This window comes from Pseudoalteromonas sp. SR41-7 (assembly GCF_014163935.1).
GTDB classification, from domain to species: Bacteria; Pseudomonadota; Gammaproteobacteria; order Enterobacterales; family Alteromonadaceae; genus Pseudoalteromonas; species Pseudoalteromonas distincta.
In genome coordinates, this window is the sequence record NZ_JACJEF010000007.1 from 115,344 (window position 1) to 173,014 (window position 57,671).

Below are 57,671 nucleotides of genomic sequence, written 5' to 3' on the forward strand. Positions count from 1 at the left end.
ACACAATGCGATATAAAAGCCTTATCTAATCTCTAAGTGATTACCACTCAAACATGTAGGCCATTTTACTTATTGTTTTTAGCGGCACATTATGTGAGTTTCGTTTAGCGTATAGGTGCTGCATAGCTTTGTCTTTTACTTCACCCACTATCACTTCTTTTACTTGATAACCTAAAGCAACGGCAGCTTGAGAGTAAGCTATAAATTCCCACTTTTTAATATTGGTGTTATCTACAATCACCAATGGAATGCCTTGAGCAAGTGCATTTATAAAGCGCGCCAAATTTAAATTATGAAATTGTGGTAACTTAAATTTATCGAAATGATATTCGCCCTGCTCATTATTAAAGTAATCATCAGTTGAGCAAATTAGATACTGACTTTCGTCGGCTCCACCTAATTCGTCAGCAAGGCTTTGCGCGTAGTAAGACTTACCACTTCCTGGTAGTCCTCGTAAAATAAAAACTTGTTTCATAGCATCGATTTTTTAAGGGTGAATAAATATTAATTTAGTTTGGATGTTAATAATGCCACAAAATCATTAAATTTCAGAGCAACAAATCATAATAGTGGCAATTAAACTCTAAAAACTGTTTAAAAATAAACCGCATGCATAAAAACTTTTAAAGAGTTGCCCACAATAGTTTTTTTATTTAACTTTACTAGGTAAGATACAGGGTTCAAGTGCAGCGCCGTTTATGTGCAATTTATGCCCGCGTGTTGCGCACAGTTAAAATAAAATAGTTAGGCAACTTATATCATTGGAGTGAAGATGAGCCATTTAGCGATTTCAGAGCTATTAAAAGGCAATGTTGCGGTAGACAGCCAAGTAACAATTAAAGGCTGGATCCGTACTCGCCGCGATTCAAAAGCAGGAATTTCATTTTTAGCCGTTCATGACGGTTCGTGTTTTGATCCTATTCAAGCGGTAGTTCCTAATTCACTGAATAATTATGATGAAGTTACTAGCTTAACAGCCGGTTGTTCTGTGTCGGTTACTGGTGTTTTAGTTCAATCTGCTGGCCAAGGTCAATCTTACGAAATTCAAGCTAACTCAGTGACTGTGTTAGGTTGGGTAGAGAATCCAGATTCATACCCAATGTCGGCAAAGCGCCACAGCATTGAGTACTTACGTGAGCATGCTCACCTTCGCCCTCGTACAAACATGATTGGCGCAGTAACACGTGTACGTAACTGTTTAGCACAAGCTATTCACCGTTTTTACCACGAGCAAGGCTTTTACTGGATCAGCACGCCAATCATTACGGCAAGTGACTGTGAAGGTGCGGGTGAGATGTTCCGTGTATCAACGCTTGATATGCAAAACTTACCACTTACAGACAAAGGCGAAGTTGATTACAGCGAAGATTTCTTCGGTAAAGAAGCATTCCTTACTGTATCTGGTCAGTTAAATGGCGAAACTTACGCGTCTGCAATGTCAAAAATTTATACATTTGGCCCTACATTCCGCGCAGAGAATTCAAATACATCTCGCCACCTTGCAGAATTTTGGATGGTAGAACCTGAAGTAGCGTTTGCTGATTTAGAAGATATAGCAAAATTGGCTGAAAACATGCTTAAGTATGTGTTTAAAGCCGTACTTGAAGAGCGCCGTGATGACATGGAGTTTTTTGCACAACGTGTAGAAAAAACCGCAATTACGCGTTTAGAAGAATTTGTAGATAAAGACTTTGCACAAGTTGACTACACAGACGCTGTAGAAATCCTTAAAAACTGTGGCAAAAAGTTTGAGTACGCTGTTGAATGGGGTGTAGATTTACAGTCTGAGCACGAGCGTTACTTAGCTGAAGAGCACTTTAAAGCACCGGTAGTTATTAAAAACTACCCTCGTGACATTAAAGCATTTTACATGCGCCAAAACGAAGACGGTAAAACTGTTGCCGCAATGGACGTTGTAGCACCTGGTATTGGTGAGATCATTGGCGGTTCACAACGTGAGGAACGCCTTGATGTACTTGATGCACGCTTAGAAGAAATGGGCTTAAACAAAGAAGATTACAGCTGGTACCGCGATTTACGTAAATACGGTAGCGTGCCGCACTCAGGCTTTGGTTTAGGCTTTGAACGCTTAGTTGCTTATGTAACAGGTATGGGCAACGTACGTGACGTTATTGCCTTCCCTCGTACTAAAGGCAGCGCAACTTACTAATATTTAGTAAGATGTATATAAATACTAAAAACCAGCCAATAGGCTGGTTTTTTTGTGTCTTTAATCTACCGAATAAAAAAGCCGCAGCACTCAAAGAGCACCACGGCTTTCAACCAGAATAAGTTTGTTTATTTGAAGGCTATAAAGCACTCTCTAACTGTGGCAGTACTTCAAATAAATCTGCCACTAAACCGTAATCTGCAACTTGAAAAATAGGTGCGTCAGGGTCTTTATTAATCGCGACGATTACTTTTGAGTCTTTCATACCCGCTAAATGCTGAATAGCACCGCTAATACCTACTGCAATGTATAAATTAGGCGCTACAATTTTACCTGTTTGCCCTACTTGCATGTCGTTAGGTACAAAGCCTGCATCAACTGCTGCACGCGATGCACCAATAGCTGCACCTAGTTTATCGGCAATACCATTAAGTAATGCAAAGTTTTCGCCGTTTTGCATACCGCGACCACCCGATATGACCACACTAGCAGCTGTAAGCTCAGGGCGTTCTGATTCTGTTTGCTCAACACTTACAAAGCTGCTTAATTGCGAATCTGATACTGTATCAATGCTTGTTATAGCAACAGCTGATTGCTCACCTTGTAAATCAAAGCTACTGGCACGTACGGTAATTACTTTTTTACTGTCGAGTGATTTAACCGTGGCGATTGCATTACCTGCATAAATTGGACGTTTAAATGTATCGGCGTCCACTACTGCGATAATTTCAGAAATTTGCGCAACATCTAATAGCGCGGCAACACGTGGCATAAAGTTTTTGCCCGTTGTAGTAGCACTTGCAACAATATGGCTGTAGGTGTCGCTAAGTGATAAAACTAAATCGCTCATGTTCTCAGCTAACTGATGTTCATAAACGCTATTATCGGCAACTAAAACATTAGCTATGCCATCAATGCTTGCAACTTGTGAGCTCATTGCGCTTAAGTTGTTACCTGCTATTAGTACATCAATAGGAAAGCCCATTTTTACTGCAGCGTTAATAGTTTTTGAGGTTTCTGGTTTTAAGGCACCGTTGTCGTGCTCTGCAATTACGAGTGTTTTCATTTAAATCACCTTTGCCTCTGTTTTTAATTTTTCTACAAGCTGTGCAACGTCTTCTACAATAATTCCTGCGGTGCGTTTAGCTGGCTCTTCAACACTTATTAATTGCATACGCGGTGTTAAATCAACACCAAGCGAATCTGCTGCTATTACTTCAAGCGGCTTACGTTTGGCTTTCATAATATTTGGCAGTGATGCATAGCGAGGCTCATTTAAGCGTAAATCAGTTGTAACAACCGCCGGTAAATTAAGTGCTACCGTTTGCAGCCCGCCATCAACTTCGCGAGTTACGTTTACTTTGCCATTTTCAATAGCAACTTTTGATGCAAATGTACCCTGCCCGCGATTAGTTAATGCAGCAAGCATTTGACCTGTTTGATTATTATCTGAGTCAATTGACTGCTTACCTAAAATGACAAGTTCAGGCGTTTCTTGCTCTACAATTTTAGCGAGTAGTTTTGCAATATGAAGTGACTCGAGCTTTTCATCGGTTTCGATGTGAATGGATTTGTCAGCGCCCAATGCTAATGCTGTGCGTAATTGTTCTTGTGATGCTTTTGGACCAATAGTTACGGCAACCACTTCAGTGGCGGTACCGGCTTCTTTAAGGCGAATTGCTTCTTCTATAGCAATCTCACAAAACGGGTTCATTGCCATTTTAACGTTGGTTAAATCAACGTCGCTGTTATCACTTTTAACGCGTGCTTTTACGTTGTAATCAATCACTCTTTTTATTGGTACGAGAACTTTCATAGGAACTCCATAATTATTTAAACCTACAAGGTAACGTGCACGTCAACCTATTTATTTTATGAAATTAGACTACTTCCTGTTGACGTAAACGTCAACCTAAAATAACCTTTAACTATTCACAGTCTGTAACGTTTAATTTGCAAGGTTATAAATAGGCTGTACACCTTATTTAAATGCGTAGTAAACATTCAAATAAGTCCGTCATAGATAAAGAGGTTATTATGGTCGAACGTGAAACCATGGAATTTGATGTAGTAATTGTTGGTGCAGGCCCTGCTGGGCTTTCAAGTGCAATTAAACTCGCGCAATTAGCACAAGAAAAACAACAAGAGTGCATGATTTGCGTAGTCGAAAAAGGTTCTGAAGTAGGTGCACATGTACTCTCTGGTGCTGTTTTTGAAACCAGAGCTTTGGATGAACTACTACCTAATTGGCAAGAGCTTGGCGCACCGGTTACAACCAAAGTAACTGATGATGAAATTTATTGGTTTAATAACGAGCAAAAAGCGACATCAATCCCCCACTTTGCTACACCAAAAACATTTCATAATGATGGTAACTTCATTGTATCTATGGGCAATGTATGTCGATGGCTTGCAGAGCAAGCTGAAAGCTTAGGCGTAGAGATATTTCCAGGATTTAGCGCACACTCTTTAATAATTGAAGATGAAGCAGTAAAAGGCATTATTACTGGCGATATGGGTGTAGACAAAGATGGTAATGAAAAAGACGGTTACATGCCAGGCATGGAGCTTCGTGCAAAATACACTATTTTTGCCGAAGGTTGCCGAGGTCATTTAGGTAAACAACTAATCAATGAGTTTGCACTTGATGCAGATTCATCGCCGCAGCATTACGGTTTAGGCTTTAAAGAAATCTGGCAAATAGATGAAAGTAAACATGAGCTTGGCAAGGTAGTTCATGGTACAGGTTGGCCACTTAGCGGCGATACTAATGGTGGTGCATTTATGTATCACAGTGAAAAAAATCAAGTTGTTGTTGGTTTAATTGTTGATTTAAATTACTCAAACCCACATTTGAGCCCGTTTGATGAGTTTCAGCGAATGAAGCACCATCCAGTATTTAAAAACGTACTTGAAGGCGCTGAACGTATTGCTTACGGTGCGCGTGCTATTGCTAAAGGTGGCTTGCATTCATTACCAAAAATGCATTTTGCTGGTGGTTTACTTGTAGGGTGTGATGCAGGCACACTTAATTTTGCAAAAATTAAAGGTAATCACACCGCAATGAAATCGGGAATGATTGCTGCTGAAGTTATTTTTGAAGCACTGAAAAATGAGTTAGCAAATACCGATTTAACTCATTATCAAACTGCGTTTGAGCAATCGTGGGCATATAAAGAGTTATATCAATCTCGTAACTTTGGCCCTGCTATGCACAAACTCGGTAAATTTTTAGGTGGTGCGTACAATACGCTTGATCAAAACATCTTTAATGGCGCTTTACCCTTTACGTTTAAAGATAATACGCCCGATCACTCTACCCTTGTTGATGCTAACGCCGCTGACAAAATTGCATATCCAAAACCAGATGGACACCTTAGTTTTGATAAACTCTCAAGTGTGTTTTTATCAAATACTAACCACGAAGAATCACAGCCGTGTCATTTAAAGCTTAAAGATGCGTCAATTCCTATTAATGTAAATTTAGTCAAATTTGATGAACCCGCACAACGTTATTGCCCAGCAGGCGTTTACGAAGTACAAGAAATTGCAGGCAATAAAGAGTTTGTTATTAATGCCCAAAACTGTGTGCACTGTAAAACCTGCGATATTAAAGACCCAAGCCAAAACATTACATGGGTAACACCTGAAGGTGCAGGTGGGCCAAATTATCCTAATATGTAACTAAATTATGCGCTGTATAGCTATATAACTACGTTTTTTACATATAAATTATAAACATATCCTAAATTGCAGGGGCTTCGGCCCCTTTTTTACGTTATGCTAATAGTAGTTTTAATAATAAGAGTGTTAATTATGCCGTCGTCAAAAGTTATTTTTCGTTTTTTAGCAGAGCCTACTGATGTTAATTTTGGTGGTAAAGTTCATGGTGGGGCCGTCATGAAGTGGATTGACCAAGCAGGTTATGCGTGCGCTGCAGGTTGGAGTGGTCATTACTGCGTAACTGTTTCGGTTGCGGGTGTTAAATTTAGACGCCCTATTTTAGTGGGTCAAATAGTCGAAGTAGAAGCTAAAATTGCCCATACGGGTAGAAGTAGCATGCAAATATTTATTCAAGTTAGGTGTGGCGATCCAAAAACGCAAAATATGGTTGAAACAAACCATTGTGTTATCAGCTTTATTGCAATGGATGAAACGGGCTACCCAATAGAAGTGCCTTCGTTTAAAGCAGTGACCGATGAAGACATTAAATTAGAAAATTACGCTATAAAAATGAAAGAAATAGCAATTGAAACAGAAAACTTGCTTCATAAAGTCTAATTAGTAATTTAAATAGAGTAAGGCTATGTAAAAAACTCATTATACTTTGTAAAACATACAACTTATTTTAGAGTACACGATTACGCAAAAGTTCACTTTGATTATAAAACACGCTAAACAATGTAAAAACCAATACAAAAGAACCAATTATGGCGTGTTTTTAATCCATTTTAATATTGGCACGCTCGCTGCAAGTAGATAATTGAAGTTTGATTAATGAAATCAAGCATTTGATTATTTTTTGTAAAGGAGCTATTCAATGATTAAAACACTTTCTCTTTCAGCTATTGCACTAGCAACACTGGGTTTTAACTCTGCAGCACACGCTGACATTTCTGATTTCGATTCTCCACGTATTTATACTGGTATCGGTTACGGTCAATATTCTTTTGAATTTGAAGACAGTGACAACGACACTGACTTTGACGACGATGCACAAATGCTTAAAGGCTATATTGGTACTCAGTTTAACGAATACCTAAGCTTAGAACTTGCTTATCAAAACTTTGATGAAGTAAGTGATATAGACAGCAAAGCTGAAATTGATGGCGTATCGCTTGCCGCACGTTTGGGCTACCCAATAACAGAGAGCTTTTCTGTATATGCAAAAGGCGGTTGGCTTGAGTGGGATGCAGATTACACACAAGATTTACCAGTAGGTGGCGTAACAGCGTCTACAGATGGTGGTGATGCATTTTACGGTGCGGGTATTGAATACGCACTTACAACAAATGTACAGTTTCGTTTAGAGTACGAACGCTACAAACTTGATGACGATATTGATCCAGACATGGATGTAGCGTCTGTATCAGTTCAATACATGTTTTAATTAATCTTTAACATGTATCAGAGGGGTAAGCTTATGAGCTTGCCCTTTTTTGTTTTAGGTCCTTTTTAAATATATTAATACAAAATATAAACCACTCAGTCTAATAAGTGATTTTAAACCGCTTGGTCTATAAGCAATAAACTTACTTACACTAATGTCATAAATACTAAATGCAGGTAGAATAGCGCTCTATTTTATTTGTACCCGAGTACTATGAGCGATTATACCATTTCGGCTATTGGCCACATTGAATCTCCTTATAAACAAAAGTTTGCTATACCTAGGCAGCCTCGTTTAGTGCCACAAGCCAAGGCAAAACTTATTTTTGCACCTGATTTTAATCGCGAAGAGTTTGTACGTGGTTTAGATGAATTTACTCATATTTGGTTGTTATTTCGTTTTCATGAAACGGCCGATAAAGGTTATTCTGCTATGGTTCGCCCACCTCGTTTAGGTGGGAATGAGCGAAAAGGTGTATTTGCTACCCGCGCTACATTTAGACCAAACGCGATTGGTATGAGCGCAGTAAAACTTGAAGGTATTGAATATAAAAACGGACAACTTAGTTTATTACTCGCTGGCATTGATTTACTTGATGGCACCCCCATTATCGATATTAAACCGTACTTACCCTATTCAGATGCAATGCTTGACGCCAGTGCTGGCTTTGCAGATACACGCCCAGAAACACAAATGACGGTTGAATTTAGCCCTCAGGCAATTGAGTTTGTTAATGCGCAAACACAATACCCAGATTTACATGATTTTATAGCTAATGTTTTAAAACAAGATCCCCGCCCTGCCTATAAAAAACAAAAAGACGGCGAGCAAAGCTATGGTATGACTTTGTACAATTATAATATTCGCTGGCAAGTCAATGGCGAGCATAACGTAGTAACAATCATAGAAAAAAACTAAATAACTCACTTAGCGCTTTAGTGTAAAAGCATCCGCTGTTAAACTTAAGCTCTATTAAAAGAACATAATTACTCTATTTCGGAAAAAACATGCGTACAAGCCAATATATACTCGCAACACTTAAAGAAACGCCATCAGATGCTGAAATCGTATCGCATCAGTTAATGCTTAGAGCCGGTATGATCCGTCGCGTCGCTTCGGGTTTATACACTTGGTTACCCTCTGGTTTACGTGTGCTACGTAAAGTAGAAAACATTGTACGTGAAGAGATGGATAAAGCAGGTGCTATTGAAATGCTAATGCCTGTAATTCAACCCGCTGATTTGTGGGAAGAGTCTGGCCGTTGGAATGAATTTGGTCCTGAGCTTATGCGCTTCACAGACCGTCATAACCGTACGTTTGCACTTGGTCCAACACACGAAGAAGTAATAACTGATTTCGTACGTAAAGAAATAAGCAGCTACAAGCAGTTACCTGTTACTTTATATCAAGTACAAACTAAAGTACGCGACGAACGTCGCCCTCGCTTTGGTGTGATGCGAGCTCGTGAATTTACAATGAAAGATGCCTACTCTTTTCACTTAAGTGAAGAGTGTTTAGATGCGACTTATCAAGCGATGCACAAAGCATACTGTAACATTTTTGAGCGTTTAGGCCTTGATTACCGCCCTGTACTTGCTGATACTGGGTCTATTGGTGGTAGCTTATCGCACGAGTTTCATGTACTTGCTGAGTCGGGCGAAGATGCCATTGCATTTAGTGATGGCAGTGATTACGCAGCTAATATTGAAAAAGCAGAAGCACTAGCGCCAAACGATCCACGCCCAGAAGCAAGTAAAGAGTTAAAAGCATTCCCTACTCCTGACGCTAAAACAATTAATGAGCTTAAAAAGCACTACGGTGTAAAACCTCATCGCGGTGTTAAAACCTTAATTGTTTACGGTGCACCTGATGAAAACGATGTACGTGGTTTAGTGGCGCTTGTACTTCGTGGCGATCATGATTTAAATGAATTGAAAGCTCAAAAGCACCCATTAGTAGACTCTCCGCTTGAAATGGCAACAGAGGCAGATATTGTTGCTGCTATTGGTGCAAAACCTGGCTCATTAGGCCCTGTGGGCTTATCTATGCCTATTATTGTTGATAGAGCCGCTAATATCCTTGCTGATTTTGTTGCCGGTGCTAATAAAGACGACGAGCATTACAGCGGTATTAACTGGGATCGTGACGTAACTGATTACGAAGTTGCTGATATTCGTAATATTGTTGAAGGCGATATGAGTCCATGTGGCCAAGGCGTTTTACAAATAAAACGCGGTATTGAAGTAGGTCATATATTCCAACTTGGCACTAAATACTCAGAAGCAATGAAAGCGGGCGTATTAAACGAAGGTGGTAAAAACCAAACCATGACCATGGGTTGTTACGGTATTGGTGTTTCACGTATTGTTGCTGCTGCTATTGAGCAAAACAACGATCAATACGGGATCATTTGGCCACAATCAATCGCGCCATTCGATTTAGCGATTGTTCCAATGAACATGCACAAATCACATCGTATTCCTGATATTGCAAATAACCTTTACCAGGGTTTAAAAGATGCAGGTGTTGATGTGTTATTTGATGACCGTAAAGAACGCCCTGGTGTTATGTTTAATGACATGGAGCTAATTGGTGTACCTTACACGCTTGTAATTGGTGAGCGTAACCTTGACGAGAATAAAGTTGAGCTTAAAAACCGCCGCACCGGTGAAAAGCTAATGATTGATATTGATACAGCAATTGATGCAATTAAAGCGGCTGTTAAAGGTTAATAACACGCACGCTCAAAATGGACTAAAAGGCCGCATATAAAATGCGGCCTTTTTTATGCGCGATTAATAGCAATACGTAATAATAGCTGCTCAATGACTCACCTTTCCTAGCTTTGTAGAAATCATTTAATTACGGCCTTGGTATAAATTGTCATGGAGGCTTCGCTAAAGTGTCTCATAAGTGTCATTAGATTTATCTACAGTGTTTAATTATTACACTATGGATGACGGGCATGACAAACAATCAACTGCGTAAAAAACAACATTATCCAGCCATTTGGATATCTGATGTTCATTTAGGTTACAAAGATTGTAAAGCTGATTACTTACTTGATTTTTTAAACTCGGTAGAATCTGACACACTTTATTTAGTGGGTGATATTATTGACTTATGGTCAATGAAGCGACAGTTTTATTGGCACCCTTCTCATTATGAAGTATTAAACTGCATACAAACAAAAGCAGCTAGCGGTACACGTGTCATTTATATTCCCGGTAATCATGATGAAGCGTTTAGAAACTATATAAATCAAACATTATTTGGTGTTGAAATCCACCAGCAGTTTATTCACACCACTAAAGCTAATAAACGGTTTTTGCTTATACACGGCGACGACTTTGATTCAGCGACTCGTTATAACAAACTTGTTAGTATTGCGGGGGATGCAGGATACGACTTTTTATTATTTTTAAATCGCTGGACCAATCGTATACGTAAAATATTTGGTGGTAACTACTACTCGCTTGCATCGTGGATAAAAGCTCGGGTACACAAAGCTCGAGAAGCGATTAGTGCCTTTGAAGATGCCGCAGTTCATGAAGCTAAAAAACAAAACGTAGACGGTATTATTTGTGGACACATTCACCATCCCAAAATTAAAGTGGATGACGGTATTATGTACTGTAACGATGGTGATTGGATTGAGAGCTGTACTGCGCTTGTAGAGCAACAAGATGGAAAGATAGAATTACTACATTGGTCAGATACACAATTTATACTCGATAGCGCAGACATAGCTATTCTTAACACGCCTTTAAATACGTCAACAAATACCAAACCAAAAAAATCAGCTGCTTAGCAGCTGATTTTCAAAACGATTAACTTAACCAAGTAATTAGCTTGTCTTTTAAAGTTTGTGGTTTAATTGGTTTAGTAATGTAGTCGTTCATTCCAGCAGCTAAACAACGCTCTCTATCACCTTCCATCGCACTCGCTGTCATAGCGATAATCGGTATGTGAGTATAATCTACCCCGGCCTTACTATTTCTGATTTCACTTGTTGTATCATAGCCATTTAAATTAGGCATTTGGCAATCCATTAAAATAACATCAAAAGCTTGCTCTTCGTTTTCTCTCAGTGCTTCTAAGGCTTCTATACCGTCTGACGCACAAGTGATTTTTACTTTAGTACGTTTTAATATTGCCTTAGCTACTTCAATGTTTATCATATTATCGTCAACTAATAATACATGATACGCAGATAGGTCAGGCTCTACTTGTTCCTCTTCCAAGCCTTTTGGTGGCGCTATAATGCAATCATTACTGGCACCAAATAAGCTGGCTAACTTATAGCTAAATTGATCTTGGGTAAGCGGTTTATTTAGAATGTGGCTACCCTCAGGTAATATCATTTTAGTCGGTTTATCGGTCACCATGTCGCGTAAAATTAAGACGTACTTTTTATTAAACTGTTTACAATAATCAATAAGGGCATCAATTTGAGGATGCTCATCGTCAATCAATAATAAGTCAGCTTCAAACTCTTTGTGCTCACTAAAGTAGTCAAGTCGTACAATGTTTTCTGCTTTTACTTTGCAGGTTAATAACAATAAGTCGCATACGTTTTTATAAACGTTATCGCGCGCTATTAATGCAGCTACGTTGATACTTGTAGCAAGCTCTATACCTGTGTTTAATTTTTTCTCTTGTGCAACGTGTAGCTCAACCGTTGCGGTAAAGGTACTACCCACGCCCTTTTTACTTATAACTGTAATATTACCACCAATTAACTGAGCAAGTTTTTTACATATAGATAAGCCTAAGCCTGTACCACCAAAATGACGGGTTGTACTTGAATCTTCTTGTGTAAATACTTCAAATAGTTTGTCTATGTTTTCAGGCGCTATACCAATTCCGGTATCTTTTATTGTAAAGCTCATTAATAATTTTGAGTCAGTTATGTACTTAGAACCGACAGTTAAACTTACTTCACCTCGGTGGGTAAATTTAAATGCATTATTAACTAAGTTAATTAAAATTTGTTTAAGTCGATGGCTGTCGCCAATAACCATTCTGTCTACTACATCTTTAGTATCTAAAAATACTTCAAGACCTTTGCGTTGGCCCTGTAAAGCTAAAGAGCTAATCATATCGCTACATACTGTCACAACATCAAATGTATGGTTATCAATATCAAGCTTACCCGCTTCTATTTTCGAAAAATCGAGAATATCGTTAATCAAGTTCATCAGTGAGTTAGCACTGCTATTTGCTAGTTTTAAATAATGGTATTGTTGATCGGTTAAGCCATCTTCTTTGAGCATTTCAAGCATCCCTAGTACGCCATTCATTGGTGTGCGTATTTCGTGAGAGATATTTGCTACAAAGTCACTTTTTGCATGGCTTGCTGCTAATGCTTGGTCAATTGCACGTTCTAGTTCAATGGTCCTTTGTGAAACCTTTAGCTCCAGAGTACTGTTTAACGCTTCGAGCTCTGATTGCGTATTTTTTAATGAGCTAATATTTCTTAAAATAGCCGCTACCTGATAACGGTTATTATATACGTCAAAAATACTACTAAGCGTGATAGAAAAGTATTGTTTGTTGCCATAACCATCTGTGTAGATAGCTTCAAACGGCATTTTTGAACCGTTTGTAATAGTCTCTTGTATACAATTAGTGTCTGCGTCGTTTAAATTAAACAGCGAGACAAAATCAGGATTAGTGCCTGAAATTGAACTACCAAAAACCTCTTTAGCGGTATTATTAAAGTGAACAATTTCGCCGTTTTGCTCAATTGTAAAAATAGCATCCAAAGAATTTTCTATTACTTTATTGTTTTGCTCTTTTAGAGAATTAATTAACAGCTTACGGTTTATAAAGCGTTGGTATAAAAAAGCAATAACTAAAAATATGCTAAAAAATACCACTAACATTGCAATAAAGTTTTGACGTCTCTCATTCACCTTTGCAAACAATGTTTTTGTATCAACACTTACACCAAGCTCTAAAGGTAGCATGGCTATATCACCCTCAAACGAAATTCGTTTTTTTAAAGTGTAAGCCACTGGATAATTACTTATTGGTAAAGTGCCTTGCTCTGTCATGGTGGTTGCAGTAGAGAATTCTTCAGACCATGTTTTAGTTTTATTAAATTCAAAACGGAATCGAAGTTGAGGGTTTGGATGATATAAAAATTCACCTTCATTATTCATAAGGTAAATCTGCGTCCCTTGTGGAGATTCAACTGTTAAATCTTCAAGTAATTTATCCGCAAAGTAATTAGTAACTAATATTGCAAATATTTTATTATTTTCATCAAAAACAGGCTTAGCAACACGAAAAGTGCTTATATAAGGTTCTTGTATCTGTCCATTTTCACGGTTGTAGTTAATTGGAGAAATATAGACACTTTTCTTATCAAGCATGCTTGCTTTGATTATGTAATCGCGTTGACCTTTTTTTTGTAATTGCAGACCTTGCAGTCGATTAATCTCTCCAAGTTGATTTCGGTCAACTCTAACAATCTCTTGCCCACCATCTTCGAGCATAATATAGCGAGCTTGCAAAATACTGTCATCGGTCTGCATAAAACCAGTAAAAATGCTTGCTAAGCGCTCTTGCCAAACATCTATTGGCGTACCAAGAACAGGATCAATTAGTTTATTTTCTTTAGCGCGGGTAATGCCTTGTATTGGTGGTGTAGCATCTAAAAAGCGAATGGCGATAACACTGTCTTTAAGATGTTTTTTTAATGAAAGGCTTTTTGTTTCAAGTTCACGCTTTAATTCTATTTGAGCTGAATTATAAACATCACTTCTTACTTTTTGATCGAACAAATACAGAGATGGTAAAGCTATAAGAACAAATATTATTGTTGCAACGAGCATTAATTTATTATTTTTTGTTACATTCAACAAAATATTTCTTTTTAGCATTTACCTTCACCATAAATTTTTATTGTTATTAGTATAGAGCATTAACGAAAGAATTGGACCATCTAACTAATCAGTTATCGCTATAATTTTTATAATAAAAAGACTAAATCATTAGTTTTATTTAGAGCACAACCCTTATGTGAATTTTAAATGAATGGGTTAAAAAATATTGGCTTACAAAATTAATAAATGAGCTATTTTAACTATTAATCGCTTCAAAGTATAAAAGGTAGCAATTGCTACCTTTTATATATTCTTAAAACCTTTATGTACATTATCTAAATAGCACATCTTCTCTGTTAAACCACTTAACACAAAATGCCAATAGCCCAGCAGCAATGATTGCAGTGGCTAAAAATATTAAGCCTACAAATGTGTAATCAACAGTCCCTTTTACTATTTCTTTAATTGCTAATGCTACGTTTGTAACAGGAATGAATGCTGTTTTAGCAGTTAGTTCCATATTTGGCATTATTGAAATAATAATCGGGAAAAATACGCCCATACTAAGTGGTGCCATATAATTCTGCGCTTCTTTAAACGTGCGAGCATAGATAGATATAGCCAGAGCTAAGGCCGAAAATATAGCTGCAACAGGTAGTAATAGTACAAATATCATTAGTAAATCGGTAACTGCTAATGTACTAAACGCGGCTTTAATAAAATCAAGATCGGCAAATGCGAGCGCCAATGCTATCCAACAGCCCATACTTAAGACGGTTATGGTTGTGGAGGCAATGGATGTAGTTAACAAGGTTATAAATTTACCAAGCACCAGCTCTGTACGCGTAATAGGTGTAAGTAGGAGTGTTTCTAGTGTGCCGCGTTCTTTTTCGCCAGCGCCTAAATCAATAGCGGGATAAGTTGCCCCCATCAATACTAATGGAATAAGTAGGTAAGGTAAAAAACCGCCAATTTTTTCGCCAAGGTTTTCACGTTTATCGGCGGTATCTACTTTTATGACTTCAATTGGATTAAGAATAGATTTTTGAACAGACTCTTCAATACCAAAACTGATTAGCTTTTGAGTTTGCAGCACGTCACTGTATTCTTTTGCGAGCTCTTTAACGCGTTCGAATAAAAAGTTGATAGATTTTGAATCGTTAAAAACAACCTGCCACTGGCTTTGTTTTCCATCGTCCAATGTTTGCACAGCATGACTTGGTAAATAAATACCCATATCAATATCGCCAGCGATTACACCTGCTTTAAGCTCATCTATATTGTTAAAGGTTTTATCCCCTTTATAAAGCTCAAAACTTTTGTGATAAAACACTTTATCTGTAAACTCTTGTGCGTAGTCACCGTTGATTATCGCGTAAGTGTTTACTTTTTGCTCAGCGTCCATTGCAGCTTGCGAGCTTATAAATGCCATTACGGCAAACAATAACGGAAATATAGCAACAGGGAGCGCGACTACAAATAATAGCGTTTTTTTATCGCGTAATAACTCTCTTAATTCCTTTTTAAATACCTCAAACATCATGTTTCTCCGTTAATATATTCATAAACGCTTGATTAAGCTCATCACTATTACCTGCTTGTTTAAACTCTTCTACTGTCCCGTCAAAACAGCTAATACCTTCGTTAATTACAGCGACACGGTCACATAAAAGAGCTACTTCATCTAGATGATGGGTTGAGAAAATAACAGGCGTCCCTTGCGCCTTTAAACCTTTGATAAATTTAATAACGGTTTGTGTTGTCATTATATCAAGACCCGTTGTTGGCTCATCAAGTACCACAACTGCTGGGCGATGAACAACTGCACGCGCTATATTTGCTTTTTGCTTCATACCTGTTGAAAGGTTTTCTGCCCGTTTATCTACAAATTTGTGCATGTCTAGCAATGTAAATAGCTCATCACAACGCGATGCAATATCGCTTTTGTTCATGCCATGAAGCTTTGCAAAATACTCTATGTTTTCTTTTACAGTTAAGCGGCCATACAAACCCGTAGAGCCTGATAAAAATCCAATAGACTTACGGCCCAGTAGCGGTTTTTTTACAATATCGTTTCCAGCAATCGTTATTGAGCCTTCATCGGGCTTTAACGCGGTTGAAATCATTCTCAGTGTCGTCGTTTTTCCCGCACCATTTGGGCCGAGCAATCCAAGTACCTCACCTTTAGCGCAACTAAAACTAACGTCTCGTACTGAGTGAAAGTAGTCTTTATCTTCACGAGGATCGATGTCGTCTATTTTATTTTTTTTGTGATCTTTAGTTAGCTTAAATTTCTTTTTAAGCCCAGCAACTTCTATCATGTTCGCATCCTTCGTTTCGCTCTAAAATAATCTGTATTGTTGTAAAAAGAGTCATCTTTGTTTTCGTCATGCCAGCCTGGCACACCTAATAAAGGCAGTGGTGAAAGCTTTTTGTTATCGGCTAAGCAGTTATCTGTATTAATCATCTCATAAAGGGCTTGGTCAAGGTACTGGTATTGAGTTACTAAATCTTTACAAAATATTTCATTCGGTACACAAACAAATAACGCTTTACCCGTTAAACCTATATAAGGCTTTGTTAGCATTTCATAATTAGCATGACCAAACATAAAAGGTTTTATTGTTTTACCCCACTCATGTTTGTGTTCAACGAATGCAGTTTTCCATTGGTGATCGCAAAGCCACTGCTGCCATTTACTCTCACTTATAGCTAATACAACACCACACTCATCAAAAAGCGTTAGTGCATTACGATGCTTAGTACGCTGTTGCAGTCCATGCTCAGCTATATCTTGCACATGTCTATGGTTTATTAACGCTTTGGTTTTTGGAAATAAACACCATATAAACCCACCAAATAAGTCATGCCAATTTTCACTTCGTGTAGGTACAACACCCGTTTCAAAAATTACTTGCTCGTAATACCGCTCGCCAAAGTCTACCTTTGCATCATCTTCAAAAGTAATAGGAATATTATTCTCATTAATAGCAGTTAAAAATGGAGAAAACCACTGCGGCGCCGGCCAATCTGTTAGTTCGTTAACTTTAAATAGCTCACGTAAATGCGCAAATGCACCTGTTTCTAAACTACTGATTTGCCACTGCTCGGGGGGAGTAAAACGCTTCATTTAAACCTTTAACAATTTATGCCTATAATTTACGAGAAGTTTACCGCAAAAACTGGTTCTACTTAATAGAAGTTAATATACTAATCACAACTTAAAACAAAAAAAGAGCTGACATGAAACATTATTTCTCTCTCACACTCCTCGCTACTGCTGTTTTAGCAGGTTGCGCAACAACAAGTATTACACCTACTGATGTAACAAATGGTTATAACAGTATTCAAGCTGATGAATTGGCTAAACATGTAAAAGTACTCGCATCGGATGAGTTTGGTGGCCGTGCTCCTTCATCACCTGGCGAAAAGCTAACGCTTGATTATTTAACTGCGCAGTTTAAAGCCCTAGGTTTAGAGCCAGGTAATGGCGACAGCTACTTACAAGAAGTTCCACTTGTGTCGCTTGAGGCTGATGCAAACATGGTATTAAGTATTGGTGGTAAAGACTATCAATACAAAAAAGACATGGTTATGGGTAGCAGCCGCATAAGCGCACAAGAAGGCATAGAAAATTCTGAACTTGTATTTGTGGGCTACGGCGTTAACGCACCTGAATACAATTGGAATGATTACGATGGATTAGACGTTAAAGGTAAAACGGTTGTAATGCTGGTTAACGATCCGGGCTTTGCAACAAAAGACCCTACTTTATTTACTGGCGACGCAATGACTTATTACGGTCGTTGGACATACAAATACGAAGAAGCGAGTCGACAAGGTGCCGCTGGTGCAATTATTATTCATGAAACAGCACCTGCTTCTTACCCGTGGTCGGTTGTTGAAAACTCGTGGAGCGGCGAGCAGTTTGGTTTTCAAAAAGAAAACAACAACATGGACCGCGTAGCCGTTGAAGGCTGGGTTACAACTGACGTAGCAAAAGAGCTTTTTACTAAAGCAGGTTTAGATTTTGATACCGTTAAAACAAATGCTGCTAAAAGTGCTTACCATGTTGATATGGGCGATTTAACTGCTTCTGTTAATGTTAAAAATACGATTAAAAAATCAGTGTCGTATAACTTTATTGCCACTTTACCTGGTAGTGAGAAACCAGATGAGCATGTTATTTACTCGGCTCATTGGGATCACTTAGGTACAGATAAAACACGTAAAGGCGATCAAATTTATAACGGTGCTCACGACAATGCAACGGGTACCGCTGGGCTAATTGAAGTAGCTGAAGCGTTTACTAAATTACCAAAGCACCCTAGCCGCTCAATGACATTTTTAGCAGTTACGGCTGAAGAGCAAGGCTTACTAGGTTCTAAGTACTATGCAGCTAACCCAGTGATTGCAGCTAATAAAACAGTCGCTAACATAAATATGGATAGCTTAAATTTATTAGGCAAAGTAAAAGACATGAATGTGGTCGGTATTGGTAAGTCACAAATGGATGAGTTTTTAGCAACTGCAGCTAAAGAGCAAGGCAGAACAATATCAGGCGATCCTAAACCATCATCTGGTGGTTATTACCGCTCTGATCACTTCGCATTTGCTAATATGGGCATTCCAGCCATGTACGCAGGTGGCGGCACAGTCGCAGCTGACGAAGAGACAGCTAATTACCGTAAACGCATGAGTTTAGTACTTCGCGGTTGTTATCATCAACCGTGTGATCGTTACCGTGACGAATGGGATTTATCGGGTGCTGTTCAAGACTTACAATTGTTTTATAAAGTAGGTTTTGATATTTCGGAGCAAGAGCAATGGCCAACGTGGAATGCAAACTCAGAATTTCAACGTAAGTAGCATTGGTTTAACATCGAAAAACTCAAAGAGAGTAATCGATTTAAATAGATGTAAATGATATTGATTATCATTTAATTAAAATATACAGTGTTACTAAGTTTATTTAATTGGTAACACTGTATGATTTTACTCTCTCAAATAGGATTTATTACGCCCGCTTCTAAACGCTTTGTTAGCCAAAATAAACGTTTATTATTACCACTTTTTTTACTGGTATGCTTAGCTGTGCCATCACTTCGTGAAATTACAATAACAGCACTAAGTGATGCTTTTTTTCAAGTTAGCGTATTTGTTGCTGCTACATTATTAATTTATTACTACGCCATAGAGCATTTACCTCAATTAGAGCTTAGTTATTTAAGTGCTAAATCGCCGGTATTAGAAATATTTTTTGCTGCCGTTTTAGGTGCCCTTCCTGGATGTGGTGGTGCAATAATAGTGGTTACCCAGTTTACAAAAGGCCAAGCAAGTTTTGGGGCTATTGTTGCTGTTTTAACAGCTACAATGGGAGATGCCGCATTTTTAATCCTTGCCACTCGCCCTACTGAAGGTTTAACCATAATGGCCATTGGCTTAGTAGTAGGCACGCTTTGTGGTGTTATAGTAAACGCCCTTCATGCAAAAGACTTTTTACGCCCAACAAAGCAAGAACAAAAACACCAAGTTAAAGTATTGCCAACTCGTATAATTAAAATAAGCAAACCCGTTTGGATGTTCGCTATTATTCCAAGCCTCATTATTGCTTTTTTAATTGCATTTAATGTCGACTTTGATCAATTTGGAAAATACACAGGCACAAGTATTAGTATTTTTGGTGCTGCAATGGCGTTATTTACTGTAACTATATGGGCGTATTCTTCTAAAGGTGAAAGCTATAAAGAAGTAACCTCAGAAGACGATGAATGTAATCCACCTTCTAAAATTATTAAAGTACTTCAAGACACACACTTTGTGACCGCATGGGTAGTGGCATCGTTTATGTTGTTTGAGATTTTAGTAAATATTGCAGGGCTTGATTTAAAAAACTGGTTTGCACATTATGCTTATTTAGCCCCACTTATTGCTGTGGTGATTGGTTTTTTACCAGGTTGTGGTCCGCAAATAATTGTTACTACGTTATATATTCAGGGGATCATTCCATTTAGCGCATTAACTGCTAATGCAATATCTAACGATGGTGATGCGTTATTTCCTGCAATTGCAATGGCACCCAAAGCGGCTGTAATTGCGACTGTGTATACATCTATTCCTGCTTTGGCCGTTGGCTATGGCCTTTACTTTTTAAGTTAAAATTGCCATAAACAAAAAAGCTCAGCTATTGCTGAGCTTTTAGGATGTTAACTTATTTTATTTATACGGCTGCTGGCTCTGCAGCTAGTTCTTTTGGATTTGGGCCATAATCGTTCTCACCTTCATGTGAGTTTTGTGCAAGAAAAACAATTAAAACAATCCAACCAATTACTGGCACTAACCAAAGTAACTGCCACCAGCCTGAACGACCAGTATCATGAAGGCGACGTGCACCAGCACTTAAGCCAGGAATTAATAGCGCTAAGCTATAAATAGAGCCAATGAACATTGTACCTAGTACACCATCAATCGCATTACAAACTACCGAAAAAATGAAGTTAAATAATACAAACATCCAATATGCTTTACGACGATTACGGCCTGAAAAATCCGCGTAGCTGCGAAGCGCGTTCATATAATGTTCCATGAAATTTCCTTAGTGTTATTTTTTTATATTCCCTAACGGGGTTAACTTTATTACTTTTTAGTAACACATGTATCTTAAATAAAAACAGACTCATTTAAAACAAAAAACCAGCAAATTGCTGGTTTTTTTATTAGGGCGTGTTGACCTTTGCGGATTGTAATTTGTTCAATCTAGGGGCGATTTAATCGCGGCGCGAGGTTTGTAACCTAGTGGGCTAAGTAAAAACCGAGCAACAAAGAGTTTATCGCCCCTAGGCAGAACCCGAAGGGCAGCGCATGTTTGGCTTTTATGCTGCGTTATCGCCTACTTATGGGGAGTAACCACACTTCATAGGCTCTGCCTTGCCTAAAAACCAAACATACTGCTGCAAATTCAATCATCAAAGATCAACACGCCCTAGGTTTAAACAATTATATTATTAACTCATTGCCATCATCATTGCCGATGGGTTTTCTAAGTACGATTTCCATAGGTTATTAAAGCGTGCAATAGTGCCGCCATCAATAACGCGATGATCGCCAGACCAACTCACTTGCATAATAGCTTTACTCACAACTTGGCCACTTTCATCAAAACGCGGTAAGTGCTGCAGTTTACCCAATGCAACAATAGCCACTTCTGGTTTATTAATGATGGGGGTTGCGATAGTGCCGCCAATTGCACCAATATTAGAGATGCTAATCGTCCCTCCTTTTAAATCATCCGGTGCAACACGCCCTTCTCGCGCAGAATGAGTTAAGCGGGTTAAATCATTAGCCACATCAACAACACTCTTACTCTGGCACGACTTAATATTAGGCACTAACAAGCCAATTTTTGAATCAACCGCTATACCAATATTATGATCGTTATAATAGGTAAGCTCTGAGCAATCATCATTCACTTTTGAATTCAGTACAGGGTACTCTTTCATTGCTAGCGAGAGTGCTTTTACAAAAAATGGCATCATGGTGAGCTTAACGCCTTGTGCTTTGTACTGCTCTTTTAAGGAGCTTCGCAAAGCTATAAGCTGTGTTAAGTCGATTTCATCACTAAAAGTAAAGTGCGGAATAGTTGAAACCGAAGCCACCATTTGCTTGGCCATGGCCGCTTTAATGCCTTTAATTTGCTCTACTCGTACGCCACCGCTTTGATTCTGTGTTTGGTTTTGTACTGCACTTTGAGAAGCATCGCTATTAAGCGGTGAAGTATCAATAGTATTTGGCACTTCGCCTTTTACAAACTCTTCAATATCTTGCTTGTAAATACGTCCATTTTTTCCACTACCTGGTACGCACGTTAAATCAACATCTAGCTCACGTGCTTTACGACGAACTGCAGGCGACGCCACCGCTTTTTGATTGATAACCTTTGCAGCTTGCTGCGTTTTAACAGAGGCAACTTTTTCAGCGACGGCATTAGTTTGAGCCTTTACGACCGCTTGGTTTATATCAACATTTGGCTTTACTGCACTGCCTGCAATTGTCATTTGAAACAACGGGCTATGTACTTTTGCTATTTCACCTTTTTGGTAATATAGTTTTTTTACTGTGCCTGTATATTTTGCCGGAATTTGTACTAATGCTTTGTCGGTCATTACGTCACAAACCGCTTGGTCTTCTTCTATTTCATCGCCTTCTGCGACTAACCAATCAACAATCTCACATTCGACAATACCTTCACCAATATCTGGTAGTATAAAGTCCTCAACTACATCAGATGCATTGTTATTAGTTTGATTTTCAGCTTGAACTGGCTCTTCTACTACTTCATTACTCGTACTATCACCAGTTACATCCATAGCAAATAAAGGAGCATGTACTTTAGCAATTTCACCTTTTTGATAATATAGCTTTGTAATAATGCCATCATGCACTGCCGGAATTTGTACTAATGCTTTGTCTGTCATCACATCACAAATTGGCTGATCCTCAGATACGGTATCACCCTCTTGAACTAGCCACTCAACAACTTCGCATTCAACAATGCCTTCACCAATATCGGGTAATATAAAATCTTTCGCCATGGTAACCCCTAAAAATCCATTGATTGTTTAATTGCAGCCAACACTTTTAGTGCGTCCGGTACGTATTCTTTTTCAAGTGCCAACGGGTATGGTGTATCTAGACCACATACACGTAAAATTGGCGACTCTAAATGCAAGAAACACTCTTGTTGTATTGTTGCTGCTATCTCGGCACCAAAGCCATTAGTTATAGGCGCTTCATGGCTCACGATTAAACGGCCGGTTTTAATAACCGATTTAGCAATCGTTTCAACATCCCATGGTAAAATACTACGAAGATCTATTACTTCACAGCTTATACCTTGCTCGCTTGCTTGCTGTGCTACCTCTTCAATAATCTCCATTTGAGCACCCCACGCTAAAAGCGTAATATCGGTACCCTCTTGTACTACTTCAGCCGTGCCTAATTCAATACTATAATCTTCTTCTGGCACTTCGCCTGTTGATGCACGATATAAACGCTTAGGCTCAAAAAATATGACAGGGTTATCATCTTTAATAGAGGCACGTAATAAACCCTTAGCTTGATAAGGGTTACGCGGTACAACCACTTTTAAGCCCGGTGTATGTGCAAAATAAGCTTCGGGTGATTGCGAGTGATATAAGCCACCAGCAATACCACCGCCATAAGGCGTACGAATAGTTAAGTTACCTACATTAAATTCATTACCACTGCGATAACGAAATTTAGCGGCTTCATTTACTATTTGATCAAACGCTGGGAAAATATAATCAGCAAATTGAATTTCTGCCAATGCAGGCGCACCAAATGCCGCTAAACCATTAGCAAAGCCTAAAATACCTTGTTCGGTTAAAGGCGTATTAAAAACGCGATGCTTACCGTACTTTTCTTGCAAACCTGATGTTGCTCTAAATACACCACCGAAGTAACCAACATCTTCGCCAAAAATACAGGCTTGAGGGTGTTCGTTCATCGTAATATCGAGGGCAGAGTTAATTGCGTGGAGCATGTTCATTTTAGCCATTACTTAATTCTCCCTGCAGTTACTGGGTAAGCATCTGGATGCTGTTTTATATGTTCTTTTAATTGCTCGTACTGACGTTGCAATAATGGAATTGGTGTATCGTAAACGTCAGATACCAATTCTTCTAAAGCGGGCTTGTCAACAACTTCAGCACGCTTAAGCGCTGCTAAAATTTCTTCACGAATCGACTCTTTTGCTTTTATATCGTCTTCTTCGTTTAACCAATCTTGCTTGACCAACCATTTTCTAAATTTATCAATAGGACAGATTTGATTATTTGCCTCTTCATCTTTAGAGCGATAACCACTGGGATCGTCTGATGTAGAATGCGCGCCTAATCGATAAGCAATCGATTCAATAAGTACAGGCTCACCTTGTGTTGAGGCTATTTCGCGTGCTTTTTTGGTCGCTGCATACACAGCAAGTGCATCTGTGCCATCAACACGAATTGTTTTAATACCATAACCTACACCACGCGACGCAATACCATCGCCTTTAAACTGTTCATCAGCAGGGGTAGATATGGCATAGCCGTTATTACGTGCAAAAAATATAACCGGCGCTTTGTGAACAGCCGCCATATTTAAGCCCGCATGAAAGTCACCTTCTGATGCAGCACCTTCACCAAAGTAACAAATAGTCACGTTATCAATTGTGCTTGCAAGCTCACCTGTTTTAGCGTCGATATGCTTTATTTTTTGACCATATGCATAACCTGTGGCCTGTGGTATTTGCGTACCCAGTGGCGATGAAATCGTCATGTAGTTTAGCGCTTTAGAGCCATAATGTATTGGCATTTGGCGACCTTTACCTAAATCCAATTCATTTGAGAACATTTGGTTCATAAATTGATCAAGCGTAAAACCACGATAATGTAGTGCAGCTTGTTCACGATATTGAGCCATGATCATATCGTCTTGATCAAGTGCAGCAGCAGAGGCTGTAACTGCGGCTTCTTCGCCTAGGCATTGCATATAAAAACTAACACGACCTTGGCGCTGCGCGCCTTGCATACGTTCATCTAACAAACGTATAAAACGCATTGTTTCATATAACTTAATAGCGGTATGTTTTGAAATATCAGGTGCGGTTGCACTAGGATGAATGTCGCCGTCCTCAGTTAAAATACTAAGGGTTGGAATATTAAGTGCTTGGCCATCAATAAATTCAAGCTCGTGGTTAATATTCAGCGATACGTTATTTGGATTACTCATAACCTACCTTCTTTTGTTGTCGGTAAAACAGTGCCCCTTTAAATTATTATTGTGGGTGATTGTTGCTGGTTAAACTTTGCAACATCTGCACTATCTTTAATTAAAGCTGCCAACACTTTACGTTAACGTAAAGTGTTATTCAACACATCTGGGACGAAACAAAAGCAAATACAAGTTAAATAAGTGGCAAGTTAACGATACGGTTACTTTAATTAATAGTAATCATATAGTTAACTTGAAGCTACCAGTGGTCTGATGAGTTTAATTAGACGAAATTGCTATCAATATCCATTGGAATAACAGTAAGCAGTGCTCTTTGACCTAATGCTACGCTCGCATTTGGAAATATAATAGCCTCACCTTCAACGTCAGCGTAAATCGCTGTATCACCGTCGGTTGCAAGTAGTTCACCTTTCGCAAAGCCAGTAAAGTTCTCAGCATCATCAGAAAAAGGAAAACTAAAATCATCCTTTGTTCTATTAATTGTGCGGTGCACTGCAAATAACTCAAACTCACTTGCATTAAAATCAGGGTATTTAACTTCATTTTGGCTAATTAATGCAGTTAATGTTTGCTTTGTTTTTTCAAAGCGGGCCATATCATTTTGGCCAAATGGCTTAACCTGACCCAGCTCTACCGTAAACGAGTCTGCACCATGAACAAACGACGAATAATAGCTAAACGTTGTTGCGGGTGATTTCATCATAAGTACGGTATTTACACCACAGCTCAATAAAAATTGTAACTGTGACTTTTTCCATGGCTTACCATGTAAAAATGGATACACAGCAAATTTTTCGTTTTTAGAGCCTCTAATTGCAGTGTGTAAGTCGTAATGACATCGGCTACTGCCTTGCTGGCCACGGGCATAAAAGTCACTTACGTATTGCTCAAGCTTTGCAGCGCGGTTTCGTTCATTATTCATTGGTACACCTTCAACTGTATGGTGACCATTAAATAATCTATTTAAGTTTTCTTCTACAAAACGCAGGCCAATATTAATTGATTGTGGATTACCATAAATAAATAAAACACGCTGCTTAAGGACTAGCTCACCTTTTATAATTTGTTTAATGAGCGTATCACAAATTTCAATTGGCGCAGTTTCGTTACCGTGTACAGCGCTTGAATAAATTACATCTTTGCTTGTTTTAACAGCAGGTTGAAACTCAATTACACCGGTATCGTGTATATTTACACGAGTTCCATTATCTAAAACAAATTCACCTGCATCTAAATGCCATTCGTTGTCACGACTAAGCGTTAAAAAATCGCCCGTTTGTTTTAATTCATTTAAGTAAGATGGATTGGCTGACATGTAATAAGCCCTTTAAAAATAATGTGAGAGTAAACTCTTATGCATATATATGCATAAGGTAGAGGTATAGAAACAAAAACGGCTGAATAAATCAGCCGTTTTAAAATTATTAGATTAAGTTAGCTTATAACTGAATCTACAAGCTTTTTAGCTTCTTTTTCAAGTAACGCTAAATGCTCTTCACCTTTAAATGATTCAAGGTATATTTTATAAATATCTTCAGTACCTGATGGACGCGCTGCAAACCAGCCATTTTCAGTGACCACTTTTAAACCACCAATTGCCGCATCGTTACCTGGTGCATGAGTCAGTTTTTGCAAAATAGGTTCACCAGCAAGTGTATCTGCTTTAACATCAGAAGCACTTAATGCTTTTAAACGTGACTTTTGGCCGCTTGAGGCCGGTGCATCAAGGCGTTTATAAATTGGAGAACCAAACTCTTGTTCTAGTTCTTTATAAAGCGCTGATGGAGTTTTACCTGTTACTGCAAGTATTTCTGCAGCAAGTAGTCCCATAATAAAGCCGTCTTTATCTGTACACCATAAAGAGCCATCAAAACGTAAGAATGCAGCACCTGCGCTTTCTTCGCCACCAAATGCAAGCTTGCCTTTGCTTAAGCCTTCAACAAACCATTTAAAGCCTACGGGTACTTCTTTTACTTTTCGATTATTGCGCGCTGCTACTTTATCGATCATAGAGCTAGAAACCAGTGTTTTACCAATCTCTACTGTTTCATTCCAATCACGGTGTTTAAGTAAGTAATCAATTGCCACTGCTAAAAAGTGGTTTGGATTCATTAAACCATCTGGCGTTACAATACCGTGGCGATCGTAGTCAGGGTCGTTACCAATAGACACATCAAAGTCATCTTTTAATGCAATAAGGTTTGCCATTGAATAAGGTGATGAACAATCCATACGAATTTTGCCATCTTTATCAAGTGGCATAAAAGCAAAACGTGGGTCAACAACATCATTAACGACGGTTAAATCTAAATTATATTTTTTAGCAATAACAGGCCAAAAATTAATACCTGAACCACCTAGTGGATCGATACCAATTTTGATACCTGCATCGCTAACGGCTTTTAAATTAACGATATTTGCTAAATCATCAATATAAGGAGTCATTAAATCTTCGTAGCGAATAAAGCCTGAACGTGAAGCTTTAGCGAATGGGAATAACTCAACTTCAACCAAGTCTTCTAATAAAAGTTGATTTGCTCTGTCTTCAATCCACTTAGTGACGTCGGTATCAGCAGGTCCGCCATTAGGTGGATTGTATTTAAAGCCACCATCTTCAGGAGGGTTATGTGAAGGCGTAACAACAATCCCGTCTGCAAGCTCATTTGGGTGCAGCTTGTTATGGCTAACTATGGCGTGGCTGATAACTGGCGTTGGTGTAAAGTCACCGTTTTCTTGCGTTATCACTTGCACTTCGTTAGCAACTAAAACTTCAATAGCTGAATTAAATGCAGCCTCACTCAGTGCGTGTGTGTCTTTACCTAAAAATAACGGACCAAAAATATCATTTTGTTTTCTATAATCACAAATAGCCTGAGTAATCGCTAAAATGTGTGACTCGTTAAATTTAACATCGTAAGAACAACCACGGTGGCCTGATGTACCAAAAGCAACACAATGCTCTGGATTTTGTTCAAGATCAGGTTCGTTTAAGTAATACGCAGATACTAATTTAGGTACGTTAACCAGTGCTGATTGTGGAGCAGTTTTGCCTGCGCCTGAGTGAATAGCCATTATATTTCCTTACAGGTAATCGCGAATTTTTTCAGCTTGCTCTGCACTATATCCAAGGCAAAGAGCAACTTCATGAAGCATCATTTTTTTACGCGTTGTATTAGAATTTGTCATAACCCAATATTCACTATCAGTTATGTTTTTAGGGTTCATACTACTACCGCTATTTACTAAGGCTTCTTTACTAGTAGCAAAGTAAACACGGTCACGCCCTTTAATATCTAGTACAGCCGAAAAATCAGTTTTATGTGTGCGGTAAAATGCACTTAAAATAAACAAAAAGCGCCCAACAACACCCTTCTGCATTGCCAGCTCTTCTTTATTTAATACATTAAAAACATTATCGCTTTTTTGCTTCACGGGTGCGTGAGCTACAGGCGTTTGTTTTTTTGCAGTCTCAGCAGCAGGTAGCTCTGAGCTTTTTAATGTGGCGGTAGACGTAGTCGCAGTTTGATTATTTTGAGTTAGTTCTACGTTTGCGGTTTGAATTTTTTCGCCGCTCAGATTTAATAAACGACGTAAAATAGTGGATGCACTTTCACCAATACTTTGCGTATTGCTTGCAATATACTGATATAACTCGTCGTCTATGTCGATTTGTTTCATGTTCTTCCTGTCATTACGGGTCACATTTTTTTCTCCCGTGTGATTATACCCAAACCAATCAGAAATGCGAGTTACAACAAGCACTCCCGTAAACATATTAATATTTACTAGATTGTTGTTGATTTAACAAACAAAAGCCCAATTTAATAAATAGTCGCTGTATTTTTTGCTTTTTAGAGCAATGCTCGGCAAACTATGGCGAAATTTTCAGGAGGCGTGTATGCAGTTAAATTACAAGCAACAAGGGCAAGGCCCTAATGTTATTTTGATCCACGGACTTTTTGGATCATTAGAAAACCTAAATGTAATCGCAAAACCATTAAGTGAGCACTTTAATGTTATTAACGTTGATTTACGCAACCACGGGCTTTCTCCTCATAGTGATGAAATGAACTACCCTGCAATGGCTCAAGATATTGTCGAGTTATTAGCACATTTAAACATAGATAAAGCTCATTTAGTTGGGCATTCTATGGGTGGGAAAGTCGCAATGGAATTAGCACTAACACACCCTGAACTGGTAAATAAATTGGTTGTACTTGATATCGCACCTGTTAGTTACCCTGCTCGCCACACAAAAATATTACAAGCATTAAAAGCAGTTTCAACGCAGTCAATAGACGATAGAAAGCAAGCTGATGCAATTATGCAGCCTTATATTGAAGAGCTGGGGGTTCGACAGTTTTTACTTAAAAGCCTCGCTAAAAATGAAGAAGGTCATTTTGCATGGCGATTTAACCTAAATGTGCTTGACGAAAAATATTCGACAATCACGTCCAATGTTAATGAAAACAATTCTTGTTTATGCGATACTCTTTTCATCAAAGGTAATGATTCTGACTATATATTGCCCGAGCATCGTACTGCAATTACAGCACGCTTTAAAAACACCAAGGCTAAAATTATTCATGGCGCAGGTCATTGGCTTCATGCTCAAAAGCCTCTTGCTGTTAATAAAGCGATAAATGACTTTTTAACTGCGGTTTAAAGCAATTTTAATCGCGTGTTTTTAATTCAGCGCACTAAATATATGAATATTTATATGCTATAGTACGCGCCGTTTAATTTAAAGGTTATACGTTGATGGTCAGTCAGTTAATTAACGAATTTGATACCCTAGGGTTGTATTTTGGCTTAGCCGGTATTTTCATATTCATCGGCATGGCAATTAAAGACGTACTAAAAAGTGGCAATGTACCAAAGTTCGGACAATACATTGTTTGGGGCGTGCTCTTTTTAGGTTGTTCAGGCTTTATTGCTAAAGGGCTTATTCAAGTATTTTGGCAAGGCGCAGGTGTAGGTTAAGCATGGCGAAGTCAGAAACAGATAGAACTACACTCGATTTATTTGAATACGAAAAACGCCCAGGCAGACCTAAAACCAATCCCCTTTCTCGGGATATGCAGTTAAAGGTAAATAAACGTAATCAAATAAAAAGAGATAAAGCACGTGGTTTAAAGCGTGTTGAATTTAAAGTTTCATCGCAGTTATATCAAGCATTGAGTGATATGGCAGATGCACAAAATATTAGCCGTAGTGCGCTGATTGAAACGATTTTACAAGAAAGATTGGCTATTGATACATAAAAGGTTTTAAATCCATGGCAAGTGTAGGCATTTTTTTCGGAAGTGACACAGGTAACACAGAACACGTAGCAAAAATGATCCAAAAAGAATTGGGTAAAAAGCTAGTGGCTGTTCATGATATTGCAAAAAGCTCTAAAGAAGAGATTGCTGAATTTGATTTAATCTTATTCGGTATCCCTACTTGGTACTACGGTGAAGCTCAATGTGACTGGGATGACTTTTTTCCAGAACTTGAGGAAGTAGACTTTGAAGGTAAACTTGTTGCTATTTTTGGTTGTGGTGACCAAGAAGATTACGCTGAGTACTTTTTAGATGCAATGGGCATGATCAACGATATTGTTACTGAACGTGGCGCTATTGTTGTGGGCCATTGGCCAAGTGAAAGCTATGACTTTGAAGCGTCTAAAGGTATGGCTGATGATAAGCACTTTGTAGGTTTGGGTATCGACGAAGACCGTCAACCAGAGCTTACAGAACAACGTGTTAAAGCATGGTCTGCTCAAGTATATGAAGAAATGTGTTTAAGTGAATTAGCTGACTAATTTACTGCATATATCGCTAGCTGTTTAAATAATTATCAAACAGTTAGCGTTTTAAGCTTTAGTGGCAATATATATCAATTGTTCTTTGCACTTAACGCTTAGGCACGTTATCCTGTTTGTTGCTAATGTGTCGTGTACATCTTTGCAAGATGTCTAGTATAACCAAATAAAATTGAGACAGATTTAATGACTGATCATAACTTGGAACTTAAAAAAGCCGGTTTAAAAGTAACTTTACCGCGTATTAAAATATTAGAGATTTTACAATCTCCAGATAACCAACACATCAGTGCTGAAGATGTTTACAAAATTCTTTTGGATCTAGGTGAAGAAATTGGTCTTGCAACTGTATACCGCGTACTTAACCAATTTGATGATGCGGGTATTGTAAGCCGTCATCACTTTGAAGGCGGAAAATCAGTATTTGAACTTTCTGGAAGCACTCACCACGATCATTTAGTATGTTTGAAATGTGGCAAAGTGGTAGAGTTTGAAGATGACATGATTGAGCGTCGTCAACTAGAAATTGCTGAAGAAAATGGTATTACTCTTACAAACCATTCTTTGTATTTATACGGTGAGTGTAATGATAAAGCAGCGTGTAAAGAATTTAGCGACGCTAACAGCTAATATCGCTTTTAAAAGCAATAAAAAAACCTGCTAAGTGCAGGTTTTTTTTGTGCCTAAAAGACGATAATATTGAATATACCCAGTAAATCCTGGGTATATTTTAAGTATTACTTATTGAGTTTTAGACCATGAATCGCGAAGACCCACTGTTTGATTAAATACAACGTTCTCTGATTTAGAATCACGAGAGAAATAACCTGTACGCTCAAACTGAAAGCCCTGCTCTGCTTGTGAATTAGCAAGCGATGGTTCTAATTTAGCATTAGGTAAAACAACCAGTGACTCCGGGTTTAGCGTAGTTTCAAATTCCTCTGCAGCTGCTGGATTTGGTACGCTAAACAAGCGGTCGTATAAACGAACTTCTGCACTAATAGACTCTGGTGCTGAAACCCAATGAATAACACCTTTTACTTTACGACCATCACTTGGGTTTTTACCAAGTGTTTCGCTGTCGTAAGTACAAAAGATAGTTGTGATTTCGCCATTTTCGTCTTTTTCAACACGCTGCGCTTTAATAACATAAGCACCACGTAAGCGTACTTCTTTATCAAGTACTAAACGTTTGAATTTGTTATTCGCTTCTTCTTTAAAGTCTTCTCGTTCAATATAGATTTCACGAGTAAATGGAACATCACGACGCCCCATTTCTTCTTTATTTGGGTGATTAGCCACTGATAAAGTTTCAACTTTATCTGCATCGTAGTTTTCAATAACGATTTTAACAGGATCGAGTACAGCCATTGCACGTGGTGCATTTTCGTTTAAGTCTTCACGGATACAGGCTTCAAGCATGCCCATTTCAACCATATTCTCTTGTTTTGTTACACCAATACGCAAACAAAATTCACGGATTGAACCTGGTGTATAACCACGACGACGTAAACCTGCAATAGTAGGCATACGAGGGTCATCCCACCCTTCTACATAGTTATTTACTACTAAATCATTTAGCTTACGCTTTGACATAATAGTGTATTCAAGATTTAAGCGCGAAAACTCAATTTGCTGTGGGTGACACTCTAAACTAATGTTATCAAGTACCCAGTCGTATAAACGACGGTTATCTTGAAACTCTAATGTACATAATGAATGTGTAATACCTTCAAGCGCATCAGAAATACAGTGAGTGAAGTCATACATTGGGTAAATGCACCACTTGTCAGCTGTTTGATGATGATGAGCAAAACGTACACGGTAAATAATTGGATCGCGAAGCACCATAAATGAGCTTGCCATATCAATTTTAGCACGCAGTACACATTCACCTTCTTTGAATTCGCCAGCGCGCATTTTTTCAAATAACGCTAGGTTTTCTTCAACTGAAGTATCTCTATAAGGACTGTTTTTACCTGGCTCTTTTAATGTACCGCGGTACTGTCGTGCTTCGTCTGCAGTTAAAAAACAAACGTACGCTAAGCCTTTTTCAATAAGCTCTACTGCATAACCATATAAAGTATCAAAATAGTTAGAAGAATACTTTATGTCGCCATCCCAATTAAAGCCTAACCACTGTACATCCTCTTTAATAGAGTTAACGTAGTTAATGTCTTCTTTTTCAGGGTTTGTATCGTCAAAACGTAGGTTACATAAACCGTTGTAGTCTTTTGCGATACCAAAATTCAAACAAATTGATTTGGCATGGCCAATATGTAAAAAACCATTTGGCTCAGGTGGAAAACGTGTATGCGTTGTCGCATGTTTGCCACTTGCTAAGTCTTCATCAATTCGGGTTCTAATAAAGTTACTTGGGCGATTCTCAATTTCCGCCATAGGAGTGTGATCCTCTAAATATTACGTAATAACAAAACTAATGCATTATTACAAAAACATACACTAACATACAGCAATAGATTAAGGTTTATTTTAGATATTGATTAACTTTAATCCACTTGTTCAATTGTTTATGAATAAAATTTGTTTTAACGCAACATTTAGGTCATCAAAGCCAATTATAGTAGCTAAATAACCTACTTTATAAGGATTCTAAGATGGCGACACTTAATCAACACCGTGTATATATTCCAACTAATGCACGCGCTAACCACTATTTATTGGCTGAAATAATACCCAACGAAGCATTTTATAATAGCTTTAGCACTATAAACTGTTGCTACGAGCGTATTGCGCGTCAATTATTTGCATGTTGTGATGAGTATGAACTGCATAATGTACATTTATTAGCAAACGATAAACTACCGGTTGTACGCTTTCATGATGAGTCATATCAACTAGAAACCGACAAGCAGATGTTGTTTTTTTATAACCCTCGTTATCACGAGGCACATAAAATTTATTACTCACCAGATATAAAAAGTAAGAAAATACGTTTCTTGTTTTTAGCCACGGGTGAAGACTTACGTGCAAACTCAGCTTTGTTTCACAATAGAGTGCAAAAAGTATTAAACTTACTCCAAGAACAGTTATTTATAAATCAGCCCCAATTTAAACTTCGCGATCACCAACATCTAACTTACGATTTATTTGCTAAAGATAAGGGAAATAAAGAGAGTTATGGATATAAACTCAGAAGCCTCTACCCTCGTTATCAATCAAGGCAATGTAATATTCCTAGTGACTATACTGAAATGACTTACGCAACATTTACCATTGCGGTTTCTCGGGCCATCAAAACGCAGTTTCAAACAATGGTGAACAATAACGATGTAGAAAAGTTTTATGATTACTTTGCAGATAGTTTTAAACGCGCATGTGAACAAAACAAACTAACACACGGTGCAATGGTAGCTAATGGCGCAATACCCATCGTCCGAAACAGTAAAATAGATAAAAATGAAGGTAATGGAGAGTTACAAAAGTTGAGCTTTGATGTTGAATCAAATGAAAATCAAATTAAGTATTTTTATGAAGCAACAAAATTAGTAGAAACACTACATTTTGTTATTGTCGCAACGCAGCAGGATAAACATGAAATTGGTTATGGCCGCTTTATGAACCAAGTAGAGAAAACAATTCATGCATTATGTAACGAGCTGGCCATAAATAAGCAACGACAAGATTTGTCTGTACGCTTTTTTCAGCATATTAGTTATCCGTTCTAAATTTACCTCAATAACAAAAAGGCCCGCATAAGCGGGCCTTTTCAGAGGAAACAAGCAATTACCAGCCTGTTTTCTCTTTAAGTGCTTTACCGATTTCAGCAAGTGAACGTACAGTTTTTACGCCCGCAGCTTCTAATGCAGCAAATTTCTCATCAGCAGTACCTTTACCGCCTGCGATGATTGCGCCAGCGTGACCCATACGCTTACCTTCTGGTGCAGTAACACCAGCAATGTAAGATACTACAGGTTTAGTTACGTTAGCTTTGATGTACTCTGCAGCTTCTTCTTCTGCAGTACCACCAATTTCACCAATCATTACGATTGCTTCAGTTTGTGGATCTTTTTCGAACATTTCTAGAACGTCGATAAAGTTAGTACCTGGGATTGGATCACCACCAATACCAACACACGTAGACTGACCAAAACCAGCATCAGTAGTTTGCTTAACCGCTTCGTACGTTAAAGTACCAGAGCGAGAAACAATACCTACTTTACCAGGTTTGTGGATGTGACCAGGCATGATACCAATCTTAGTCTCACCAGGAGTAATAACACCTGGACAGTTAGGACCGATCATACGAGTACCTGTTTGATCTAGTTTAACTTTAACGTCAACCATATCAAGCGTAGGGATACCTTCAGTGATACAAACAATCAGCTCGATGCCAGCATCGATAGCTTCTAAGATTGCATCTTTACAGAAAGGAGCTGGTACGTAGATAACTGAAGCAGTTGCGCCAGTTTCTTGAACAGCATCACGAACTGTGTTGAATACAGGAAGACCAAGGTGCGTTTGACCGCCTTTACCTGGGCTTACACCACCAACCATTTGTGTACCGTACTCAAGCGCTTGCTCTGAGTGGAAAGTACCTTGGCCACCAGTGAAACCTTGACAGATAACTTTTGTATCTTTATTGATTAATACAGACATTATTTGCCCTCCGCAGCAGCAACAACTTTCTCAGCAGCGTCTGTTAGTGATTCAGCAGCAATGATATCTAGACCTGAGTTCTTAAGAACTTCACGACCTAATTCAGCATTAGTACCTTCTAAACGTACAACTACAGGTACATTTACGCCAACTTCTTTAACTGCGCCAATGATACCTTCAGCAATCATGTCACAACGTACAATACCGCCAAAGATGTTTACTAAAACAGCTTTAACATTATCGTCAGAAAGGATGATTTTGAATGCTTCAGAAACACGTTCTTTAGTCGCGCCGCCGCCAACATCTAGGAAGTTAGCCGGTTTGCCGCCGTGTAGGTTTACGATGTCCATAGTACCCATTGCTAGGCCTGCACCGTTAACCATACAACCAACATTGCCATCTAGAGCAACGTAGTTAAGCTCGAAGCTTGCTGCGTGTGCTTCACGTGCATCTTCTTGAGATGGATCGTGGAACTCACGGATTTTAGGTTGACGGTAAAGTGCATTACCATCAATACCGATTTTTCCGTCAAGACAGTGAAGGTTACCTTCGTCTGTAATTACTAACGGGTTGATCTCAAGTAGTGCGAAATCAAAATCAGTAAACATGTTACCAAGACCCATAAAGATCTTAACAAACTGCTTCATTTGTACTGGGTTAAGACCCAATTTAAAGCCTAGTTCACGTGCTTGGTAAGCTTGAGGACCCACTAATGGATCAATTTCAGCTTTGTGGATAAGCTCTGGTGTTTCTTCTGCAACAGTTTCAATTTCAACGCCGCCTTCAGTAGACGCCATGAAAACTACTTTGCGAGATGCACGGTCAACTACTGCACCTAGGTACAATTCGTTAGCAATGTCAGTACAGCTTTCAACTAAAATTTTAGCTACTGGCTGACCTTTCTCGTCTGTTTGGTAAGTAACTAGGTTTTTACCCAACCAGTTAGCTGCAAACGCTTTTACTTCGTCGATAGTTTTTACTAGCTTTACACCGCCAGCTTTACCACGTCCACCTGCGTGAACCTGAGTTTTAACAACCCACATATCACCGCCGATTTTTTCAGCAGCTGCTGCAGCTTCTTCAGGTGTATCGCAAGCGAAACCCTGAGAAACTGGTAAACCATATTCGGCAAAAAGTTGTTTTGCCTGATACTCATGCAAATTCATGATGCTTTATCCAATTTTTTATACTAAAAGAGCTGAATATTTTTTCAAATAAACAACTATCCCAAATTGCGCACCTAGTATAGATCCCAAGGCTTAACATGAAAACCCCAGTAAGACCAAAGGCGCAAAAAAAAAGCTGTGAATGTTCATTCACAGCTTACATTTCATACAACTAGATTAAACATCTAGCAATAAGCGAGTTGGATCTTCAAGTAACTCTTTAATAGTCACTAAGAAACCAACTGATTCTTTACCATCAATGATACGGTGGTCATAAGAAAGAGCTAAATACATCATAGGAAGTATTTCTACTTTACCATTTACAGCCATCGGACGGTCTTGGATTTTATGCATACCCAAAATTGAAGACTGTGGCAAGTTAATGATAGGTGTAGATAGTAATGAACCAAATACGCCGCCATTAGTAATAGTGAAATTACCACCGGTCATATCTGCAAGCGTTAGCTTACCATCACGACCTTTAAGTGCTAATTCACGAATACCCTTTTCGATTTCAGCAACAGATAGTTTGTCACAATCTTTAAGTACTGGAGTAACTAGACCACGTGGAGTAGATACTGCAATGCTGATATCAAAATAGTTATGGTAAACAATATCGTCACCATCAATTGATGCATTAACATCTGGGAAGCGTTTAAGTGCTTCAGTTACCGCTTTCACGTAGAAAGACATGAAACCTAAACGAATGCCATGACGCTTTTCAAATACTTCTTGGTACTGCTTACGAAGGCTCATGATTGGTTCCATGTTCACTTCGTTGAATGTTGTTAACATTGCAGTTGAATTTTTAGCTTCAAGAAGACGTGTAGCAATCGTTTTACGTAGGCGAGTCATAGGAACACGTTTTTGAGTACGATCGCCCATCGGTGCTGCAGGAGCAGAAGCTTCTGCTTTTTTAGCCGTTGGCGCTGGTGCTTTTAAGAACGTATCAACGTCTTCTTTAGTTACACGGCCATTTTTACCCGTGCCGTTAATTTTAGAAGCGTCTAAGCCTTTCTCAGCAATTAAACGACGAACTGATGGTGTTAACACATCTGAACTTTCGCTAGAATCTGCTGCTGGCGTTTCGTCTGCTTTTGCAGCTGGAGCCGCTGGTGCACCGCCTGCTTTAACCGAACCAATTACTTGCTCGCCTAGTACAGTATCGCCTTCGTTGTGAATGATATCACCCATGATGCCATCTTCTTGAGCTACTACTTCAAGAACAACTTTATCTGTTTCAATATCTACCAAGTTTTGGTCGCGTGTTACTGCGTCACCTGGTTGTACATGCCATGTAGCAATTGTTGCGTCTGCAACTGATTCTGGAAGTACAGGTACTTTAATGTCCACTTCTTTACCTTCTGATGCTGGTGCTGATTGCGCCGCTGGCGCGTCTTCTGATTTAGCTGGTGCTGATTCTTCTTTAGATGAACCTTCACTTGCTGGCGCTGCATCAGCATCACCAAGTAAACCCATAACTTGATCGCCAAGTACGGTTGCACCTTCTTCTTGTGATATTTCTGTAATTACACCGTCATGCTGTGCAACAACTTCTAAAACCACTTTATCTGTTTCAATGTCTACTAAGTTTTGATCGCGAGTTACTTTGTCGCCAACACTTACATGCCATGTAGCAACGGTAGCATCTGCAACCGACTCAGGAAGAACAGGAACTTTAATTTCTGTGCTCATTGCTTATCCTTTATTTTCTATAGTAAGCGCGTCGGCAACGAGCGCTTGTTGTTCTTTAGTATGTACTGACATGTAACCACACGCTGGTGATGCAGACGCTTTACGTCCTGCATATTTTAATTTAGCACCTTGTGGGATTGCATCAATAAAGTGATGTTGTGAACAATACCATGCACCTTGGTTTTGTGGCTCTTCTTGACACCATACAAAATCAGTTACGTGTTGGTAACGCTCCATAATTGTTTGCATTTCGTCATGTGGGAACGGATATAACTGCTCAACACGAACAATAGCAATATTATCTTGCTCTAGCTTACGACGCTCTTGTAATAGTTCGTAATAAACTTTACCACTACAAAATACAACGCGTTCAACTTTCTCAGGGTTAATATCATCAACTTCGTCGATCATATTATGGAAAACACCATGCGATAGCTCTTCAAGCGATGAAGTTGCAAGAGGATGACGAAGCAACGACTTAGGCGTCATAACAATCAACGGACGACGTAGTGGTCGAACTGATTGACGACGAAGCATAGCGTAAACTTGTGCAGGAGTAGATGGAACACAGACTTGCATGTTGTGATCAGCACATAGTTGTAGGAAACGCTCTAAACGAGCTGAACTATGTTCTGGACCTTGTCCTTCGTAGCCATGTGGTAACAAAATTGTAAGACCACATAAACGGCCCCATTTTTGCTCACCAGAACTTAGGAATTGGTCAAATACAACTTGTGCACCGTTGGCGAAATCACCAAACTGTGCTTCCCAAAGTACTAATGAAGTAGGCTCTGCAGTTGCATAACCGTATTCAAAAGCAACAACAGCTTCTTCAGATAAAACAGAGTCAAATACTTCAAAAGTACCTTGATCTTCGCTTAAGTGCTGTAGAGGTGTATAAGTAGCGCCGTCTGATTGACTGTGAACAACAGCATGACGATGGAAGAATGTACCACGCCCTGAATCCTGACCAGTTAAACGAATGTCAGTGCCTTCAGTTGCAATTGTTGCATAAGCAAGTGTTTCTGCCATACCCCAATCTAGAGGTTTCTCACCAGAAGCCATTAATTTACGATCATCGTAAATCTTTTTAACGCGTGACTGTGCTTTATATTGCTCTGGGTAAGAAGCGATTTTCTCACCGAGTGCTTTGAGCTCTTCAACAGGTACGCTGGCATCGTAATCAACATCCCATTCATGGCCAACATACTTTGCCCAATCTGAAGAATGCGATGTCTCTGGTTGTATTTCTGAAACAACACAGTTGCCTTCGTCTAATGCATTACGGTACTCATCAGCAAGTGCTTTTATTTCTTGTTCAGAAAAAGAGCCTTCAGCTATAAGTTGATCTGCGTATATTAAACGTGGAACTGGGTGCTTTTTAATTTTTTGGTACATAACAGGCTGAGTTGCATTAGGCTCATCAGCTTCATTGTGACCATGGCGACGGTAACATACTAAATCGATTACTACGTCACGTTTAAACTGGTTTCTGAAATCAAGTGCAATTTGAGTAACAAATGCAACTGCTTCAGGGTCATCAGAGTTAACATGGAAGATAGGTGACTGAACCATTTTAGCAATGTCAGTACAGTAATCTGTAGAGCGTACATCGTCTTGTTTTGATGTAGTAAAACCAACTTGGTTATTTACAACAATACGAATACTACCACCACAACTAAACGCGTTAGTTTGTGATAAGTTAAACGTTTCTTGTACAACACCTTGGCCTGTAACCGCAGAATCACCATGAATTGTAATTGGTAAAGCTTTAATACCAGAACTGTCACCTAAGCGATCAAGACGAGCACGTACTGAGCCCATAACAACTGGGTTTACAATTTCAAGATGAGACGGGTTAAACGCAAGCGCCATATGAACATTGCCACCTTTAGTAGCAAAGTCAGATGAATAACCCATGTGGTATTTAACATCGCCAGAACTTAATGTTTCTTTATGTTTACCAGCAAACTCATCAAATAACTCTGATGGATTTTTACCAAGTACATTTACAAGAACATTTAAACGACCACGGTGAGCCATACCAATAACAGCTTCTTGTTGGCCGCTTTCACCAGCGCGGTGAATAAGCTCTTTTAACATTGGAACTAACGCATCGCCACCTTCAAGTGAGAAACGCTTAGCACCTGGGAACTTAGCCCCTAAATATTTTTCAAGTCCGTCAGCAGCAGTTAATCCTTTTAGGATACGCAGCTTTTCGTCTTTTTCGAATTTTGGCCTAGACTGGACAGATTCTAAACGCTGTTGTAACCAACGCTTTTCCTCTGTTGATGTGATGTGCATATACTCAGCGCCAATTGAACCACAATATGTAGTTTTTAGTGCTTGGTATAGTTCACCTAAAGGCATAGTATCGCGGCCTACGGCAAACGATCCTACGTTAAACTCGCGGTCAAAATCACTTGAAGATAAGTCGTGGTACTCTAGCTCTAAATCTCGTACACGCTCTCGTTGCCAAATACCTAATGGATCTAGGTTTGCATTTTGGTGTCCACGAAAACGGAAAGCATTAATAAGTTGTAGAACTTTAACCTGTTTAAGGTCACCGCCACTACCCTCTGCTACCACTACTTCTCTATGCTTGTTTTTTGCAAGCTGTGCAAACTGCGTTCGAACTTCTGAATGTTTTACTTCAACATCCACACCATCAACTTTAGGTAATTGTTCGAACACTTCTCGCCATTCATCTGGCACAGAAGTCGCATCGTCTAAATACGCTTCATAAAGCTCTTCTACATAAGCAACGTTGCCGCCGTTTAAATGTGAAGATTCTAGCCATGCCTTCATCACACCTTCGTGCATTTATAAGCCCTTTTCTTTAGCGCAGAAATTAATAGTTATCATAACAAGATGGCTAATAATCTGTATTAGCCATCTTACGTTTACTAAGTAATCAAACCGCTCGGTTTAATAACATAGATTTGATTTGCCCAATTGCTTTAGTCGGGTTAAGACCCTTAGGACAAACGCTAACACAGTTCATGATACTGTGGCAACGGAACACACTGAACGCATCGTCTAAATCCGCTAAACGTTCTTCAGTTGCTGTATCTCGGCTATCAGCTAAGAAACGGTAAGCGTGAAGAAGGCCTGCTGGACCAATGAACTTGTCTGGATTCCACCAGAACGAAGGACACGATGTCGAACAACATGCACACAAAATACACTCATATAGCCCATCTAATTTATCACGTTCTTCAATAGATTGAAGACGCTCGCCTGCTGCAGGCTGATCATTAATTAAATAAGGTTTAACTTTTTCGTACTGAGTGTAGAACTGACTCATGTCAATAACAAGGTCACGAACCACAGGTAAGCCTGGTAATGGACGTACTACAATTTTACCTTTGCCATTTTTTTGTAGCGTAGATAAAGGAGTAATACATGCTAAACCATTTTTACCATTCATGTTAACACCATCAGATCCACACACACCTTCACGGCATGAACGACGAAAAGATAGTGTAGGATCTTGTTCTTTTAAAAGAATAAGTGCATCTAACACCATCATGTCGTGACCTTCCTCTGTTTGCAAGGTGTATTCTTGCATACGAGGAGCGTTGTCAACATCTGGATTATAACGATAAACTGAAAATTGTACTTGTGCCATCGTCTATCTCCTAGTAAACACGTGCTTTAGGTGGGAAAGCTTCACGCGTTTTAGGCGCATAGTTTACATCACGCTTACTCATTTCATCCGTTACAGGATTGAATACTGAGTGACATAACCAGTTTTCGTCATCACGATCTGGGTAGTCAAAGCGAGAATGTGCACCACGGCTTTCTGTACGGAAGTTTGCAGCTACTGCAGTTGAGTAAGCTGTTTCCATTAAGTTATCTAGTTCAAGACATTCGATACGCTGCGTATTGAAGTCTGATGATTTATCATCAAGACGAGCATGTTGCAGACGTTCACGAATTTCTTTAAGTTCTTGAAGACCTGAAGCCATTGAATCGCCTTCACGGAATACCGAGAAGTTAAGCTGCATACATTGCTGTAGGTCTTTTTTGATTTGAACTGGATCTTCACCTTGGCCAGCCGTTGAATTTTCCCAACGGTTGTAACGTGCAAGAGACGCTTCTAAATCTGACTCTGAAGCCGCTTTTGATACTTCAACATCTTTAAGGTACTTACCTAAGAAGTTACCAGCAGCACGGCCAAATACAACTAAATCTAGTAATGAGTTACCACCTAGGCGGTTTGCACCGTGTACAGATACACATGCAATCTCACCAACAGCAAATAAACCTTCAACTACTTTTTCGTTGCCTTGAGCATCGATTTGTAGTGCTTGTCCATTTACGTTAGTAGGAACACCACCCATCATATAATGACAAGTAGGAATTACTGGAATTGGCTCTTTAGCTGGATCAACGTGAGCGAAAGTTTTAGCTAAGTCACATACGCCAGGAAGACGTAGGTTAAGCGTTTCTTCACCTAAATGGTCAAGTTTCAGCTTGATATGAGGACCCCAAGGACCATCACAACCACGACCTTCACGGATTTCAGTCATCATTGAACGCGCAACAACATCACGAGACGCTAAGTCTTTTGCATTTGGTGCGTAACGTTCCATGAAGCGCTCGCCATCTTTATTTAAAAGATAACCGCCTTCACCACGACAACCTTCAGTTACTAGCGTACCAGCACCTGCAATACCCGTTGGGTGGAACTGCCACATTTCCATGTCTTGCATAGAAATACCAGCGCGTGTTGCCATACCAACACCGTCACCGGTGTTAATGTGAGCATTTGTTGTTGATGCGAATATACGACCTGCACCACCAGTGGCTAATACAACTGCTTTAGATTTGAAGAAAGTGATTTCACCTGTTTCAATCTCAATTGCTGTACACCCTACTACATCGCCATTGTCGTTTTTAACTAAGTCAAGTGCATACCACTCAGAGAATACATTTGTTTTGTTTTTAACGTTTTGTTGATATAGAAGATGAAGTAAAGCATGACCAGTACGGTCAGCTGCAGCAGCAGTACGTGCGGCTTGTTCACCACCAAAGTTTTTCGATTGACCACCGAAAGGACGTTGGTAAACACGGCCATTTTCAAAACGAGAAAATGGTAGTCCCATGTTTTCTAATTCAGTAATAGCTTCTGGGCCAGTTTGACACATGTATTCAATAGCGTCTTGGTCACCGATAAAATCGGAACCCTTAACGGTATCGTACATATGCCATTCCCAGTTGTCTTCGTGTGAATTACCAAGCGCTACTGTAATACCACCTTGAGCAGATACAGTGTGTGAGCGCGTTGGAAATACTTTAGATATTAATGCACACGTTTTGCCAGATTCTGTAATTGCTAAAGCAGCGCGCATACCAGCACCACCTGCACCAATTACTACGGCGTCAAATTCACGAACAGAATATTTCACTTAAACACCCCATAATACGATTAGACCAATAGCTACGTAAGCAACGGCCATTAGGTTTAAAACAAAACCTAATACAGCACGCAACTTCGAACACTTAACATAGTCTGTAAGAACTTGCCAAAGGCCAATGCGGGTATGAACCATAATGCAAATAAGGGTAATTAAAGTAAACCCTTTCATTGCTAGGTTAGAGAAGAGGCCTGTCCAGGCTTCGAAAGTGACTTCTGGCGTCGCTAAAAAATAGCCGATAATAAAAATCGCGTACGCGCTGATTATTAATGCCGTGGTACGTAAAGATACGAAATCTTGTACACCATCACGTTTTAGAGTTGCTTGATTTAAAACCATATCCACACCCCTGCCAATACGGCAAACACAACACCAAGAGCCATTGATACTTTAGCGCTGAGGTTACCTGATTCAAGTTCTTCCCAATGTCCCATATCCATAATCATATGACGGATGCCACCAATAAGGTGATAACCTAATACAGAAACAGTGCCCCAAGCTATAAATTTGGCAATGAATCCGTTAAACAGACCCTTGACGAATTCAAAACCTTCAGCTGAAGAGAGAGACTCAGACCAAGCCCAAATGACAAACGTTAAAGCAAAAAACAATGCAACACCGGTGACGCGGTGAAAAATTGAAGCTTTAGCCGTTGCCGGCATAGATATAGTTGTTAGATCTAGATTTACAGGTCTTTGCTTTTTCACAGTTACTTGCCCATCTTTGCTCACAGTGGAGCTCATCTACTTGTTTTTCTAAAAACCCACCAAATATTACTGATGGAACTATCAGAATAAACGTATCAAAATAGTTAAAGTTCACAAAACAGTAAATTTTAAGCTGTTAAGAATATGTTTACCCAAATACAATACGGTTTAAAACCACCGTTAGTATATATACCCATAGGACTTTTTACAATTCTTGTTTATTTAGAGATGTTTGCGAATTAGCCAATAGTATTATATTTAATTAATACCGAATATTTATTATACATATATGCATAATGTTTATAAAAATTGACTTTAACCCCCTCTTTCACGTTAAAATGCGAAGATGTGCTTAAAACAGATTTCAGAACTTTAAAATCTAAAAATCAGAATAGATATCTTAATAGGAGATACATAGCGATGGCAGATAAAAAAGCCACAGTCCATATTGATGGACTAGATCCAATCGAACTTCCAATTTATCAAGGCACTGCTGGCCAAGATGTAATCGACGTACGTACGTTAGGTTCACATGGTCACTTTACTTATGACCCAGGTTTCATGTCGACTGGTTCTTGTGAATCTGCAATCACCTATATTGATGGTGGTAAAGGTGTACTACTTCACCGTGGTTACCCAATTGAGCAATTAGCTGAAGATTCTAACTATATTGAGCTTTGCTACTTACTTTTAAATGGTGAGTTACCTTCTAAAGAACAATACGAAGTTTTTAAGAATGAAATCACTACAAGCACTATGCTTGACGAGAAAATTGCTAACTTTTTCCAAGGTTTCCGCTTTGACGCTCACCCAATGGCAATGCTTTGTGGCGTAGTGGGTGCATTATCATCTTTTTATCATGAAGACCTTGATATTACTGATGCAGAACAACGTAAAACAAGTGCAGTTAAGCTAGTTGCTAAGTTACCAACTATTGCTGCAATGGCTTATAAAACAAACATCGGCCAACCGTTTGTATACCCACGTAACGATTTAAGCTACGCAGAAAACTTCTTACACATGATGTTCTCTGTACCTGCTGAAGAATATAAAGTTAACCCTGTAACTGCTAAAGCTATGGATAAAATCTTTATGCTTCATGCAGATCATGAGCAAAATGCATCTACTTCAACAGTTCGTCTTGCTGGTTCATCAGGTGCTAACCCGTATGCATGTATTGCAGCTGGTATTGCTTCTTTATGGGGACCTGCTCACGGCGGCGCTAACGAAGCATGTTTAAACATGTTAGAAGAGATTGGCTCTGTGGACCGTATTGATGAATACGTTGCTAAAGCTAAAGACAAAGCTGACCCATTCCGCCTTATGGGCTTTGGTCACCGCGTTTACAAAAACTTCGACCCACGTGCTACAGTAATGCGTCAAACGTGTCATGAAGTTTTAGCTGAGCTAAATATCCAAGATCCACTTCTTGATATTGCTATGAAGCTTGAGCAAATTGCCCTTGAAGACCCGTACTTTGTAGAGAAGAAACTATACCCTAACGTAGATTTCTACTCTGGTATTATCTTAAAAGCGATTGGTATTCCAACAAGCATGTTCACTGTAATTTTTGCAATGGCACGTACTGTTGGTTGGATCACTCACTGGGATGAGATGCTATCTCAACCTGGTCATAAGATCAGCCGTCCTCGCCAAATGTATACTGGTTACACTCAACGTGACTACGTATCAACTGACAAACGTTAATTAGCGCTGGTTAGTTTAAAAGGCCGCATTTTGCGGCCTTTTTTATTAACAGCACTTGAGAATTATCATAAACCGATTACAATCCCTGCCTTAAAAACACTATGTAGATGAGCTATGCCTACTTTAAAGTTTGATATAAATAAAATTAGAAAAGACTTCCCGACATTAAATCAAACAATAAACGGCTGCCCGCTTGTTTATTTAGACTCAGCAGCAACCTCACAAAAGCCTCAATCAGTTATAGATACAATTACTGAGTTTTATACGTCTCAAAATGCAAATGTACACCGTGGACGCCATACACTTAGCGAACAGGCCACTTATTCTTATGAACAAGTCCGGGATAAAACTGCAAGGTTTTTTAATGTCTTAAGTAAAGAGATTGTATGGACTAAAGGTGCTACAGAAGCCATAAATTTGGTCGCTAACGGCTTAAAAAAGCGTTTAGATGAAAGTCATACCATAATAATATCTCCGCTTGAGCATCACGCAAACATAGTGCCTTGGCAACTAGTAAGCCAACAGACGGGAGCTAAATTAGTCTCTCTGCCGCTTAATAATAACGGCACGCTAAACACCCAACAATGCTGTGAATTTATAAAAGAAACAAAACCTGCCTTATTAGCGATTACACAAGCATCGAACACACTGGGTAATATCACTGATTTAAAGCCACTAATTGTAGCTGCAAAAGAGGTGAATTCGCTTGTTTTAGTCGATGGAGCCCAAGGTGCACTGCATTTAAAACCCGATTTACGTGAATTAAACTGTGACTTTTATGTTTGCTCAAGCCATAAAATGCTCGGTCCAACAGGCTTAGGTGTACTTTATGGCCAATATGAAGAGCTAAATACGCTAGATATTTACCAATCCGGCGGTGAAATGATCGATAAAGTTTACTTAACTCATAGCACTTATCGCCCTGCGCCTGCAAAATTTGAAACTGGCACACCAAATATTTCTGGAGTTTTAGGCTTTGGTGCCGCATTAGACTATTTAAATGAATTAGATCACATGCAAATACAGCAATATGAACAAGAATTGTTTAGTTACGCGGCACAAAAATTGGTAAAGGTGGATGGCATTACCATATTCAGCAACCTATCTGACAATATTGGTACACTCTGTTTTAATTTTAAAGATGAACATCCTTATGATTTGGCAACTTTACTTGACGTATATGGGGTTGCAGTCAGAAGTGGACACCATTGTACGCAACCATTAATGACACATTTAGGGCTTGATGGAACGTTAAGAGCGAGTTTTTCTTTTTATAATACCTACACAGATGTAGATATATTCATTGATTCACTTAAAAAATGTATCGCTTTATTAGATTGAACGCCAGTTTAATAGAATTAATTAGGATAACTCATGACAAATACGTTTAAAAAAGTCACAGAATCTATAAAAAATGCGACCGCTTGGCAGCAAAAATATCGTGAGATAATGCTTTTAGGAAAAACGTTACCGGCTTTAGCTGATGTTTTGAAAACTGATGATGCACTTGTACCAGGCTGTGAAAGCAAAGTATGGATGTTCGTTGAATTTGACTTAACCGAAAATACACTTGTTGTAATAGGTGACTCTGATACTCGTATAGTAAAAGGATTATTAGCCATTATTTTAGCGCTTTACAACGGGCTTACACCAGAACAGGTAGTGAATAAAAATGCGTATGAAGAATTTGAAAAGCTCGGCCTTATAAGCCACTTAAGCGCATCACGTGGTAATGGTATTAAAGCCATGGTTGATAAGATACAAACCATGGCACAACACAAGCTTAGTTAACGAAAACTAAGCTTGTGAGCGTTGTTTTTTATCTAGATATTTACGCACCGCTTTTGCAGCAACAAAAAAACCAAAGCTTCCTGTGATCATAGTCACAGAGCCAAAACCATTATTACAGTCCATATTCATTGTGCCATCAGCACTTTGCTTAGCATGACATACGCTGCCATCGCTTCCTGGGTAAACCAATTGCTCTGTTGAGTAAACACAATCAATATTAAACTTACGTTTAGGATTATTACTAAAATTATATTGCTTGCGCAAAATATAGCGCACCTTTGCAAGTAATGGGTCTTGCGTAGTTTTAGCTACATCACCAAAAGTTATTTGGCTAGGATCTGTTTGCCCGCCAGCACCACCAGTTGTAATTATAGGTAGTTTATTACGTTTACAGTGAGCAATTAATGCTGCTTTTTCTTTAACTGCATCAATACAATCAATTACATAATCAAAACCTTGAATATGCTCTTGAATATTATCAAGCGTAATAAAGTCATCTATTACACTAATTTGGCATTCTGGGTTAATAAGCTCGCAGCGCGCTTTCATTGCATCGACTTTAGCTTGACCAATAGTGCCCGTTAACGCATGAATTTGCCTATTTACGTTAGTGGCGCAAATATCATCCAAATCTATAAGTGTTATTTTACCAACACCAGTACGCGCAAGTGCTTCTGCTGTCCAGCTTCCTACACCACCAATACCTACTACACAAAAATGTGCTTCTTGAAGCCAATCAAACTGTTGATGACCATATAAACGTTTAATACCACCAAAACGTATATCTGTAACTTTTTCGCTCATTTACCAATCCAGTTGCCATGGCGATTGCCATGCTTGAAAATCTTGATGTTTAATTAACGCCAAATACTCATCACCACTATCGGGTAATAAAGTTAGCTGTATTTGTTCACCTTGCCATAAAAAGCTTAACGCATATGCATGTAAATAGGTACGATTAGAAGGCGCGCCTGAATACATTGCATCGCCTAAAATAGCTGCGCCCACACTTTTTAGTGCCACTCTTAGTTGATGTGTTTTGCCAGAGTAAGGTTTTAAAATATACCCTCTAAATCCTGGCTTATAACTCAGAGAATAGAATCGGGTGATTGCAGGGTTAAGTGTACTCGTTAGTAACTTAAACGAGCCACGGCGAGACTTAGCCATATCGCCTTTTATCCACCCCTGCTTCTTTTTTGGTTTAGCATCACTAATCGCTAAATAAAATTTAGCAATCGCATGCTCAGTAAACATAACAGTAAAGGCGGCTGCAGCGGCTTTGTTTCTTGCTAAAATAATAAGCCCTGATGTCACTTTATCTAAACGATGAACGGCATAAAGCTTTTGCGATAATTGTTGTTCGGCTAAAACAACAAAGCCGGGTCCCTCTTCAGAATGAAAATTAAGACCCGCTGGCTTTTCTAAAATATAAAAGTCGTTATGTGTATAAACAACTTTTATTATCTTACTTACTTGCTCACTCACACGTTTTTACTTTTAATATGCGCTATCACTTTAGCTAAGTCATCAGGCGTATCTACACCTGCATGAGGGGCTATTTGAGCTTGTTCTATTTTAATTTTATAACCGTGATACAAAACACGTAACTGCTCAAGTGATTCAAGTAATTCTAATGGTGATACACTCAGCTCTATGTATTGTTTAATAAAACCCGCTCTGTACGCATAAATACCTACATGGCGTTGAAACGGGGCTAAATTAAGGGCAGTGCTATCACCCATCATCGTATTTCTATCAAACGGTATACTTGCACGAGAGAAATACAGGGCATTTTTATTTATATCGCTAACCACTTTAACGGCATTAGGATTAAATACTTCATCACGTTCTTCAATAGCAACACTTAACGTTGCCATTGGTGCTGTTGAATCACTTAATAGTGCAGCAACTTGAGATACGTTTTCTGGTGCAAGTAATGGCTCATCGCCTTGTACATTAACCACAATTTTATTGCTATCAAGTTTAAGCAAATCAACCACTTCAGCTAATCGTTCAGTACCCGACTGGTGATCTTCACGCGTCATTACTACATCATTAGTAAACATACTTACTGCATCAAATACTTTTTGATGATCGGTTGCTATAACTACTTTACTAGCACCTGATAAACATGCTTTTTCGTAAACGTGTTGAACCATTGGCTTGCCACAAATATCAGCAAGCGGTTTACCTGGTAGTCGGGTCGATGCAAAACGAGCAGGAATTACAACTACGAATTCCACTTTTCAACCTCTTCTAAAGATAACTCACGTGCTTCATTTTCAAGTAATACTGGAATATCATCTTGAACAGGATAAGCAAGCTTAGCTGCTGTGCTAATTAGTTCGTTGTTGTCTCTATCAAAGCGTAATTTTCCCTTGCAAACAGGGCACGCAATTATCTCGAGTAATTTTGTATCAAAGGCCATTGAGTATTCCTTTTTCTTTTAATATTGAATTTAATTTGTTTATTACGCTATCGGTAGGTTGTGCATCTACTGGTAAATAATACCAATTAGGCTTTGCAAAGGGCTTACATTTAACGGCATCTTTTTCGGTCATTATAATGCAATCATCACCAAATTGGGCAAAATCATCTACTGTATAAGCATAATGATCTCTAAAATGATGAGTCGATAATAACGTAATATCTTGTGCTTCTAATGAGTTTTCAAACCGTTTAGGGTTCCCAATTGCACTTATTGCATGTGCTTCACTTACGTTACTTTTTGCATAGTCGCTTGAGTTAACTAAGCGAAGATTACTTACTTGTAATGTGTAGCTATTATTAGCCTCACCACCATTTTCAATTACTATATCGACAATTTGCAAACGTTTAGTTGTTTCACGAAGTGGCCCTGCTGGCATAACAAAGCCATTACCAAAACGACGCTCACTATCAACAATACAACACTCAATGCTACGAGGCATTTTATAATGCTGCATTCCATCATCAGAAATAATAACATCGAGTGTATAATTATTTTCTAATAAATCGATATTGTGCTGTCTATTAGGCCCAACCGCTATTGGGCACTTTAAACGATGGTATAAAAGTACGGGCTCATCTCCAGCCTGCTGAGCATCTACAAGCTCAGTAACTAACAGTGGGTAATTTTCTGATTGCCCGCCATATCCTCTACTAATAATTCCTACTGATAAACCTTGTTGTGTTAAATGACCATACAGCCACAAAACAAAAGGCGTTTTACCATTACCGCCAACACTTATATTGCCAACTACAATTACAGGCGTTTTGCACTCAAAAGGTTTAAGTATTTTAGCGCTGTATAAGTATTTTCGAAATGACGATACAACCCAAAACAAAGCACTTAATGGTAATAACAGTAAAGTAATTAGACCAAATGGTTTATACCAGCTTTGTTCTATTTTACTCACGCCTGATCACCAAACTGCATTTTGCAAAGGGCTGAATAAGTACCGTCATTTGCTAATAAGCTATTGTGATCGCCACTTTCAATTACACGACCGTTATCAATAACATAGATTCGGTCACTGTTTTCGATAGTAGATAAGCGATGCGCAATAACAATTGAGGTTTTATCTTTCATTAGCGTTTCTAATGCTTGCTGAATAAGCTTTTCTGATTCGGTATCAAGTGCTGATGTAGCCTCGTCTAAAATCAAAATAGGTGCGTCTTTTAATATTGCACGTGCTATCGCTATACGCTGGCGTTGACCGCCGGAGAGCATTACACCATTTTCACCTACCATGGTGTTTAATTGCTCTGGCAGGTCTTTAACAAACTCCCAAACATGCGCCTGTTTAGCAACTTGCTCTAATTCTTCCTCAGACACATCATGCTTTATGCCATAACAAATATTGTTAGCAATCGTATCGTTAAATAACACGACTTGTTGAGACACTAAAGCAAATTGGCGACGCAAATCTGTTAATTTATAATCCTGCAGGGCTATACCATCAAGTAATATTTCACTCGGTAACTCTAAGTCATAGTAGCGTGGTAATAAATTAGAAATTGTTGATTTACCCGAGCCTGAGCGCCCAACTAAGGCAATACTTTCACCCGCTTTAATCGTTAGCGACAAATCGTTTAATACGGCTTCATCTTTTGTTGGGTACTTAAAGGTTACATTTTTAACTTCAATTACCCCTTTAACTTTATCGACTGAAACGGTGCCAGTATCTTTTTCCATTTCTTCATCTAAAACTAAAAATATACTTTGAGCTGCAGAGATACCACGCTGCATATCGCTATTAACATTGGCGAGTTGTTTTAGCGGTCGCAATAGCATCATCATTGAGGCAATCAATGCCATGAAGTCACCTGAGGTAATCGTATCAATCATTGATGGAAGAGATACAGCCCATAAAATAACAGCCATAGCACTTGCTGCTAATATTTGAATAATTGATACACTTAAAGCCTTTGTCGCATCCATTTTAATGCGCTGCTGGCGGTTATGATTATTAATCTTTGAGAAATGGTTTATTTCTTGGTCTTGTCCGCCAAATCCATGAATAACTTTATGTCCGCTAAGCATTTGTTCAGAGCTACGTGTAACCTGCCCCATAGCTGATTGGATACTTTTAGAAATATGGCGAAAACGTTTCGATACAACCGCTACAATAATAGCAACGAGAGGGATGATGACTAGAAATATAAGTGAGAGCTTCCAACTGGTATAAAACATTACACCAAGTAAAAAGACAACAAAGGCTCCTTCACGTACAACAATAAGTAACGCTTTAGTAATTGCTTGTTGAACTTGCTCTGTGTCAAAAGTGATTTTTGAAATTAAATCGCCTGTTGAGTTTTTGTCATGAAAAGAAACGGGTAAATGCAATATGTGCTCAAATAACTCTTGGCGTAAAGAGCGTACAACTTGAGAGCCCACATAACTTAAACAGTACGAAGACATAAAGTTAAAAACACCACGCCCTAGTACTAACGCGATAACTACAAAAGGAGCGTACTTTAAAACTTCTGTATTTCGCTGGTTTAAACCTTGATCAATAAACGGCTTCATTAATTGAATGAATAAAGCATCCATTGCTGAATAGCCTATCATCCCAACAATTGCGATAAAAGCGACGCTTTTGTATGCGCCAACATACGAGACAAGACGTTTATAAATTTGTGCAGTACTTTGATCCATAACACTCTCTAAATACAGTAACTCCCTGTATTGTATCCTTCGATGAGATAAAACTAAACGTCAATCTTTGATAAACCAATAACTTTCCTGCCCTCTTGCTGTTTCTATGACCAAATTGTTTGAGTAGAATTTAATACTAATTTGTCCTTCAACGCCTGTTGTAAATTGCTCGGCGCTTATTGCTTTGTAACGCTCGACGACAACGGGCTTGGGAAATTCCCACTGTCCTTTATAAGCACTTGAATGAATCACAACTTTAGGAGCTACATCACTAATAAAATTAACACTTGAGGATGTATCACTGCCATGATGCGGGCTTAACATGACTGTACTTTTCAACGGTGTATTATTCGCTAATAAGGAGGCTTCACGAGATTTTGATATATCACCTGTAAATAACACACTATAAGTATTACTCGATACTCTAACAACGCATGAATCGTCGTTTTCATTCCCATACCCTCTAGTGCTAAAGCTTTCTACTCTTAAACCGACAAAATCAACACTTTGGACTTCACACACACTAAGTGTATTTTCAGGGTGAAATTGCTTTAATGTTTCCCCAAATCCAGCTTCAATAAAATGCTGTATTCCTCCAGCGTGATCGCTGTCTTCATGACTTAGAATCGCTGTTTTTACTGTGAAATTATTTGCTTTTATATAAGGCAATAAGATACTTCGCGTACGACTAAAACGATTAAAATAACTTGGACCAAAATCATAGATAAGCACTTGGTTATCTTTTTCAATTAATGCCATGAGACCATGCCCAACATCAAACACATGAAGTTGCCAGTTAGGCTTTTCTTTTAGAAGATTATTCAATAAAAGTACTGTTAAAGGAATGAAACAGAGCAATTTATAGGGGAGGAAGTAAATCATCAACATAGTAATATAGGTAAAAATGACGAATATTAACTCGATTCTTCCTGTTGTCAGCCATCTTAACGACTCGGGTATTTCATAAAGTAATTTAAATAACGCATATAACCCTGTATCAAACAAATGTATTAAATTACCTATATCTATAAAAGTACTCAGTAATGTAAAAACAATCAAAAATGGTAAAATAATGATGGAAAGAAACGGTATCGCAATTAAGTTAATCACTAGTCCCGCAATACTTACGCCATTAAAAAAATAAAGTGAAAGTGGTAATAAACCGATAAACAATGCTACTTGAATAACAAATAACGCAATAATTTTGTTTTTGATTCGTGTATTTAATATTGGTAATTTATTAATAACAGTAAAAATTATAGCGACCGCTAAAAATGAAAAATACAGACCTGGATTAAGTAAATTAAATGGGTTAACAGTAAGCACTATAACCAAGGCAAATAAAATACTACGCCAACGCAGCGGCTGTTTAGCAAGAAAATAAAGTAACAAATAACAACCCAGCATAATTAGCGCTCGCGTTGCTGATACTAAAAAGTCACTTAAATATACGTAAACTAATGCAGCTATAAAACCGAACGAACTGTAGTAAAGTGTAAGGTTAAATGATTGACCAATTGAAAAGTTTATTTTCGTACAGATAAATCGAATGAATAAATAACCAAAGCTAAAAATCAAACCAATATGTAAACCCGATATAGCCAGTAAATGACTTAACCCAAGTGATTGCATTAATTGTTTATCTGTATAGCTCATTAACGATTTATCACCACTGAGTAATGCATAATAGAGCCACTGCAATCTTGTATTTGTATAGGTATTTTTAATGAAGTTTTGATAATCTAGTACGATGCTTTGTTTATCGCTGTGTATTATATTAAGCTCTTTATTGAGAACTTTGCCTTTAAATAATATTCTATTTATAAATGCATAACGTTCAGTATCAAACACATTAAAATTTTTATTACTGCGAAAATATTTTAAATGGATTAATGCAGAGAATTCATCCCCGACTGTAAAAGGCTGTGCAGAATTAACACTGAGCATTGCTTTGGGTGCTCTAAAATTCGAAAAGCTACTCCCATCTAATGCCACTATTTTGGCTTTGATATACTGTGGTTTTTTATCAGAAATAATCTCTTCAACAACTAATGTAGAATCAAGTGCATACTTTTCGTTCGGTTTTGGTATTTCAAAACTATAAAAAAGGTAAAAATGCATACCAACAAAGCAAATTGCACAAATAAAGCCTAACAATACGTTTAAAAACGGCTTAAAATAAGCGCTCACTATTACAATGAAAATTGTGAAGACTGTAAATTCGAGAGTTTGATAATAAAACACGGTTGCTACACAGCCAATTACAAACCCAAGACTTATCCACACTGATGTAAATGGTTGCTTTAAATGGCTAAAAAAACGATCCAAAGATTTTTACCTGATCCAAATAAAATTAGACATCATAAATCACTAAAAATATTTGGACGACTTTTGCAAGACGCAAATCTTTGGCATTTAAATAGACGTTCAGCTCGAGGGGCCTTCGCGGTCGGGTTATTTTTTGCTTTCATCCCTGTTCCTTTTCAAATGGTTTTAGCCGCAGCAGGTGCTATATTATTTAGGGTTAATTTACCCATATCAGTTGCTTTAGTATGGCTTACGAATCCATTAACCATGCCACCTATCTTTTATGGCTCATACTTAGTGGGTACGTTAATACTTAATCAGCCAGAACAACACTTTGTATTTGAAGCAAGTTGGTCTTGGTTTTTAGAAAGTATAGAAACAATTGGTCCTGCATTTTTATTAGGTTCATTAGTATGTGCTTCTATTGCATCAATTATAGGATATTTTGGTATCGATATTATTTGGCGCCGCTCTGTGAAAAAAGCATGGTTATCACGAAATAATTAGTGGCGTTAAAGCTAAAGAATCGCTGCAATCCTAATCTAATAAAATATTATAGACGAAAAAAAACCAACTTTATCAAGTTGGTTTTTTTATAATCAATAAACTTTAAAAGCGAAATACACGCCTTAAGCCAACCAGTGGTAATAACAATAATGTATACCAAGGGAAGCTAGCAGAGTTACGCTCATAAACTTCAGCTTCTACTGGAGCACAGCTTTCTACTTCACCATTTGCAATGGGCGTTAGTTTAACTGCTATTGCAATACTCTCATATTCAATTTCACCATTAATATCAGTTACTACACCGCCTAATGAATCTAGCTTTTCAACTGTTTTAGTCGCAGTACCAAATATTTCATTATTTTCGTTGATAGCAGTCGCTTCAACCATAGTATAAGCGTAATCAGTTTCACCGTCGGTGTCATAACAAGGCAGTAAATCGTTTAGATTAGTGATTTTGTCTTCACCAATTTTGTAAATAAAGGCCTCTTTGAGTCGCGAGCTATCAGAAACACCCACTTCCCCTTCACCTACAATATAACCTTGGTTGTTTATATCGTTACCGTAAGAACTTGAGCTTGAAAAGTAATCAGTAGGGAAAACCGTACTACCCGTTGCTATATCATGGTAAAAGAATTTATTACGAAGAGTGCCTTCAATACGCTTAGTTGCATAACCTGTAATTACATCGTTATCATTAATAGCAATTGATTTACCAGACTGCCAGTCATCTTCTTGATTAATAAAATCAACAACCGCACCGTCTTTAAAATAAACTGGCATTGTAAGAATTGTATCGTCATTTTTGTAATAACGTGTATTCGATGATCCTACAATTGTCCCGTTGTTGTTCACTGCTAAAGCAGTACTTGTAAATGCATCATCTTCCGCTTCACCTTCGTCAGGTGTCAGTGCCATACCAAGCTCTTCAACAGACGTGATATTAAGTGATTCATCAAGTTCCCATTTAACAGCGCGCTTATTAAATAAGCCTCGTGTAATATTTGTATTTAACAAGTTGATACATACTGACGTAGGTTCGTCTTCATTATCACAGTTATCATCAATATTATCTTGTCTGTCATCTGGAATGCTTGTAGACATGTTACCTACAACGGTATAACCACTGTTAGTTTTAATAATATCGTTGGCACGACTTGTACCACCGTATTCATTAAACTCAGGCTCTAACTCAACACTTACACTGCCATCAGCGCTTATTACAATCCCACGCTCTATAAATTCATGAGTAAACCATGTTTCTGCATCATCTTCACCATCAGGTGTAAAAGATACTTTATCGTATGGAGCGCTTCCCCAACCGACTGTAACACCATCTTCAGTTACAGCATTAAAAAGGTTAGTAGTTGAACGTGTTAGTCCGTCATAATCAACAGATGCAATATCAAATAATGGTTGCTCAGTTATTTGTGTATCATTATATTTTATGCCTACTAATGAGCTTAATTTTTGATATTCAAAATTTGTAGAAATTGAAGATAAAAAACTAACCATGAAAGTGTGTGCATCAGCATTAGTAAGTACCGCATCATTATTTTCAATGTCATCAAGTGTGAAGGTAATCTCTTTATCACTTAATTCAAATGCTGCCTCTGTATTGTCATAGCTATTTTCAATAAGGTTTTCAGTAAAATCTATATAGCTTGTATCAATAGGTAAATTGTATAAACCATTTGCGAAACCAATAATATGCCCGCTTTCGCTTACATCTGTTACATAAGAATATTTAGCGTCTTCAAGAGTCCCTAATTCACTTAACTGGTACGTCGCACTTGTTGCTGAAGTGCTTAATGTCGCTAAAATACTGGCAGCGAGTAATTTATATTTCATTTTAATCCTTACTACTGATTCTGTAATTCTTCAAGTTCTTCCCATCG

Annotated in this window: 52 protein-coding genes (2 of these 52 cut by a window edge); 20 read left to right on the forward strand and 32 right to left on the reverse strand. The window is 38.5% G+C overall.

All coding sequences use genetic code 11. The features are described from left to right. Nucleotides 1–36, forward strand: the 3' end of a protein-coding gene (locus H5092_RS11695) for a Vat family streptogramin A O-acetyltransferase (RefSeq protein WP_024604311.1). The gene continues 594 nt to the left of window position 1, outside the view; the window shows 36 of its 630 coding nt (coding positions 595–630); the start codon falls outside the window, past its left edge; the stop codon is at nt 34–36. A 4-nt stretch (nt 37–40) separates the two neighbouring features. Here H5092_RS11695 and H5092_RS11700 read toward each other — a convergent pair whose 3' ends face one another. After that, nucleotides 41–475, reverse strand: a complete 435-nt coding sequence (locus H5092_RS11700) for an ATP-binding protein (RefSeq protein WP_002961231.1) — start codon at nt 473–475, stop codon at nt 41–43. A 297-nt stretch (nt 476–772) separates the two neighbouring features. On the opposite strand from H5092_RS11700, the gene asnS reads away from it, so the two are divergent. Further along, entirely contained in the window at nt 773–2,170 is a 1,398-nt protein-coding gene (asnS, locus tag H5092_RS11705) for an asparagine--tRNA ligase (protein ID WP_024596826.1), read from the forward strand. A 139-nt stretch (nt 2,171–2,309) separates the two neighbouring features. Here asnS and H5092_RS11710 read toward each other — a convergent pair whose 3' ends face one another. Further along, nucleotides 2,310–3,236: an electron transfer flavoprotein subunit alpha/FixB family protein gene (locus H5092_RS11710; protein ID WP_182692832.1), complete on the reverse strand. Its 927-nt coding sequence runs from the start codon at nt 3,234–3,236 to the stop codon at nt 2,310–2,312. Beyond that, complete coding sequence (locus H5092_RS11715) at nt 3,237–3,986, reverse strand: electron transfer flavoprotein subunit beta/FixA family protein (protein ID WP_182733555.1); 750 nt, start codon at nt 3,984–3,986, stop codon at nt 3,237–3,239. 221 nt (nt 3,987–4,207) lie between these two features. Between H5092_RS11715 and H5092_RS11720 the strand changes: the two genes are divergently transcribed. The 6 genes from H5092_RS11720 to H5092_RS11745 all read left to right on the forward strand — a co-directional run bounded on the left by H5092_RS11720 (nt 4,208) and on the right by H5092_RS11745 (nt 11,091). Next, the gene (locus tag H5092_RS11720; protein ID WP_182733556.1) at nt 4,208–5,854 is read left to right on the forward strand and encodes an electron transfer flavoprotein-ubiquinone oxidoreductase; all 1,647 of its coding nucleotides are present in this window, start codon (nt 4,208–4,210) and stop codon (nt 5,852–5,854) included. Nucleotides 5,855–5,986: 132 nt separating this feature from the next. After that, nucleotides 5,987–6,451, forward strand: coding sequence for an acyl-CoA thioesterase (locus H5092_RS11725; protein WP_024596822.1), 465 nt, complete (start codon nt 5,987–5,989; stop codon nt 6,449–6,451). Between the two features lie 259 nt (nt 6,452–6,710). Continuing rightward, nucleotides 6,711–7,280 (forward strand): outer membrane beta-barrel protein, encoded by a 570-nt coding sequence (locus H5092_RS11730; protein ID WP_002961225.1) that lies wholly within the window; start codon nt 6,711–6,713, stop codon nt 7,278–7,280. Nucleotides 7,281–7,493: 213 nt separating this feature from the next. Beyond that, a complete protein-coding gene (gene tsaA, locus H5092_RS11735; protein ID WP_024596821.1) occupies nt 7,494–8,198 on the forward strand; it encodes a tRNA (N6-threonylcarbamoyladenosine(37)-N6)-methyltransferase TrmO in 705 nt (234 codons plus the stop codon). Between the two features lie 89 nt (nt 8,199–8,287). Continuing rightward, nucleotides 8,288–10,012 (forward strand): proline--tRNA ligase, encoded by a 1,725-nt coding sequence (locus H5092_RS11740; protein ID WP_182733557.1) that lies wholly within the window; start codon nt 8,288–8,290, stop codon nt 10,010–10,012. Between the two features lie 233 nt (nt 10,013–10,245). Then, complete coding sequence (locus H5092_RS11745; protein ID WP_024596856.1) at nt 10,246–11,091, forward strand: UDP-2,3-diacylglucosamine diphosphatase; 846 nt, start codon at nt 10,246–10,248, stop codon at nt 11,089–11,091. A 19-nt stretch (nt 11,092–11,110) separates the two neighbouring features. Here the strand turns inward: H5092_RS11745 and H5092_RS11750 are convergent, their stop codons facing one another. From H5092_RS11750 to H5092_RS11765, 4 genes are all read right to left on the reverse strand, one after another. Then, on the reverse strand, nt 11,111–14,170 hold the full coding sequence (locus tag H5092_RS11750) for an ATP-binding protein (RefSeq protein WP_182733558.1): 3,060 nt from the start codon (nt 14,168–14,170) through the stop codon (nt 11,111–11,113). A gap of 274 nt (nt 14,171–14,444) precedes the next feature. Next, nucleotides 14,445–15,653, reverse strand: coding sequence for an ABC transporter permease (locus H5092_RS11755; RefSeq protein WP_182681438.1), 1,209 nt, complete (start codon nt 15,651–15,653; stop codon nt 14,445–14,447). After that, nucleotides 15,646–16,434 (reverse strand): ABC transporter ATP-binding protein, encoded by a 789-nt coding sequence (locus H5092_RS11760; RefSeq protein WP_024596859.1) that lies wholly within the window; start codon nt 16,432–16,434, stop codon nt 15,646–15,648. The genes H5092_RS11755 and H5092_RS11760 overlap by 8 nt, the downstream gene beginning before the upstream one ends. Next, nucleotides 16,431–17,243, reverse strand: a complete 813-nt coding sequence (locus H5092_RS11765; protein ID WP_096793172.1) for a DUF3025 domain-containing protein — start codon at nt 17,241–17,243, stop codon at nt 16,431–16,433. Before H5092_RS11765 ends, H5092_RS11760 begins: the two co-directional genes overlap by 4 nt. Nucleotides 17,244–17,356: 113 nt before the next feature. Between H5092_RS11765 and H5092_RS11770 the strand changes: the two genes are divergently transcribed. Together H5092_RS11770 and H5092_RS11775 are read left to right on the forward strand one after the other, a co-directional pair. Beyond that, a complete protein-coding gene (locus tag H5092_RS11770) occupies nt 17,357–18,982 on the forward strand; it encodes a M28 family metallopeptidase (RefSeq protein ID WP_182724432.1) in 1,626 nt (541 codons plus the stop codon). Nucleotides 18,983–19,102: 120 nt separating this feature from the next. After that, the gene (locus tag H5092_RS11775; protein WP_182733559.1) at nt 19,103–20,272 is read left to right on the forward strand and encodes a putative manganese transporter; all 1,170 of its coding nucleotides are present in this window, start codon (nt 19,103–19,105) and stop codon (nt 20,270–20,272) included. 61 nt (nt 20,273–20,333) lie between these two features. On the opposite strand, the gene H5092_RS11780 is transcribed toward H5092_RS11775, so the two are convergent. From H5092_RS11780 to seqA, 7 genes are all read right to left on the reverse strand, one after another. Further along, nucleotides 20,334–20,699: a DUF805 domain-containing protein gene (locus tag H5092_RS11780; protein ID WP_165723473.1), complete on the reverse strand. Its 366-nt coding sequence runs from the start codon at nt 20,697–20,699 to the stop codon at nt 20,334–20,336. 418 nt (nt 20,700–21,117) lie between these two features. Further along, a complete protein-coding gene (locus H5092_RS11785; RefSeq protein ID WP_182733560.1) occupies nt 21,118–22,704 on the reverse strand; it encodes a dihydrolipoyllysine-residue acetyltransferase in 1,587 nt (528 codons plus the stop codon). Nucleotides 22,705–22,712: 8 nt separating this feature from the next. Next, complete coding sequence (locus tag H5092_RS11790) at nt 22,713–23,690, reverse strand: alpha-ketoacid dehydrogenase subunit beta (RefSeq protein ID WP_182733561.1); 978 nt, start codon at nt 23,688–23,690, stop codon at nt 22,713–22,715. After that, complete coding sequence (locus H5092_RS11795; RefSeq protein ID WP_182671603.1) at nt 23,690–24,904, reverse strand: thiamine pyrophosphate-dependent dehydrogenase E1 component subunit alpha; 1,215 nt, start codon at nt 24,902–24,904, stop codon at nt 23,690–23,692. Before H5092_RS11795 ends, H5092_RS11790 begins: the two co-directional genes overlap by 1 nt. A gap of 265 nt (nt 24,905–25,169) precedes the next feature. Then, a complete protein-coding gene (astE, locus tag H5092_RS11800) occupies nt 25,170–26,222 on the reverse strand; it encodes a succinylglutamate desuccinylase (RefSeq protein ID WP_182733562.1) in 1,053 nt (350 codons plus the stop codon). Nucleotides 26,223–26,341: 119 nt separating this feature from the next. Continuing rightward, nucleotides 26,342–27,979 carry a phosphoglucomutase (alpha-D-glucose-1,6-bisphosphate-dependent) gene (gene pgm, locus H5092_RS11805; protein WP_182733563.1) on the reverse strand — a complete coding sequence of 546 codons (1,638 nt, stop codon included), beginning with the start codon at nt 27,977–27,979 and terminating at the stop codon, nt 26,342–26,344. A gap of 9 nt (nt 27,980–27,988) precedes the next feature. Next, a complete protein-coding gene (seqA, locus tag H5092_RS11810; protein ID WP_182711206.1) occupies nt 27,989–28,585 on the reverse strand; it encodes a replication initiation negative regulator SeqA in 597 nt (198 codons plus the stop codon). A gap of 220 nt (nt 28,586–28,805) precedes the next feature. Here seqA and H5092_RS11815 point away from each other — a divergent pair, with 220 nt between their 5' ends. From H5092_RS11815 to fur, 5 genes are all read left to right on the forward strand, one after another. Continuing rightward, complete coding sequence (locus H5092_RS11815; protein WP_002962931.1) at nt 28,806–29,573, forward strand: alpha/beta fold hydrolase; 768 nt, start codon at nt 28,806–28,808, stop codon at nt 29,571–29,573. A 95-nt stretch (nt 29,574–29,668) separates the two neighbouring features. Then, nucleotides 29,669–29,890, forward strand: coding sequence for a DUF2788 domain-containing protein (locus H5092_RS11820; protein WP_002962930.1), 222 nt, complete (start codon nt 29,669–29,671; stop codon nt 29,888–29,890). 2 nt (nt 29,891–29,892) lie between these two features. Continuing rightward, complete coding sequence (gene ybfE / locus H5092_RS11825) at nt 29,893–30,171, forward strand: LexA regulated protein (protein WP_002962928.1); 279 nt, start codon at nt 29,893–29,895, stop codon at nt 30,169–30,171. Nucleotides 30,172–30,185: 14 nt separating this feature from the next. Further along, nucleotides 30,186–30,713, forward strand: a complete 528-nt coding sequence (fldA, locus tag H5092_RS11830; protein ID WP_007586856.1) for a flavodoxin FldA — start codon at nt 30,186–30,188, stop codon at nt 30,711–30,713. Between the two features lie 186 nt (nt 30,714–30,899). Next, nucleotides 30,900–31,343 (forward strand): ferric iron uptake transcriptional regulator, encoded by a 444-nt coding sequence (gene fur, locus H5092_RS11835; protein ID WP_002962922.1) that lies wholly within the window; start codon nt 30,900–30,902, stop codon nt 31,341–31,343. 111 nt (nt 31,344–31,454) lie between these two features. On the opposite strand, the gene glnS is transcribed toward fur, so the two are convergent. Next, nucleotides 31,455–33,113: a glutamine--tRNA ligase gene (glnS, locus tag H5092_RS11840; RefSeq protein WP_024596870.1), complete on the reverse strand. Its 1,659-nt coding sequence runs from the start codon at nt 33,111–33,113 to the stop codon at nt 31,455–31,457. Nucleotides 33,114–33,331: 218 nt separating this feature from the next. Between glnS and H5092_RS11845 the strand changes: the two genes are divergently transcribed. Next, nucleotides 33,332–34,402, forward strand: a complete 1,071-nt coding sequence (locus H5092_RS11845; RefSeq protein ID WP_182733564.1) for a DUF3083 family protein — start codon at nt 33,332–33,334, stop codon at nt 34,400–34,402. A 58-nt stretch (nt 34,403–34,460) separates the two neighbouring features. Here the strand turns inward: H5092_RS11845 and sucD are convergent, their stop codons facing one another. The 8 genes from sucD to sdhC form a co-directional block, all read right to left on the reverse strand. Then, nucleotides 34,461–35,333, reverse strand: coding sequence for a succinate--CoA ligase subunit alpha (gene sucD / locus H5092_RS11850; RefSeq protein ID WP_002961811.1), 873 nt, complete (start codon nt 35,331–35,333; stop codon nt 34,461–34,463). Further along, nucleotides 35,333–36,499 carry an ADP-forming succinate--CoA ligase subunit beta gene (gene sucC / locus H5092_RS11855; RefSeq protein ID WP_002961809.1) on the reverse strand — a complete coding sequence of 389 codons (1,167 nt, stop codon included), beginning with the start codon at nt 36,497–36,499 and terminating at the stop codon, nt 35,333–35,335. Before sucC ends, sucD begins: the two co-directional genes overlap by 1 nt. 177 nt (nt 36,500–36,676) lie before the next feature. Further along, complete coding sequence (gene odhB / locus H5092_RS11860) at nt 36,677–38,194, reverse strand: 2-oxoglutarate dehydrogenase complex dihydrolipoyllysine-residue succinyltransferase (RefSeq protein ID WP_182733565.1); 1,518 nt, start codon at nt 38,192–38,194, stop codon at nt 36,677–36,679. 3 nt (nt 38,195–38,197) lie between these two features. Further along, on the reverse strand, nt 38,198–41,017 hold the full coding sequence (gene sucA, locus H5092_RS11865; protein ID WP_033021680.1) for a 2-oxoglutarate dehydrogenase E1 component: 2,820 nt from the start codon (nt 41,015–41,017) through the stop codon (nt 38,198–38,200). Nucleotides 41,018–41,108: 91 nt separating this feature from the next. Next, complete coding sequence (locus H5092_RS11870) at nt 41,109–41,825, reverse strand: succinate dehydrogenase iron-sulfur subunit (RefSeq protein ID WP_002961804.1); 717 nt, start codon at nt 41,823–41,825, stop codon at nt 41,109–41,111. 10 nt (nt 41,826–41,835) lie between these two features. Continuing rightward, nucleotides 41,836–43,608 (reverse strand): succinate dehydrogenase flavoprotein subunit, encoded by a 1,773-nt coding sequence (gene sdhA, locus H5092_RS11875; RefSeq protein WP_002961801.1) that lies wholly within the window; start codon nt 43,606–43,608, stop codon nt 41,836–41,838. Further along, nucleotides 43,609–43,956 carry a succinate dehydrogenase, hydrophobic membrane anchor protein gene (gene sdhD, locus H5092_RS11880; protein ID WP_002961798.1) on the reverse strand — a complete coding sequence of 116 codons (348 nt, stop codon included), beginning with the start codon at nt 43,954–43,956 and terminating at the stop codon, nt 43,609–43,611. Continuing rightward, nucleotides 43,947–44,324, reverse strand: a complete 378-nt coding sequence (gene sdhC, locus H5092_RS11885) for a succinate dehydrogenase, cytochrome b556 subunit (RefSeq protein ID WP_122975019.1) — start codon at nt 44,322–44,324, stop codon at nt 43,947–43,949. The genes sdhD and sdhC overlap by 10 nt, the downstream gene beginning before the upstream one ends. Nucleotides 44,325–44,744: 420 nt before the next feature. Here sdhC and H5092_RS11890 point away from each other — a divergent pair, with 420 nt between their 5' ends. From H5092_RS11890 to H5092_RS11900, 3 genes are all read left to right on the forward strand, one after another. Beyond that, the gene (locus H5092_RS11890) at nt 44,745–46,031 is read left to right on the forward strand and encodes a citrate synthase (RefSeq protein ID WP_002961796.1); all 1,287 of its coding nucleotides are present in this window, start codon (nt 44,745–44,747) and stop codon (nt 46,029–46,031) included. Nucleotides 46,032–46,145: 114 nt separating this feature from the next. Further along, the gene (locus tag H5092_RS11895) at nt 46,146–47,372 is read left to right on the forward strand and encodes a SufS family cysteine desulfurase (RefSeq protein WP_182733566.1); all 1,227 of its coding nucleotides are present in this window, start codon (nt 46,146–46,148) and stop codon (nt 47,370–47,372) included. Between the two features lie 33 nt (nt 47,373–47,405). Further along, the gene (locus tag H5092_RS11900) at nt 47,406–47,822 is read left to right on the forward strand and encodes a SufE family protein (protein ID WP_165723481.1); all 417 of its coding nucleotides are present in this window, start codon (nt 47,406–47,408) and stop codon (nt 47,820–47,822) included. Between the two features lie 6 nt (nt 47,823–47,828). On the opposite strand, the gene tcdA is transcribed toward H5092_RS11900, so the two are convergent. The 7 genes from tcdA to H5092_RS11935 are packed head-to-tail and all read right to left on the reverse strand — an operon-like array spanning nt 47,829 to nt 55,290. Continuing rightward, nucleotides 47,829–48,626 carry a tRNA cyclic N6-threonylcarbamoyladenosine(37) synthase TcdA gene (gene tcdA, locus H5092_RS11905; protein WP_002961793.1) on the reverse strand — a complete coding sequence of 266 codons (798 nt, stop codon included), beginning with the start codon at nt 48,624–48,626 and terminating at the stop codon, nt 47,829–47,831. Beyond that, nucleotides 48,627–49,307 (reverse strand): TIGR01621 family pseudouridine synthase, encoded by a 681-nt coding sequence (locus H5092_RS11910; protein WP_182695657.1) that lies wholly within the window; start codon nt 49,305–49,307, stop codon nt 48,627–48,629. Then, entirely contained in the window at nt 49,304–50,065 is a 762-nt protein-coding gene (kdsB, locus tag H5092_RS11915) for a 3-deoxy-manno-octulosonate cytidylyltransferase (protein WP_182733567.1), read from the reverse strand. The genes H5092_RS11910 and kdsB overlap by 4 nt, the downstream gene beginning before the upstream one ends. Next, a complete protein-coding gene (locus tag H5092_RS11920) occupies nt 50,053–50,250 on the reverse strand; it encodes a Trm112 family protein (protein WP_182681254.1) in 198 nt (65 codons plus the stop codon). Before H5092_RS11920 ends, kdsB begins: the two co-directional genes overlap by 13 nt. After that, the gene (lpxK, locus tag H5092_RS11925; RefSeq protein ID WP_182733568.1) at nt 50,240–51,220 is read right to left on the reverse strand and encodes a tetraacyldisaccharide 4'-kinase; all 981 of its coding nucleotides are present in this window, start codon (nt 51,218–51,220) and stop codon (nt 50,240–50,242) included. The genes H5092_RS11920 and lpxK overlap by 11 nt, the downstream gene beginning before the upstream one ends. Then, entirely contained in the window at nt 51,217–52,962 is a 1,746-nt protein-coding gene (gene msbA / locus H5092_RS11930) for a lipid A export permease/ATP-binding protein MsbA (RefSeq protein ID WP_182715531.1), read from the reverse strand. The genes lpxK and msbA overlap by 4 nt, the downstream gene beginning before the upstream one ends. Before the next feature lie 60 nt (nt 52,963–53,022). Beyond that, the gene (locus H5092_RS11935; protein ID WP_182733569.1) at nt 53,023–55,290 is read right to left on the reverse strand and encodes a DNA internalization-related competence protein ComEC/Rec2; all 2,268 of its coding nucleotides are present in this window, start codon (nt 55,288–55,290) and stop codon (nt 53,023–53,025) included. Between H5092_RS11935 and H5092_RS11940 the strand changes: the two genes are divergently transcribed. Further along, entirely contained in the window at nt 55,270–55,776 is a 507-nt protein-coding gene (locus tag H5092_RS11940) for a DUF2062 domain-containing protein (protein ID WP_024595571.1), read from the forward strand. The two genes, H5092_RS11935 and H5092_RS11940, sit on opposite strands and share 21 nt — an antisense overlap. A 102-nt stretch (nt 55,777–55,878) precedes the next feature. On the opposite strand, the gene H5092_RS11945 is transcribed toward H5092_RS11940, so the two are convergent. Both H5092_RS11945 and H5092_RS11950 read right to left on the reverse strand, forming a co-directional pair. After that, nucleotides 55,879–57,624 (reverse strand): DUF3466 family protein, encoded by a 1,746-nt coding sequence (locus tag H5092_RS11945; RefSeq protein WP_182692356.1) that lies wholly within the window; start codon nt 57,622–57,624, stop codon nt 55,879–55,881. An 11-nt stretch (nt 57,625–57,635) separates the two neighbouring features. Beyond that, on the reverse strand, nt 57,636–57,671 hold the 3' portion of the coding sequence (locus H5092_RS11950) for an ABC transporter ATP-binding protein (RefSeq protein ID WP_182733570.1). The gene runs 1,878 nt beyond the window's last position; 36 of the gene's 1,914 nt are visible here — the last part of the coding sequence; its start codon lies beyond the right edge, outside the window; it ends in the stop codon at nt 57,636–57,638.

What these genes read in the sequence shown, in the direction of transcription:
- H5092_RS11790 (WP_182733561.1), bottom strand. Translation starts at nt 23,690, where the DNA reads ATGGCTAAAATGAACATGCTCCACGCAATTAACTCTGCCCTCGATATT.
- fur (WP_002962922.1), top strand. Translation starts at nt 30,900, where the DNA reads ATGACTGATCATAACTTGGAACTTAAAAAAGCCGGTTTAAAAGTAACT.
- H5092_RS11820 (WP_002962930.1), top strand. Translation starts at nt 29,669, where the DNA reads ATGGTCAGTCAGTTAATTAACGAATTTGATACCCTAGGGTTGTATTTT.
- H5092_RS11940 (WP_024595571.1), top strand. Translation starts at nt 55,270, where the DNA reads ATGGCTAAAAAAACGATCCAAAGATTTTTACCTGATCCAAATAAAATT.
- H5092_RS11775 (WP_182733559.1), top strand. Translation starts at nt 19,103, where the DNA reads ATGATTTTACTCTCTCAAATAGGATTTATTACGCCCGCTTCTAAACGC.
- sucD (WP_002961811.1), bottom strand. Translation starts at nt 35,333, where the DNA reads ATGTCTGTATTAATCAATAAAGATACAAAAGTTATCTGTCAAGGTTTC.
- H5092_RS11720 (WP_182733556.1), top strand. Translation starts at nt 4,208, where the DNA reads ATGGTCGAACGTGAAACCATGGAATTTGATGTAGTAATTGTTGGTGCA.
- H5092_RS11760 (WP_024596859.1), bottom strand. Translation starts at nt 16,434, where the DNA reads ATGATAGAAGTTGCTGGGCTTAAAAAGAAATTTAAGCTAACTAAAGAT.
- astE (WP_182733562.1), bottom strand. Translation starts at nt 26,222, where the DNA reads ATGTCAGCCAATCCATCTTACTTAAATGAATTAAAACAAACGGGCGAT.
- sucA (WP_033021680.1), bottom strand. Translation starts at nt 41,017, where the DNA reads ATGCACGAAGGTGTGATGAAGGCATGGCTAGAATCTTCACATTTAAAC.
- fldA (WP_007586856.1), top strand. Translation starts at nt 30,186, where the DNA reads ATGGCAAGTGTAGGCATTTTTTTCGGAAGTGACACAGGTAACACAGAA.
- H5092_RS11755 (WP_182681438.1), bottom strand. Translation starts at nt 15,653, where the DNA reads ATGTTTGAGGTATTTAAAAAGGAATTAAGAGAGTTATTACGCGATAAA.
- tcdA (WP_002961793.1), bottom strand. Translation starts at nt 48,626, where the DNA reads ATGAGCGAAAAAGTTACAGATATACGTTTTGGTGGTATTAAACGTTTA.
- H5092_RS11920 (WP_182681254.1), bottom strand. Translation starts at nt 50,250, where the DNA reads ATGGCCTTTGATACAAAATTACTCGAGATAATTGCGTGCCCTGTTTGC.
- H5092_RS11765 (WP_096793172.1), bottom strand. Translation starts at nt 17,243, where the DNA reads ATGAAGCGTTTTACTCCCCCCGAGCAGTGGCAAATCAGTAGTTTAGAA.
- odhB (WP_182733565.1), bottom strand. Translation starts at nt 38,194, where the DNA reads ATGAGCACAGAAATTAAAGTTCCTGTTCTTCCTGAGTCGGTTGCAGAT.
- seqA (WP_182711206.1), bottom strand. Translation starts at nt 28,585, where the DNA reads ATGAAACAAATCGACATAGACGACGAGTTATATCAGTATATTGCAAGC.
- tsaA (WP_024596821.1), top strand. Translation starts at nt 7,494, where the DNA reads ATGAGCGATTATACCATTTCGGCTATTGGCCACATTGAATCTCCTTAT.
- asnS (WP_024596826.1), top strand. Translation starts at nt 773, where the DNA reads ATGAGCCATTTAGCGATTTCAGAGCTATTAAAAGGCAATGTTGCGGTA.
- H5092_RS11700 (WP_002961231.1), bottom strand. Translation starts at nt 475, where the DNA reads ATGAAACAAGTTTTTATTTTACGAGGACTACCAGGAAGTGGTAAGTCT.
- msbA (WP_182715531.1), bottom strand. Translation starts at nt 52,962, where the DNA reads ATGGATCAAAGTACTGCACAAATTTATAAACGTCTTGTCTCGTATGTT.
- pgm (WP_182733563.1), bottom strand. Translation starts at nt 27,979, where the DNA reads ATGGCTATTCACTCAGGCGCAGGCAAAACTGCTCCACAATCAGCACTG.
- H5092_RS11750 (WP_182733558.1), bottom strand. Translation starts at nt 14,170, where the DNA reads ATGCTAAAAAGAAATATTTTGTTGAATGTAACAAAAAATAATAAATTA.
- sdhD (WP_002961798.1), bottom strand. Translation starts at nt 43,956, where the DNA reads ATGGTTTTAAATCAAGCAACTCTAAAACGTGATGGTGTACAAGATTTC.
- H5092_RS11890 (WP_002961796.1), top strand. Translation starts at nt 44,745, where the DNA reads ATGGCAGATAAAAAAGCCACAGTCCATATTGATGGACTAGATCCAATC.
- H5092_RS11900 (WP_165723481.1), top strand. Translation starts at nt 47,406, where the DNA reads ATGACAAATACGTTTAAAAAAGTCACAGAATCTATAAAAAATGCGACC.
- H5092_RS11815 (WP_002962931.1), top strand. Translation starts at nt 28,806, where the DNA reads ATGCAGTTAAATTACAAGCAACAAGGGCAAGGCCCTAATGTTATTTTG.
- sucC (WP_002961809.1), bottom strand. Translation starts at nt 36,499, where the DNA reads ATGAATTTGCATGAGTATCAGGCAAAACAACTTTTTGCCGAATATGGT.
- H5092_RS11795 (WP_182671603.1), bottom strand. Translation starts at nt 24,904, where the DNA reads ATGAGTAATCCAAATAACGTATCGCTGAATATTAACCACGAGCTTGAA.
- H5092_RS11845 (WP_182733564.1), top strand. Translation starts at nt 33,332, where the DNA reads ATGGCGACACTTAATCAACACCGTGTATATATTCCAACTAATGCACGC.
- H5092_RS11780 (WP_165723473.1), bottom strand. Translation starts at nt 20,699, where the DNA reads ATGGAACATTATATGAACGCGCTTCGCAGCTACGCGGATTTTTCAGGC.
- H5092_RS11785 (WP_182733560.1), bottom strand. Translation starts at nt 22,704, where the DNA reads ATGGCGAAAGATTTTATATTACCCGATATTGGTGAAGGCATTGTTGAA.
- H5092_RS11725 (WP_024596822.1), top strand. Translation starts at nt 5,987, where the DNA reads ATGCCGTCGTCAAAAGTTATTTTTCGTTTTTTAGCAGAGCCTACTGAT.
- H5092_RS11870 (WP_002961804.1), bottom strand. Translation starts at nt 41,825, where the DNA reads ATGGCACAAGTACAATTTTCAGTTTATCGTTATAATCCAGATGTTGAC.
- H5092_RS11710 (WP_182692832.1), bottom strand. Translation starts at nt 3,236, where the DNA reads ATGAAAACACTCGTAATTGCAGAGCACGACAACGGTGCCTTAAAACCA.
- H5092_RS11895 (WP_182733566.1), top strand. Translation starts at nt 46,146, where the DNA reads ATGCCTACTTTAAAGTTTGATATAAATAAAATTAGAAAAGACTTCCCG.
- ybfE (WP_002962928.1), top strand. Translation starts at nt 29,893, where the DNA reads ATGGCGAAGTCAGAAACAGATAGAACTACACTCGATTTATTTGAATAC.
- glnS (WP_024596870.1), bottom strand. Translation starts at nt 33,113, where the DNA reads ATGGCGGAAATTGAGAATCGCCCAAGTAACTTTATTAGAACCCGAATT.
- H5092_RS11740 (WP_182733557.1), top strand. Translation starts at nt 8,288, where the DNA reads ATGCGTACAAGCCAATATATACTCGCAACACTTAAAGAAACGCCATCA.
- H5092_RS11745 (WP_024596856.1), top strand. Translation starts at nt 10,246, where the DNA reads ATGACAAACAATCAACTGCGTAAAAAACAACATTATCCAGCCATTTGG.
- H5092_RS11715 (WP_182733555.1), bottom strand. Translation starts at nt 3,986, where the DNA reads ATGAAAGTTCTCGTACCAATAAAAAGAGTGATTGATTACAACGTAAAA.
- H5092_RS11730 (WP_002961225.1), top strand. Translation starts at nt 6,711, where the DNA reads ATGATTAAAACACTTTCTCTTTCAGCTATTGCACTAGCAACACTGGGT.
- H5092_RS11770 (WP_182724432.1), top strand. Translation starts at nt 17,357, where the DNA reads ATGAAACATTATTTCTCTCTCACACTCCTCGCTACTGCTGTTTTAGCA.
- H5092_RS11945 (WP_182692356.1), bottom strand. Translation starts at nt 57,624, where the DNA reads ATGAAATATAAATTACTCGCTGCCAGTATTTTAGCGACATTAAGCACT.